The sequence below is a fragment of the Sphingomonas sp. genome (assembly GCF_036388435.1).
Lineage (GTDB): Bacteria > Pseudomonadota > Alphaproteobacteria > Sphingomonadales > Sphingomonadaceae > Sphingomonas.
Window position 1 is genome coordinate 115,344 of record NZ_DASVRV010000003.1, and the last position, 41,240, is coordinate 156,583.

A 41,240-nucleotide genomic window follows, 5' to 3' on the forward strand; every position below is an offset into this window, starting at 1 on the left:
TTCATCCAAGCCGCGCGCGCGCGGGGCGACGCGCTCGATCATGTGCTGTTCTTCGGGCCGCCGGGGCTGGGCAAGACGACGCTGGCGCAGATCGTCGCGCGCGAGATGGGGGTGGGCTTTCGCGCCACGTCGGGGCCCGTGATCGCCAAGTCGGGCGACCTGGCGGCGCTGCTGACCAATCTCGAGGATGGCGACGTGCTGTTCATCGACGAGATCCACCGGCTCGCGCCCGCGGTCGAGGAGGTGCTTTATCCGGCGATGGAGGACCGCGCGCTCGACCTGATGATCGGGGAGGGACCGTCGGCGCGCTCGATCAGGATCGACCTGCCGCGCTTCACGCTGGTCGGGGCGACGACGCGCCAGGGGCTGCTGACGACGCCGCTCCGCGACCGGTTCGGCATCCCGGTGCGGCTGCAATTCTATTCGGTCGAGGAACTGACGCGCGTGGTCACGCGCGCGGCGGGGCTGCTCGACCTCGCCATCTCGCCCGAGGGCGCCGCCGAGGTGGCGCGGCGGTCGCGGGGGACGCCGCGCATCGCCGGGCGGCTGCTGCGCCGGGTGCGCGACTTCGCCGACGTGGCGGGGGCGGGGATGGTCGACGCGAAGGTGGCGGACGCGGCGCTGAACCGGCTGGAGGTGGACGGGCTGGGCCTCGACGCGATGGACCGGCGCTATCTGACGATGATCGCCGACGTGTACCGGGGCGGTCCCGTCGGCGTCGAGACGCTGGCGGCGGGCCTGTCGGAGCCGCGCGACACGGTGGAGGAGGTGATCGAGCCCTTCCTGATCCAGCTCGGCCTGATCGCCCGGACGGCGCGCGGGCGGTGCCTGAATGCTGGCGGATGGAAGCATCTGGGGCTGAACCCGCCGGCCGGGAGCCAGGACGGGTTGTTCGATTGAGAAAGGGTTTCCCATGTCGCCGCTAGCCGCCGTTCTGTTCAGCCTCTCCGCTCCCCAGGCGGCGGCGGCCCCGGCCGTCGCGCCCCCGACCGTCGCGCCCCGGCCGGTCGATACCGTGCGCGTGGTGCTGACCACGGCCGAGGGGCCGATCACGCTGGCGCTGGACCGGGGCCGCGCGCCGGTCACCACCGCGAACTTCCTGCGCTATCTCGACGCCAAGCGGCTCGACGGGGTGACCATTTACCGCGCGATGAGGCTCGGCACCGATGCCGGGCTGATCCAGGGCGGGGTGCGCAACCCGGCGAACTTCTTTCCGCCGATCGCGCATGAGCCGACGAGCCGCACCGGGCTCCGCCACGAGGACGGGACGATCTCGCTCGCGCGCGCCGCGCCGGGGACGGCGCGCGCGGATTTTTTCATCACGGTGGGCGCGATCCCCTCGCTCGACGCGGGAACGGGCCAGCCGGGCGACGATCAGGGCTTCGCGGCGTTCGGGCGGGTGGTCGAGGGCATGGACGTGGTCCGGCGCATCCTCGCCGCGCCGACCTCGGCGACCGAGGGGGAGGCGGCGATGCGCGGGCAGATGCTCGCGGCGCCGGTGCGCGTCCTCTCGGCGCGGCGGGCGCGCTGATCGCGGTATTCCCCTCCCTTCCCAGGCGGGGGGGAAGGTAGTACCCGGCCATCATGCCCCTATCGGCCGCCGCCTCCGCCCGCGAGATCCTCGTCCGTCTCCACGACGTCATGGCCGCGCGCAGCCCGGCCCAGGCCAAGCTCAACCAGGTCGTCCAGATCGTCGGCGAGGCGATCGGGGGCGAGGTGTGCTCGATCTATCTGCTGCGCGAGGGGGTGCTCGAACTCTATGCCACGCGCGGGCTGGCGGAGGAGGCGGTGCATGTCACCAAGCTGGCGATGGGCGAGGGGCTGGTCGGCACCATCGCGAAGAACAGCGAGATCCTGAACCTGGACGAGGCGGCGTCGCACCCGGCCTTCGCCTATCGGCCCGAGACGGGGGAGGAGCGATATCACAGCTTCGCCGGCGTCCCCGTCATTCGGCGCGAGCGGGCGGTGGGCGTATTGGCGGTCCAGCATGCCGAGCCGCGCGCCTATGCCGATGTCGAGATCGAGGCGCTGCAGACGGTGGCGATGGTCTTGTCCGAGCTGATCGCCAATGCCGGGCTGATCGACGGGGGCGACGTCCCCAGCCGCCCGCAATCGACCGCGCCGATGCGGATCATGGGGCTGAAGCTGGTCGACGGGATGGCGTCGGGTTGCGCGGTGTTCCACCAGCCGCGCATCGTCATCGAACACACGGTGGCGGAGGATACCGAGGCGGAGCGCCGCCGCGTCTATGCCGCGTTCGACAAGATGCGCGAGCAGATCGACCGCATGGCCGCCCAAGCCGAGTTCGGCGGCGGCGGCGAGCATGACGAGGTGCTCCAGACCTACAAGATGTTCGCGTATGACGAGGGCTGGGCGCGGCGGATCAACGAGGCGATAGACAGCGGGCTGACCGCCGAGGCCGCGATCGAGCGCGTCCAGCAGCGCACCCGCCAGCGGATGCGCCAGATCGACGACCCGCTGCTCGCCGACCGGATGCACGACCTGGAGGATCTGGCGAACCGGTTGCTGCGCACCGTGTCGGGGCAGATGGGGACGGCGGCGCAGATGGGGCTGCGCCAGGACACGATCCTGATCGCGCGCAACCTGGGGCCGGCCGAGCTGCTGGAATATGACCGGCGCCGCCTGAAGGGCGTGATCCTCGAGGAAGGGTCGCTCACCGCGCACGTCATCATCGTCGCGCGCGCCATGGGCGTGCCCGTGCTGGGGCGCGCGCGCGACATCCGGCGGCAGGTGGCGGAAGGCGACCTGTTGCTGCTTGATGTGGGGGAGGCCAACGTCTTCGCGCGGCCGACCCCGGCGATGGAGGAGGCGTTCGAGGCCAAGCTGCTGCTGAAGCAGAAGCGCAAGGCCGCCTTCGCCGCGCTGCGCGACGTGCCGCCGGTCACCGCGGACGGCCACCGCGTGACGCTGATGGTCAATGCCGGCCTGCGCGACGACGTCCATGCGCTGGACGTCACGGGCGCGGACGGGATCGGGCTGTTCCGCACCGAATTCCAGTTCCTCGTCTCCGCGACCCTGCCCCAACGCGAGCGTCAGCAGCGGCTCTACCGCGACGTGCTCGACGTGGCGGGGCAGCGCCCCGTGGTGTTCCGCACGGTCGATATCGGCGGCGACAAGGCGCTGCCCTATCTCAACACGTCGGCGGAGGACGAGGAGAACCCGGCCATGGGCTGGCGCGCGCTGCGCGTCGCCCTGGAGCGCGACGGTCTGATGAAGGCGCAGGCGCGCGCGTTGCTGGAAGCGGCGGCGGGGCGGACGCTGAACGTCATGTTCCCGATGGTGTCCGAGCCCTGGGAGTTCGACGAGGCCAAGGCGCTGTTCGAGGCGCAGCGCGCCTGGATCGCGGGACGCGGCCGGCGGCCGCCGACGGGCGTCCGCTATGGCGCGATGCTGGAGGTGCCGGCGCTTGCCGAACAGCTCGACGTGCTGCTGCCCAATGTCGATTTCCTGTCGATCGGCACCAACGACCTGACCCAGTTCCTGTTCGCGGCCGACCGCGCCAATCCCAAGCTGGCGGAGCGGTACGACTGGTTGTCGCCGTCGATCCTGCGTTTCCTTCGGCGGGTCGCCGACCAGGCCCATGCGGCGGGCGTCCCGATCGCGGTCTGCGGGGAGATGGGCGGGCGACCCCTGGAGGCGATGGCGCTGATCGGCATCGGCATCGACCGGCTGTCGATCACCCCCGCCGCGATCGGCCCGGTCAAGGCGATGATCCGCTCGCTCGACCGCCGGGCGCTGCGCGCGCGCATGGCGGAACTGCTCGGGACGGCCCCGCCCCGCACCCTCAGGGCCGATCTGGGGGCCTGGGCGGTCGAGCAGGGCGTCGAACTGGCCTGAGGATTCGACCAACCGATTTCCGTCCCGCGTTGACACGCCCCCGGTGCTCTGGGACATCCGGTGACGGGGCGGCGCGGCGGGCGCCGGGCCCGAGTGCGGAGTGGGCATGACAGAGGGCGATCCGGTTCAAGGTGGGGCGACCGGGCCCGAGCCGGCGGGCGCGACCCTGCGCGCCGCGCGCGAGGCGCGGGGCCTGACGCTGGACGATGTCAGCGCCCGCACTCGCGTTCCGTTGCGCCATCTGGAGGCGATCGAGGCGGGGGCTTATGCGACTCTGCCATCGGGCGCTTATGCGGTCGGCTTCGCCCGCGCCTATGCCCGCGCGGTCGGGGTGAGCGACGCCTTGATCGCCAAGCAGGTCCGCGCCGAGGTCGACCGTGCCGGGCCGCGCAAACCCGAATATACGCCGTTCGAGATGGCCGATCCGGCACGGGTTCCCTCGCGCGGGCTGGCGGTGATCGCCGCCGGACTGGCGCTGGCCATCCTGATTCTCGGCGGATTGTGGTTCGCGAGCACGCGTTTCGGCACGGGCGGAGAACCGACGACGAGCACGCCCGATGCGGTGGTCGCCGCGGTCCCGGCCGCGCCGCAACCCTCGCCGACACCGGCGAGCGGCGGGCAGGTCACGCTCGCGGCATCCGACGAGGTATGGCTGCGGGTCTACGACGCCGACGACAAGACGCTGTATATCGGCACCATGAAGCCGGGCGAACGGTTCGACGTGCCCGCCCAGGCGCGCGATCCGAAGATCAATGTCGGTCGGCCCGACAAGCTGCAGGTGACGCTCAACGGATCGGCGGTGCCTCCGCTGGGCACCGGCGAGCGGCCGATCAAGGACGTGCGCGTGAGCGGCGCGGCGATCGCCGAGCGGCTGTCGGGTGCGCCTGCGCCTTCCGGTCCGAATGCCGCCCTGGATGCCGCTGCCCTGGGCGCCACCGCGATGGCGGCTCCGGTCGCGGTCGGAACGGTGCTCGCCGCCCGCGCCGTGCCGCGCCGTGCGCCGCCGCAAGCCCGGCCCCGCCGCGTGCTGACCGAGACCCAGCGCGCCAACCTCGAATCGGCCGCCCGCATCCGTGCGCAGAGCCGCGCCCGACGCTGACCGGCGCTTAAGCCTGGCGACAGGTGCCCGGGCCCAGCTATGCGATCCACCAACAACCATCACACCGGGGGGTGTCGAACCATGCGTCTGTTCCTGTTGGCTGCGACGGCCGCCGCCATGCTCGTGCCCGGCCTTGCCGTCGCGCAAAGCGTCGAGGGTCGGGTCGGCAAGCTCGAATCGGAGATGCGCGCGGTTCAGCGTAAGGTGTTTCCCGGCGGTTCGGGCCAGTTGCTCCAGCCGGAGATCGAGCGCGAGCAGACGGGCGTCCAGCCCCCGCCGGGCGCATCCGCGTCGAGCCCCGTCGCCGACCTGACCGCGCGCCTCGCCTCGCTCGAGCAGCAGCTGGCGACCCTGACCGGTCAGGTGGAACAGAACCAGTTCCGCATCCGTCAGATCGACGAGGGCTTCACCGCCTATAAAAGCGCGACCGATGCCCGCCTGAAGGCGGTGGAGGACCGCGCCGCCGCGCCCGCCGCCCGGCCGCCGCGGAACGAGGAGCCCGAGACGGATTCCGAGGCCAGCGCGCCGCGCCCCGCCCCGCGTCCGGCCGCCGTGCGTCCCGCTTCGGCGGAGGCGGGCGGCCCGGCCGTGGTTCAGCCGGACACGGGCGACGCGGGCGAGGATGCCTATATGTACGGGTATCGGTTGTGGACCGCCAAGCGCTACACGGAGGCCGAGGCGCAACTGAAAAAGGTGGTCGCCACCTACCCCAAGCACCGCCGCGCCTCCTATGCGCAGAACCTGCTGGGCCGGTCCTATCTCGACGGCGGCAAGCCCTCGCTTGCCTCCATCGCCTTTTACGACAATTACAAGAAGATGCCCGACGGCGAGCGCGCGCCCGACAGCCTCTATTATCTGGCCCAGGCGCTCCAGACGCTCAAAAAGCCCGCCGATGCCTGCAAGGTCTATGGCGAGCTGAGCGACGTGTACGGCGCCAAGATCGGCGCGCAGATGAAGGCCGACATCGCCAGGGGGCGCGCGGCCGCGAAATGTTCGTGATCGCGGGCAGGTCGGGCGGCGGAGGCTAGAGCCGGGTGGAGGACGCCGCACGGTTCCGCGCCGACCTGACGCACGCATTGGGGCGGGCGCCTGACGGCCTGCTCGGCCTGGCGGTGTCGGGGGGGCCGGACAGCATGGCGATGCTCGCGCTCGCCGCCGAGGCGCTGGACGGACGGGTCACGGCCGCGACGGTGAATCACGGCCTGCGCCCGGAGGCGGTGGACGAAGCGGTGCTCGTCGCGCGTGAATGCGCGCGGATAGGCGTGGCCCATGCGACGCTTGCGCCGGATGCGGCGATCGCCGGGGCGGGCATCCAGGCCAGGGCGCGCGAGGTCCGTTACGCGTTGCTCGCGCGCTGGGCCCTGGCTGGCGGCATCGGCGTGGTGGCGACCGCGCACCATGCCGACGATCAGGCGGAGACCTTTCTGATGCGCGCCGGGCGAGGGGCGGGGCTGGCCGGGCTGGCCGGGGTGCGCGCGCGCGCGACGATCGCGGGGCTGACGGTCGTCCGTCCGCTGCTCGACTGGCGCCGGGCCGAGCTGCGCGCGCTCGCCCGCCGGTGCGGGCTGCCGTTCATCGACGACCCGTCCAACGCCGACGACCGGTTCGAGCGCACGCGCGTCCGCCACCTGCTCGACGCCCATGAGTGGCTCGGCCCCGCCAATCTGGCGCGCTCGGCGGGTTATCTGGCGGAGGCGGACGGCGACCTGCGGGCGGTCGTCGACTGGTTATGGGTGGCGCGGGCGACCGTGGACGGCGGCGATGTGCGCGTCGACGCCGCCGACCTGCCGCGCGAGGTGCGCCGGCGGCTCGTCCGGCGGGCGGTGACGGTGGCGCGCGATGCCGCCGGGCTGTTCGAGCCGGGCTTCGGCGAAGCGAGCAATGTCGAGGCGCTGCTCGACGGGCTGGAACAGGGCCGGCGCGTGACACAGGCGGGCATTCTCGCCTCGGTGCGCGACGGTCGCTGGCGCCTGCGCCCCGCGCCGCCGCGGCGGGGATGACGATAGCGGCGCCGAAGCGCCCATTTCACCGTGCGAACCGCGTCGTTGTTCCATTGCCATTAACCCCGGCGCGCTTATCTTGAGCGGCATGAACGACGACAACAAGCAGCCCCCGTCCGACAATGGTGGCAATGGCCCCAACAATCCCTGGATGAAGAGCCTGCTCATCTGGGTGGGTATCCTGTTGTCGCTGGCGCTGTTCGTGACCATGTTCGACGGTCGCAGCGGCGCGGCGAGCGGCAATCAGATCCAGTATTCGACCTTCCTGGACAAGGTAGACGAGGGCACGGTCAAGGACGTGACCATTTCGCGCGAGACGATCGCGGGGACGCTGTCATCGGGCGAGAAGTTCCGCGCCGCCGCCGTGCAGGACCCGACCCTGATCGCCAAGCTGCGCGAGAAGGGCGTGACCTTCACCGCCAAGGCGGAGGAAGGTCCCTCGATCTGGATGGTGCTGCTTTATCAGTCGCTGCCGTTCCTGCTGTTCCTGGGCATCGCCTTCTTCGTGCTGCGCCAGATGCAGAAGGGCGGCGGGGCGAACGGCGCGATGGGTTTCGGCAAGTCGCGCGCCAAGATGCTGACGCAGAAGGAAGGCAAGGTCACCTTCGCCGATGTCGCGGGCATCGACGAGGCGCGCGAGGAGCTGGAGGAGATCGTCGAGTTCCTGAAGGACCCGACCAAGTTCGCGCGGCTGGGCGGCAAGATCCCCAAGGGCGCGCTGCTGGTCGGATCGCCCGGCACCGGCAAGACCCTGCTCGCCCGCGCCATCGCGGGCGAGGCGGGTGTGCCCTTCTTCACCATCTCGGGCTCCGATTTCGTCGAGATGTTCGTGGGCGTCGGCGCGAGCCGGGTGCGTGACATGTTCGAACAGGCCAAGAAGTCGGCGCCGTGCATCGTCTTCATCGACGAGATCGACGCGGTCGGGCGCCACCGCGGCGCCGGGCTGGGCAACGGCAATGACGAGCGCGAGCAGACGCTGAACCAGCTGCTGGTCGAGATGGACGGCTTCGAGGCGAACGAGGGCATCATCATTATTGCGGCGACCAATCGCCCCGACGTGCTCGATCCCGCCCTGCTGCGGCCGGGTCGCTTTGATCGCCAGGTGGTCGTGCCCCGCCCCGATATCGAGGGCCGGATCAAGATCCTGGAAGTGCACATGAAGAAGGTGCCGCTGGCGCCCGACGTCGATGCCCGTGTGATCGCGCGCGGCACGCCCGGCTTCTCCGGCGCGGACTTGGCGAACCTCGTCAACGAGGCGGCGCTGACCGCGGCGCGTAAGGCCAAGCGCCTGGTCGCGATGGCCGAGTTCGAGGAAGCCAAGGACAAGGTCATGATGGGCGCCGAGCGCCGCTCGATGGTCATGACTGACGACGAGAAGCGCATGACCGCCTATCACGAGGCGGGCCATGCCGTGGTGGCGATGCACGAACCCGCGTCCGACCCGATCCACAAGGCGACGATCATCCCGCGCGGCCGGGCGCTGGGCATGGTCATGCGGCTGCCCGAGCGCGACAGCTATTCCTACCACCGCGACAAGATGTACGCGAACCTGTCGGTGTCGATGGGCGGGCGCATCGCCGAGGAGATCATCTTCGGATATGACAAGGTGTCGTCGGGCGCGTCGGGCGACATCCAATACGCGACCAACCTGGCGCGCGACATGGTCACCCGCTGGGGCATGTCCGACAAGGTCGGCCCCGTGGAATATGGCGAGCCGGAGGGCGAGAGCTTTCTGGGCTATTCGTCGGGTCGCCCCGCGCGCATGTCGAACCAGACCGCCGAACTGATCGACGAGGAGATCAAGCGCATCGTGGAGGGCGGGCTCGACCGCGCGCGGCATCTGCTGACGGAGCATGTCGACCAGCTCCACACGGTCGCCGACGCGCTGCTCGAATATGAGACGCTGTCGGGTGACGACATCAAGAAGCTGATCGCGGGCGAGGGCATCGACCGTGCCGATCAGGGTCCCAAGACCAGCATCCCGCGCGCGGGCACGTCGGTGCCCAAGACGCGGCGGCCGAGCGGTCCGTTCGGGGCGCCGAGTCCGCTGGGGGCGTGAGGGTGAAGCGACTGGTGCTGGGCGCGGCCATGGCCCTGGGTCTGGCCGCGCCGGTTCAGGCGGCGATGACGGTGGGCGAGTTCATCGCCAAGGCGAACGCGCTGTCCGCCAAGGGGCCGATGGCGCTGTTCTCCAGCGACCTGGGACTGCTCAAGCGCGAGATGACGGGCGTCGCCCGGCAGCTCAAGGCAGAGGGTGCGCAACGCCGCGCCGCCGGGCTGCCGCCGCGCGCCTGTCCGCCCAAGGGCGCGAAGATGGGGCCCGCCGAACTGATGAGCGCGATGAACGCCATCCCGCCCGCCGAGCGGGGCATGAGCCTGAAGGACGGGTTCGTCCGCGCGATGTCGGCACGCTTTCCCTGCCGCTGACGTCGCTCCCGTCCACCGGCGGGAAGATGGCGCCGGCCCGCGCGGCCGTCTGGTCACCCGTCTGGGATGATCCCGAGGGGGAGCGGGCCGGTGCCGGGTCGCCGCGACGGACCTTAGTGCGACACCCCCATCGCGAACAGGCTGACGACGAAGAAGACCAAGGTCCAGAAGGCGAAGAAGCACAGCATCACCGTGCGCCATGCCGCGGAGAACCAGCGGAGCGAATAGGCGCCGCGCAACTGCGCGAACATATGGACGGGCGGCACCACGAGCAGCAGCAGGTAGAAACCCACTTCCGGCAGGTCGAGCGCCAGCCAGAATTCGAGCACGATCACGAGCAGCGACATGAAACCGATCGAGTAGGTCGCGAAGATCGCATGATCGTACAGGTTGAACCCGCGCCGCCACAGGAAGAGCAGGGCGACGAGCGGGACCGAGAGCAGGATCAGCGCCCAGCTATATTTATACGCGCTCGACTGGACCTTGTAGGCGACCAGGGCGGGGTTGGCGCGGGCATAGTCGAAATTGCGCTGGAACCAGCCGGCGGTGGCGTCGGTCCGGTCCGAGGTCTTGCGGGCGGTGATGCCGCGGTGGAACCGGTCGAGTTCGGCCACGTCCTCGCGCGCTTCGGCGAGGTCGCGGTCCAGCTCGGCGACCTCGGCGCCCGGTGCGGATCGGCGCTGCCGTTCGAGCGTGGCGATCCGGGTCTGCATCTTGGCGCGCGACTGGTCGAAACCGGTCCGGGCATCGGTCAGGCCGTCGGTCATGCCCTTGGTGAAATCGCTGGGGCCGACCCAGCTTTAGACGGCGAACATCGCGAACACGGTGAAGAGGAACAGCGCGAGCGGCGACACGAAACGCGCGCGTTCGCCGGCGATGTAGCGGCGGGTCAGCGCGCCGGGGCGGAAGACCAGCATGGGCAGCGTGCGGAAGATCTTACCCTCGAAATGAAACACGCCGTGCGCGAGTTCATGGCCGATCGCGCCGACGCTGCGGTGGACGTGCCCCGACTGGCCACAGCGGTGGCAATGGGACCCGATCAGCCCCGTCCCGCAATTGAGGCAGGTGGCGGGGTGATCGCCGCCCGATCGCCCTTCGCCCGCCGACCCCTCCACCGCGCGCGCGGTCAGAGCCCCCGATACCAGATCCCCGGCCGCAGCCATTTCCCCCGTCATGGCGCCAGGATATCAACCTTGCCGTCGCGAGGCGAGGGGGATCGGATGACGGGATCGCGGTCGTGAGGCGGGTCGGGCTGCTCGGCGGGTCGTTCAACCCGGCGCACCGGGGGCATCGCCGGATCACGCTGGACGCGATCCGCGCGCTGGGACTGGACGAGGCGTGGTGGCTGGTCTCGCCGGGCAATCCCCTAAAGGCGGGGGCGGCCGACATGGCGCCGATGGTGGCGCGGCTGGCATCGGCCCGGCACATGGCGCGACGCGCCCCGATCCGGGCGACCGCGATCGAGGCGCGGCTGGGGACGCGCTACACGATCGACACGATCCGCACGCTCAAGCGCCGCCACCCCGATACGCGCTTCGTTTGGCTGATGGGGGCGGACAATCTGGCGCAGTTCCACCGGTGGCGGGACTGGCGCGGGATCGGGCGCGAGGTTGCGATTGCGGTGCTGGCCCGACCGGGATATGATGGCGCCGCCCTGGCTGATCCGGCGATGGGCTGGTTGCGGCGCTTTCGACGGCCCGCGCGCCAGGGAACCGAGTGGACGATGTGGAGATTGCCGGCGCTCGTGCTGCTGCGCTTCCGCCCCGACCCGACTTCCGCGACCGATATCCGCGCGGCCGACCCGGACTGGCATCGCCGTCCGCACGCACCATATCCTGCCCGACCTTAGGAGCCGTCTTGCCCGCCACTTCCCCCGCCGCCCAGTCTTCGCCGGAAGCTTCTCCGGCCCGGACCACCGACGTCCAGGAGATCGAGGCGATGCACGCCGTCATCATGCAGTCGCTGGAGGACGACCAGGCCGTCGACCTCATGACGATCCCGCTCGCGGGCAAGACCACCATCGCCGATCACATGGTGATCGCCAGCGGCCGGTCGACGCGCCAGGTCGCGTCGATGGCGATGAAGCTGGCCGAGAAGATCAAGGGCGAGTTCAAGCGTCCCGCGCGGATCGAGGGACTGCCCACCGCCGACTGGGTGCTGATCGACGCGGGCGACGTGATCGTCCATATCTTCCGGCCCGAGGTGCGCACCTTCTACAATCTGGAGAAGATGTGGGCGTTCGGCGACACGCTGAACCCGACCGCCACCGCCGACCCGGTCGTGCCGCCCGCCGTGCCGCAGACGCCACAAGCCTGACCCCATGCTGCTCCACATCGTCGCGCGCGGCCGGATCGGCCGCTCGCCCGAGGCGGAGCTGGTCGATCGGTATCTAGCGCGGATCGCCTGGCCGACGCGGGTGACCGAGCTGCCCGACAGCGGCGGCAGGCTGCCGCCCGAGCCGCCGCGTACCATGCGCGTGGTGCTGGACGAGAAGGGCGACGCGCTCGCCTCGCGCGCCCTGGCCGACCGGCTCGAACGCTGGCGCGACGAAGGAGTGCGCGAGACGCGGTTCCTGCTGGGCGCGGCCGACGGCTTCGACGACCGGGCGCGCGACGGGGCCGACCTGCTGCTGTCCTTCGGCCGCGCGACCTGGCCGCATCTGCTGGCGCGCGCGATGCTGGCGGAGCAGTTGTTCCGGGCGACCAGCATCCTTGCCAACCATCCCTATCACCGCGAAGGATAGCGCGTGAGGCGGACGGGGATCGGATTGGCGCTGGTGCTCGCCCTAGCGGGCAGCGTCGCCGCGCAGACGGCCGATCCGGCATCCGATCTCGCGGCCGAACAGCGTCGGCTGGCCGATGCCAGGCGCAACGCGGCGCTGGCCGCGCGCCGCGCCGACGCGCTCGCCCGGTCCGCCGCCGCCGAAAAGGACGCCGCGTCGCGCGCGGCGGCCGAGGAGCGCGCGTTGGCGGCACGGGTCAAGGTCGCCGAGGCGGAGCTGGAAACGGCGCGCGCGCGGGTGGCCGTGGTCGACGACCTGCTGTCGGCGCAACGTGCGCGGCTGAGTGTATCGCAGGCGCCGGTCGCCGGGTTGCTCGCGGCGCTGCAGTCGCTGGCGCGACGTCCGGCGATCGCAGCGGTGGCGCAGCCCGGATCGGTCGCCGACCTCGTCCATCTGCGCGCGGTGCTCGGCGGGGCGCTGCCGGTGGTGGAGGCACGCACGGCGGCGGTGCGGGTCGAGCTGACGCGGGCGCAGCGGCTTCAACGCAGTGCCGCGATCGCGGCGGCGGCGCTGCGCGACGGGCGAGCGCGGCTGGAGGCGGACCGCGTGACCCTGGCCCGGGCGGAGGCCCGCCACCGGGCGCAGGCGCACATGCTCGGCCGCGGCGCGCTGAGCGAAAGCGACCGGGCGCTGGCGCTGGGGGAACGGGCGCGCGACCTGGTCGACCGCATCGACGAGGCGGATCGCGACGAGGCGACCGCCGGTATGCTGGCCGCGCTTCCCGCACCGCTGCCGCGCCCGTTGGCGCCCGATGTCCGGCCCGTTTTCGGCGGCAGCGACGCCTATCGCCTGCCGGTAATCGGGCGGCTCGTCACCGGATTCGACGCGGTGTCGCCGGCCGGGGTGCGCTCACGCGGGCTGAGCTTCGCGGTGCGGCCCGGCGCGGTGGTGGTCGCGCCCGCGGGCGGGGTCGTCCGCTATGCGCGGCGTTACCGCGGCTATGGCGGGGTGGCCGTCATCGATCACGGCGCGGGTTGGTCGACCACGCTGACCGGGCTGGGCGCGGTGCGCGTCCGGCCGGGGGTGACCCTGGCCAAGGGCGCTCCGATCGGTGTCGCGCCGCCGGGCGACGCGCCGGAGATCGCGGTGGAACTTCGCCGTCGCGGCCGGCCGGTCGACATCGCGGCGCTTCTGGCTCCCGGTCAGCCTTCGTTAACCCGCCGGCTTTGATACGGTCGCGGACCGCGCTAAGCTGTGCCCACCTCCCGCGACCCAAGGACCGTCCCGCCCATGCCTCGCCCGCTTCTCACTGCCACCGCGATCGTCGGCGCGCTGGCGCTGGTGCCGATCGCCACCGCCGCGATGGCCGCCGCCGATACCGAGACGTATCGCGAGTTCGACCAGTTCCTGGACGTGTTCAACCGGGTGAAGGCCGATTATGTCGACAAGGTCGACGACAAGACGCTGATCAAGGGCGCGATCGCGGGGATGCTGTCCTCGCTCGATCCGCATTCCTCCTATGTCGATGCGCTCGATTTCGACAATCTGCGCATCCAGACCGAAGGCAATTATGGCGGGCTGGGCCTGACCGTCTCGATGGAGGACGGCGCGGTCAAGGTGATCGCGCCGCAGGAGGACACCCCGGCCGACCGCGCGGGGGTGAAGTCGGGCGATTACATCACCCATATCGACGGCAAGCTGATCTTCGGCGCATCGCTGGACGAGGCGATCGGGCAGATGCGGGGCAAGCCGGGCACCAAGATCGGGCTGACGCTGGTGCGCCCCGGCCGCGACAAGCCGGTCGAGGTGTCGATGATGCGCGAGGTGATCGTCCAGCGCCCGGTGAAATGGGAACTGAAGGGCGATGTCGGCTATATCAACATCAACACCTTCTCCGAACAGACGGGCGCCGATACGCGCGCGGCGCTGATGGCGGTCGAAAAGGCGCTGGGGCGCCGCCCGCTGGGCTATGTCGTCGACCTGCGCGAGAATGGCGGCGGGCTGCTGAGCCAGTCGATCGAGGTGGCGGACGCGTTCCTGGAACGCGGTGAGATCGTGTCGCAGCGCGGGCGCGAGCGGACCGATATCGAGCGCTATTTCGCCAAGCCGGGCGATGCCGCGCACGGCCTGCCGGTGATCGTGCTGGTCGATGCGGGAACGGCGTCGGCGTCGGAGATCGTGGCGGGCGCGTTGCAGGACCATCACCGCGCGATCGTCATGGGCGAGCGTACCTTCGGCAAGGGATCGGTGCAGACTTTGCTGCCGGTCGGCCCGCAGACCGCGCTACGGCTGACCACGGCGCGGTACTTCACCCCGTCGGGCAAGTCGGTGCAGGAGGGCGGGATCGAGCCCGACATCGCCGTGCCGCAGCTGAGCGACCCCGACCGCAAGAACCGTCCCGTCTTTCGCGAGGCCGATCTGCGCCGCCACCTGATCAACGAGGTCAAGGCCGACAACAAGGTGCTGGAAGAAGACGTCAAGGACGATCCCCGCTTCACTGCGACGCCCGAGGAGCTGAAGAAGCAGGGCGTCGAGGATTTCCAGCTGCAATATGCGCTGAAGACGATCGCGCGGCTCGGCGGCGCGGCGCAGGTCGCGGCGGTGACGCGGCCGGCGGTGAAGAAGTAGCAATTGGGCCGATCGTTCGACCGCGCGCGGCTGATCGCCCTGCTGGTCCCCGCGGCGCTGCTGGCCGGAGCGTGGGGGTCGCAGCTGCTGGGCGGGCTGTATCCGTGCGAGATGTGCCATTGGCAGCGCTGGCCGCATTACGCGGCGGTCGTCGTGGCGGCTTTGGCCTTCGCGGTCGGCGGACGGGCGCGGGTGATGCTGGTCGTGCTGGCGGCGGCGCTGATCGCGGTGTCCGGGGCGATCGGCGTGTTCCATGCGGGCGTCGAATATGGCTGGTGGCGCGGGATCACCAGTTGCACCTCGACGGTGGCGCTGGGCGGGGCGAGCGCGGAGGATCGGCTGGCGGCGATCCTGAACGCCCCGCTGGTGCGGTGCGACCGGGCGCCCTGGACGCTGGGCGGCGTGTCGCTGGCGGGGTATAACGCCCTCTTCTCGCTGGGGGGGGCGCTCACCATCTTGGCGCTGCTGATGAAGAGGACACGCGCGCGATGACGGATGCGACCTGGCGGCCCGGCGACCGGGCGATCGACACCGAAGCGATGATCCGTGTCGACCAGGCTGGCGAATATGGCGCGACGCGCATCTATGCGGGGCAGCTGGCCGTGCTGGGCGATCGTCACCCGGCCGCGCGCGCGATCCACCACATGGCGAGTCAGGAAGAACGGCACCGCGCCTTTTTCGACCGCATGATCGTCGAGCGCGGGGTGCGGCCGACGCTGCTCCAGCCCTTCTGGAACGTCGCGGGCTTCGCGCTGGGCGCGGTGACGGCGGCGATCGGGCCGGAGGCGGCGATGGCGTGCACCGCCGCGGTCGAGACCGAGATCGACAAACATTATGCCGAACAGCTCGTCGAACTGGGCGACAGCGATCCCGAGCTGTCCGCCGCGATCGCCGACTTCCAGGCGGAGGAGCTGGAGCACCGCGACCACGCCATCGCGGCGGGGGCGGAGAATGTGTGGGGCTATCCGGTGATGAGCGGGCTCATACGGCTGGGCTGCAAAGTCGCCATCGCGGCCGCCAAGCGGATTTGAGGAGTGACGATGCACAAACTGATCCTGGCCGCGCTCGCGGTCGCCGCGCCCCTCCAAGCGCAGCAGGTCGCTGGCCCCGGTGTGCCCGCTGCCAAGCCGGTGACGGCGCCGGCGCCGGGCGAGGTCGCGCGCGGGGCGCCCGTCAACGGCGTGCTCGTGCTCTACGGCAACCAGCGCTGCCCGACCGACGACGCCGGCAACGAGATCGTGGTCTGCTCGCGCCGCTCGGCGCAGGAACAGTTCCGCGTGCCCAAGGAACTGCGCGAGCTGGAGATCACGCCGGAGAACCAGGCATGGGCCGCGCGATCGGGCGCGACGCTGGAGGCGGGCGCGGGGGTCAACTCGATCGGCAGCTGCTCGGCGGTCGGCCCCGGCGGGCAGACCGGCTGCTTCGCCCAGCGCGTGCGCGAGTCGCGCCGCGAGAATGCCGCGCGCGAGCTGGAGCGGTCGCGCGAGCCGCAATAGGCGCTCGCGTCCAGGGACCTAACTGAGCAGATCCTCGGCGCGGCGGATCGCCTCGCGCATGTCGTCGGCGATGTTCTTCACTTCATTGGCCACTACGGAGAAGCCCCGACCCGGAACCCCGGCGCGCGCCGATTCGATCGAGGCGTTGAGCGCGAGCATCCGCAGGCGCTCCGCCAGGGGATCGATGAACGCGACGATCGAGGTGACGTCGGAGCGGGCCTGCCGGTCGATGGCGAGCTGGGCCAACAGGTCGCCGCGCTCGCGCGACAGGTCGGCGACCTCTTTCCTGTCGGCGCCGGCGGAACGGCGTTGCGCCCGGCGCTGGTCGAACCGGTGGCTGACGATGTCGCCCAGGCGCCCCAGCAATCGGCGCTGCTCCGCCGCCAGTTCGCGCGGCCTGGTGTCGATCAGGCACAGCGCGCCGAGATGTGCGCCCTCGCTCGTGATCAGCGGCGCTCCTGCGTAGAAGCGGATGAAGGGTGGACCCGTGACCAGGGGATTGGCACGGAACCGTGAATCCTCGCTCGCGTCATGGACGATGAAGAGGTCGTCACCCGTGATCGTATGCGCGCAAAAGGACGTGTCGCGCGGCGTGGATTGAACGTCCAGCCCATGATGCGATTTCAGCCATTGCTCATGCTCGCCCACAAGCGAGATCAGGCAGATCGGCACATCCATCAGCTCGGCGGCAAGCCGCGTGATCTGGTCGAATTCGCGTTCCGGCGGCGTTTCGAACAGATCGAACCCGGCCATCACCTCGAGGCGGAGCACCTCGTCGGACGGAATCGGAAACCCGTTGCTTCTATGCACCGTCATCGCCAGACCCCGCCCGTTCCGTGGCGGAGCCCCGTACCCAGTAGTCTTGGTTACCATCAATCGTCGCGTTCGGGAAGATGGCCCATGGGCGCGTCGCAACTTGCGGGGCGGATCGGTTGGACGGGACTCGTAACGGAGCTAAGCGCCGAACCATGATTTTCGGCATTCGGCGATGACCATCGGCGCGACCACGCGACCATTCCGGCTCGGGCTGTTCCTGCTCGTCTGGTTGTCCTGCGCTTGGTTCGGGTCCTGGGAGGGCAATCCCAACAACGCGACGCGGTTGTTCGCGGCGGTGAGCCTGATCGAGGACGGCAACGCGACGATCGACGAGTTCGCGCCGTTGACGATCGATTTCGCGCGGTTCGGCGACCATTTCTATCTCGACAAGGCACCGGGCATGACGCTGATGGCGCTGCCCGCCGTGGCGGCGGTGACCGCGGCCACGGGGGTGCGATCGGCGGCGATACCGTTGCGCCAGGGCGATCCGACATTCGGCCGGTTCATGCTGGCGCGGCAATGGGCGGCGACCGCGACCGGACCGGCGGTGCTGACGGCGGTCGCGGCGGTGCTGTTGTTCGACCTCGTGCTCGGGCTGACGGGCCGGGCCGGGGCTGCACTGGCCGCCAGCCTGGCCTATGCGCTCGGATCGCCGATCTGGGGCTGGTCGACGACGCTGTTCGGCCATGCGAGCGTCGCGGCACTGTATGTCATCGCCGTCTGGGCAATCTGGCGGGGAACCCGGGACGCACGTGCCCGGCCCGGACTGGCGCTGCTCGCCGGGGCGGCGCTCGGCTGGGCGGTCGTGGTCGAGTATCAGGCGGTGCTCGCGGGATCCGTAATCGGCGCCTGGGCGCTGGCGCGGGCCTGGCCGCGGCCGGAGCGATGGCGGCTGATCGGGTCGGCGGTGGCGGGGGGCGTCGCGGCGCTGGTGCCGTTGGCGGTCTATAATCTGGTCGCGTTCGGGACGGTGTTCCGGCTGGGCTATCAGGGCGTGGTCGGTTGGGAGGGGATGAACCAGGGGTTTTTCGGGCTCACCGCGCCCTCGCTCGGCGTATTAGGCGAGATCACGGTCGGGCCGCGGCGCGGGCTGCTATGGGTCGCGCCGGTGCTGCTGTTCGCGCCGATCGGACTGACGCAGATGTGGCGGGAGCGGGCGACGCGCGGGCTCGCCACCGCGCTGGCGGTCGCAGCGATGGTCGTGCTGCTGGTCAATGCGTCTTATTTCTACTGGGACGGCGGCAATTCGACGGGGCCGCGCCACGCGATGCCGGTAGCGGGGCTGCTCGCGATCGGGTTGGGCGTCTACTGGGCGGCGCTCGACACCAGAGCGGAGCGGGCGTTCGTGACCGCCCTGCTCGCGCTGTCGATCGCGATCAACCTGATGATCGCGGCGGGGGACGTGATGGCCCCGCCCGATTTCAAATATCCGCTCAAGCAGGTCGTGTGGGACCTGAGGCTCGCGCGCGGGCAGATGTTCACCGTACCGAGCAGCTGGTGGGGCTGGTCGAGCTGGGCCGGGCTGGCGTTGTACCTAGTGGTCGCCGGGCCGCTGCTCGGCTGGCTGATCAGTCGGGCGATGTCGGAACGCGCGCCTTCCTGATCCCGTTCACCCGGTGCCAGATATAGAGCCCGGCGGCCGCGACGAGAACGAGGCCGATAGCGAGGTCGGCCTGGTGGAAGGCGGCTTTCAGGCGGGGATCGCTGTTCCACTTCTCCCCCAGCTCGCGTCCGATCCAGGCGAGCGCGAAGCAAAAGGGCCAGGAGCCGACAAAGGTGTAGATGTGGAACGGCACGAGCTTCATGCGCGCGACCCCGGCGGGAAAGGCGATGAAGGTGCGGATGACGGGCAGCAGCCGCCCGACCAGCACGGCGAGGGAGCCCCAGCGCGCGAAGAAGCGGTCGGCGGTGTCGAGCTCGTCGGGCCCGATCAGGACATAGCGGCCCCAGCGCTCCACGAAAGGCCGCCCGCCGCGCTTGCCCGCCTCGTAGGCGACGATGGAGCCGAGATTGCACCCCAGCGCGCCCGCCGTGGCGGCGAGATAGATGTCGAACCGCCCCGTCGAGACGAGATAGCCGGCGAAGGGCATGATGATCTCCGACGGGAGCGGGATGCATGCGCTCTCGATCGCCATGAGGAGGACGATGCCCCAATAACCGCCGGCGGAGATCACGCCCACGGTGAAGGTGGCGAGGATGGTGATGATCTTTTCGAACATGGGCCGGCCGATTGGGGCAGTGCCGGGCGGGCGTCAACCGGAAGCATTGGCGGAAGCGCCGGCGGAACCGCGCGCGGACGCGGGCGGTTGGACGAGCATGACCGATTCCACGCTTTCCGATCTAACGCTCAACGACGGCCGGACCATGCCCCGCTTGGGGCTGGGCACCTATCAGATCCCCGACGCCCAGGCCCCCGGCATCGTGCGGCGCGGGCTGGACCTGGGTTACCGGCTGGTCGACACGGCGGCGCTTTATCACAACGAGCGTGGGGTCGGGGAGGGGATGCGCGACACCGATGCGTTCCTGACGACCAAATTGTGGAACGACCGGCACGGCGACGCGGCCGCCGCGCTGGACGAGAGCCTGGCGCTGCTGGGCGTCGAGGCGGTCGATCTGTACCTGGTCCACTGGCCGGTGCCGGGCGAGGGCCGCTATGTCGAGGCATGGGAGGCGCTGGTCCGCCTGCGCGAGGCGGGGCTGGCGCGGTCGATCGGCGTGTCGAACTTCCTGCCCGAGCACCTCGACGCGATCGTCGCGGCGACGGGGGTCACGCCCGCGGTCAACCAGATCGAGCTGCACCCGCGCTGGCAGCAGCGCGACGCGCGCGCCTATCACGACGCGCACGGCATCGTGACGCAGAGCTGGAGCCCGCTGGGGCAGGGCGGCGACATATTGCGCGCGCCCGTAGTGACCGCCATCGCGGAGAAGCATGGGCGCAGCGCCGCCCAGGTGATCCTGGCCTGGCATCTGGCGCACGGGTTGTCGGTGATTCCCAAGGCGGCGGACCCCGACCATATGAGCGACAATTTCGCGGCCCTCGACCTGACGCTCGACGAGGCGGAGCGTGCGGCGATCGACGCGCTCGACGATCCGGGCGGGCGGATCGGACCGGACCCCCGGACCTTCTGACATGCGCGTCGCGGCGCTCGCCGAGCCGGACGATTTCGAGGGCTGGCGCGATGCCGCTCGCGGGCTGGCGGCGGAGGGGGTGCCGCCCGATGCGGTGGTGTGGCAGGTCGGCGACGTGCCGGCCGACCTGTTCGCCGGAACACCCGACCCGCCGCCAGCGGCCGCGCCGAGCCCCGGCTTCTCCGTTCCGCGCGCGTTTCTGGATGTCGCGCGCACCGTCGTCCAGGCGCGCGATCCCGAGCGGTTCGCGCTGCTCTATGCCGCGCTCGACCGGCTGCGGCGCGAGCCGAAACTGATGGAGGACGCGGCCGATCCGCTGGTCCGCCGCCTCGACACGATCGCCAAGTCGGTCCGGCGCGACGTTCACAAGATGCGCGCATTCGTCCGCTTCCGCGAGGTCTCCGATGACGAGGGGTCGCGCTATGTCGCCTTTTTCGAGCCCGAGCATCACATCGTGCGCGGCAATGCGGCCTTTTTCGTCAACCGCTTCGCGTCGATGCGCTGGTCGATCCTGACGCCCGAGGTTTCGATCCATTGGGACGGGACCACGCTGTCGGAGGGGCCGGGCGCCGAGCGTGGCGATGCGCCGGCGGGCGATCCGATCGAGGAGGTATGGAAGACCTATTACCGATCGATCTTCAACCCGGCGCGGGTCAAGGTGGGCGCGATGCTGCGCGAGATGCCGCGCAAATATTGGAAGAACATGCCCGAAACCGCGCTCGTCCCCGAGCTGCTGGCCGGGGCCCAGGCACGGGAGAGCGGGATGATCGAGACGGCGCGGACGGCGGAGATTGGCGACAACGCGCAGGCGGCCTGGGAAGCGCTGCGCGACGAGGCGCGCGGCTGCACGCGCTGCCACCTGTACAAATGCGCGACGCAGACGGTGTTCGGCGAGGGACCCGTCGCCGCGACGATGATGTTCGTCGGCGAGCAGCCGGGCGACCAGGAGGATTTGGCGGGGCGACCGTTCGTCGGGCCGGCGGGGCAGATGTTCAACCGCGCGTTGGCCGAGGCCGGGATCACCCGCGAGGAAGCCTATGTCACCAATTCGGTGAAGCATTTCAAGTTCGAGCAGCGCGGCAAACGGCGCATCCACGCCAAGCCCGATACGGGCGAGATCAACGCGTGCCGCTGGTGGATCGAGCAGGAACGGATGCTGCTGCGCCCCAGGGTGACGGTGGCGCTTGGGGCGACGGCGGCGCGGTCGCTGTTCGGCAAGACGATGACGATCGGCGCCTCGCGGGGGCGTGCCATGACGCTGCCCGACGGGGGCGAGGCGTGGATCACCGTGCATCCGAGCTATCTGCTGCGGCTGCCCGATCCGGCGCTGGCGCAGGTCGAATATGGGCGCTTCGTGGAAGACCTGAAACAGGCGCATGCCGCGCTGGCCGCCGCATGATCCGCCCCCGCCGCAGCGCGCTGTTCCTGCCCGCGTCGAACCCGCGCGCCATCGCCAAGGCGCGCGGGCTGGCCTGCGACGTGGTCATCCTTGATCTGGAGGACGCGGTCGCGCCCGAGGCGAAGCGGGAAGCGCGGGCAGCGGCGGTGGCGGCCGCGCGCGAGGGCGGGTTCGGCGGGCGCGAGCTGGTGGTGCGGGTCAACGGCCTCGACGGCGCTTGGGGGGCGGACGACCTCGCGGCGCTGGCGGGCGTACCGGTCGACGCGGTGCTGCTGCCCAAGGTCTCGGGGCCGGACGTGCTGGCCGCGGCGCGGAGCCGGATCGACGTGCCGTTATGGGCGATGATCGAGACGTGCCGGGCGATGCTCGACCTGCGCGCGATCGTCGAGGCGGGGCCGGCGGTGCTGGTCGCCGGGACGAACGACCTGGCCAAGGAGATGCGGTGCCGGCCGGGCGTCGACCGCGCGCCGCTGCTGCCGCTGCTGGCGCAGATCGTCGTGGCGGCGCGGGCGGGCGGGGCGGTGGCGCTGGACGGGGTATCGAACGTCATCGACGATCCGGCGGCGGTGGAGATGGAGTGCCGGCAGGGGCTCCGCTTCGGCTTCGACGGCAAGACGCTGATCCACCCCAGTCAGATTGCGCCCGCTAACAGCGTGTTCACCCCGGACGCCGAGGAGGTCGCCTGGGCCGAGCGGATCGTCGCCGCGTTCGACCTGGCCGAGCACCAGGAACGCGGCGCGATCAGGGTGAATGGACGGATGGTCGAGCGGCTGCACCTGGAGGAAGCACAGCGGGTGCTGGCGCTCGCCCGATTACCGGAAAATGGTGCCGCCGGTGAGGATCGAGCTCACGACCTGAGCCTTACCCGCGGCCTCGGCGGCGCCGCGGTCATGCGGTAGACGACGCCATGATCGCCTCCTCCACGTCGCGCAGCCGATCCTTGCCGAAATACAGGTCGTCACCGACCAGAAAGCTGGGACTGCCGAACGCGCCCTTCTCGAACGCCACCTGGGTATTGTCGAGCAGGCGCTGTTTCACCTCTGGCGTCTGCGCCAGCGCGAACAGCTGCTCGACCGGCAGGCCCGCCTCGCCGAGCGATCGTGCGACGAGTTCGGGCTGCCCCATGTCGAGCCCGCGCGCCCACATGTCGTCGAAGACGCGGTCCAGATAGGGGTCGAACACACCAAGTTGCTGAGCCGCTATGGCGCCGCGCATCAGCAAGAGCGTGTTAATCGGGAAATGCGGGTTCATGCGGAAATCGGTGACGGCGTGCCGGGTGATGAACCGCTGCATCTCGAGGCGTTCATAGTCGGGCTTGTTCTTGATCGCGGCAAAGGCGGTCGCGGGCGATTGGTTGCCGGTCAGCTTGAACAGCCCACCCAGCAGGATCGGCACATAGGTGAACGTCGCGCCCGTCCGCGCCTCGATCGCGGGGATCACGCGGTGGCACAGGAAGGCGTTCGGACTGCCGACGTCGAAATAGAACGATATATCTGGCATCCAGGCTCTCCATCGACCCTTGAAGTGGGTTCGGATATCCTACTCACCGGATCAGAGTGGTCAAGCGATCCGGGCCATAGGGCTTCCCCTAGCCTTGACGAACGAGCCCCGGTAAGTTCTACATCCGAACCGACAATCGATCCGGCCGCAGCGACGGCGGAGAGGAGCTTGCAGGTGGACCTGAGTTTTACGCCCGACGAGGAAGCGTTCCGCGATGAGGTTCGCGGCTTCTACGCGGAATCGCTGCCCGCGAACCTCGCCGATCGCGTCCGGCTGGGCCACAGCCTCACCAAGGACGAGCAGGAGGCCTGGCAGGCGGTCCTCGCGCAGCGCGGCTGGCTCGTGCCGCACTGGCCGGTCGAATGGGGCGGAACCGGATGGTCTGCGGTCGAACGCTATATCTTCGACCTCGAATCCTCGCTCGCCAACGCACCGCGCCCGGTCGCGTTCGGCTTCAACATGCTGGCGCCGGTGCTGCTGAAATATGGCAGCGAGGACCAGAAGCGTCACTGGCTGCCGCGCATGCTCGATGGCTCCGACTGGTGGTGCCAGGGCTATTCCGAGCCGGGCGCCGGGTCCGATCTCGCGGCGCTCAAGACCCGCGCGGTGCGGGACGGCGACGATTATGTCGTCAACGGCCAGAAGACGTGGACGACGCTGGGCCAGCACGCGAACATGATCTTCGCGCTCGTCCGCACCAACGACACCGGCCGGCGGCAGGAGGGCATCTCGTTCCTGCTGATCGACATGACCTCGCCAGGGGTCGAGGTCCGTCCGATCATCACGCTCGACGGCGAGCATGAGGTGAACGAGATCTTCTTCACCGACGTGCGGGTGCCCACCGCCAATCTGGTCGGCGAGGAGGATCGTGGCTGGACCTACGCCAAATATCTCCTGACCTATGAGCGGACGAGCATGGCCGCGGTCGGCAGTTCCACCGCGGCGCTGGCGTGGCTGAAGTCGCTGGCGGCGAAACAACGGCGCGGTGGCCGGCCGCTGCTCGACGATCCGCTGTTCGCCGCCCGCATCGCCCGTGCCGAGATCGAACTCGGCAACCTCTCGACCACCGCGCTGCGCGTCGTCGCCGCGGTGGCCGGCGGCGGGGCGCCGGGCGCGGAAAGCTCGATGCTCAAGGTGAAGGGCACCGAGTTGCGGCAGGAGATCAGTGCGATCGCGCGTCGCGCGCTCGGGCCGTTCGCGCAGCCCTTCCTGCCCGAGGCGCTGGAGGACGGCTTCAACGGCGAACCGGTCGGCCCGCCCGATGCCGCCGCGGTGACGCCGCACTATCTCAACCTGCGCAAGCTCTCGATCTTCGGCGGATCGAACGAGATCCAGAAGAACATCATCTCCAAGATGATCCTCCAGCTCTAGGACCGCCGCATGGACTTCAACCACACCGACGATCGGCGGATGCTGGCCGACACGCTGGGCCGCTTCGTCGCGGGCCACGCCGATCCGCTCGCGCGCGCGGCCGCCGCGAGATCGGCGCCGGGATACGACCCCGAACTATGGACGCGCTTCGCCGAGCTGGGCGTGATCGGCGCGCTGTTCGCGCCCGACGATGGCGGCTTCGGCGGCGCCGGGTTCGACATCATGGTCGTCTTCGAGGCGCTCGGCGCCGGTCTGGTGCCCGCACCGTTCCTGTCGACGCTGCTGGCGGGACGCGTCATGGCGGCGGCGGGTGGACGCGCCGGGGAGATCGAGGCGCTGATCACGGGCACTGCGGTGATCGCCTTTGCGCATCAGGAAGGCGACGCCGGCTACGACCTCGACCATGTCGCCACCCGCGCCGAGCGGGACGGCGAGGGCTGGCTGCTCACCGGCGCCAAATCGGTGATCGCCGATGAAGAAGGCGCGACGTCGCTGCTGGTTTCCGTCAGGACATCGGGGGACGTCGGCGACCGCGAGGGTGTGTCGCTGTTCCTCGTGCCCGCCGACGCCGCGGGCCTCACCGTGCGCGGATACCCGTGCGTGGACGGCGGTCGCGCGGCGGAAGTGCTGATCGAGGGCGTGGCGCTGCCGGCCGCTGCGCTGGTCGGCGCCGAGGGGGAAGCCGCCGACGCGCTCGCGGACGCCGTGGCCGCCGGTCTCGTCGCGCTCTGCGCGGAAGCGCTGGGCGCGATGGCGGTCGTGCGCGACGCGACGCTCGACTATCTGCGCACCCGCGTGCAGTTCGGCGAGGCGATCGGGCGCAACCAGGCGCTCCAGCACCGCATGGCCGCGCTGCTGATCGAGATCGAGCAGGCGCGATCGGCGGTCATCAACGCCGCCGCCGCGCTCGACGGCCCGGCGACCGCGCGCGAGCGCATGCTGTCGGCGGCCAAATACACGATCGGGCGGACCGGCACGCTGGTCGCCGAGGAAGCGATCCAGCTTCATGGCGGCATCGGCATGACCTGGGAGCTGCCGATGACGCATTTCGCCAAGCGGCTGATGATGATCGACCACCAGCTGGGCGACGAGGATCACCACCTCGCCCGCTACGCCGCGCTCAGCCGCGCGGCCTGACTCCGAATAAGGAAAACGATGATGGCGAATGACGAGAACGGCCAGCGCAACGCGACCGCGGCGATCATCGGCGCGGGCGACTTCATCGGCGCGGCGATCGCCAAGCGCTTCGCCGCCGAAGGCTACACCGTCTTCATCGGGCGGCGGCAGGCCGAGAAGCTGGAACCGCTCAGGCTGGAGATCGAGGCGGCGGGCGGCCGCGTGGTGGCCCGTTCGCTCGACGCGCGCGACGAGGATCAGATGATCGCCTTCCTCGCCGAGGCGGAGGCGCACGCGCCCCTCGAGGTGTGCGTGTTCAACATCGGCGCGAACGTCAACTTCCCGCTGGTCGAGACCACCGCGCGCGTCTTCCGCAAGGTCTGGGAGATGGCCTGCTTCGCCGGCTTCCTGGCCGGGCGCGAGGCGGCGCGGCACATGCTGGCGCGGGGCAAGGGATCGATCTTCTTCACCGGCGCGACCGCGGGCCTTCGCGGCGGCACCGGCTATGCGGCGTTCGCCAGCGCCAAGTTCGGCCTGCGCGCGGTGGCGCAGGCGGCGGCGCGCGAATTGGGGCCGCAGGGCATCCACGTCGCGCATCTCGTCATCGACGCCGGCGTCGACACCGCCTGGGTACGCGAGCGCATCCGCGAGCGCGCCGGCGACGCCGCGGCCGACAACATCCAGCCGGGACAGCTGATGCGGCCCGAGGCGGTCGCCGAAACCTATTGGGCGCTCCACCAGCAGCCGATCGACGCCTGGACCTTCGAGCAGGAAATCCGCCCCTTCGGCGAGAAATGGTGAGCCTGTGACCGCTTCCGCACGCTCGTGCTTCGCCCCTCGCGCCGTCGAGGTCGGCTACCGCGCGGACGGCACGATCGTGATGCGCTCGCCGATCCCGCTCGACGGCTGCGAGCGTCACATCTGCGCCTATCTCGAACGCTGGGCGAGCGAGGCGCCCGACCGGACGTTCCTGGCGCAGCGCGACGGCACAGGCGCGTGGCGGCACCTGCGTTACGCGGAGGCTTGGGCGCGTGCCCGCGGAATCGCGCAGGCGCTGCTCGATCGCGGGCTCGGCCCCGATCGTCCGCTCGCGATCCTGACCGGCAACTCGATCGAACATGCGCTGATGACCTTCGGCGCGATGATCGCCGGCGTGCCCGTCGCGCCGATCTCCCCCGCGTACAGCGCCAGCGCGGGCGGACGACGGCGCCTCGCCGAGGTCGTCGCGATCCTGAAGCCCGGCATGATCTTCGCGCAATCGGCCGCGGCGCTGGGCGATGTGCGCGCGATGCCGGAACTCGCCGGGCTACCCTGGATCACGGTGGAGCCGACGGACGCGGCGGAGCGGCTGGCCGATATCGAGCGCGTCGCGGGCCATGCCGACGCCGATCGCGCCTATGCCGCCGCGACCGGCGCGACGGTGGCCAAGATCCTCTTCACCTCGGGCTCGACCGGATCGCCCAAGGGCGTGCCCAACACGCAAGGGATGCTGTGCAGCGCCGTCCGTGCCGCAGGCCTCGTGTTTCCGGTCGATGCGCCGCCCGTCACGGTCGACTGGATGCCCTGGCATCACACGTTGGGTGGCAACAGCACGCTGCACTCCATCCTGCGCGACGGCGGCGCGATGTACATCGACGGCGGGCGCCCGATGCCCGGCCTGTTCGACGAGACGGTGCGCAACCTGACCGAGATCGCCACCACCGTGGTCCAGAACGTACCGGTGGGCTTCCAGATGCTGGTCGCGGCGATGGAGGCGGACGACGCGCTGCGCACGCGCTTCTTCGAGCGGGTCGAGCGCATCGCCTTCGCCGGCGCGAGCCTGACCGGCGACACCTTCGATCGGATGCAGGCGCTGGCGATCCGCACGACCGGCGAGCCGGTGGCGTTCGTCGCCGGCTATGGCACGACCGAGACCGGACCCGGCATCGCCAGCACGCACTGGCCGAGCGAAGGCAAGGGCGAGATCGGGCTGCCCTTTCCGGGTTGCGAGGTGAAGCTGGTGCCGTTCGACGACCGCTACGAGATCCGGGTGCGGGGCCCCAACGTGTTTCCCGGCTATCTCGATCGCCCCGATCTGACGCGGCAGGCGTTCGATGAAGAAGGCTTCTACGCGGTCGGCGACGCCGTCCAGTTCTTCGACCCCCTCGATCCGCGGCAGGGCCTCCGCTTCGCCGGGCGGCTGAGCGAGAATTTCAAGCTGTCGAACGGCAGCTGGGTGCTGACGGGCGAACTGCGCGCGGCGGTCCTCGCCGCCGCGCCGGGCGTCGCCGAACTGGTCGTGGCCGGGCACGACCGCGACGATGTGCGGCTGTTGGTGTGGCCCGCGGGCGGGAATCATCCCGAGCAAGTGCACGCCGGCATCGCGCGCGACCTGGCGGCGTACAATGCGGCGAACCCCGGCGCGACGCGGCGGGTCGCGGGCTATCTCCTGGTCGACGCACCGCCGTCGATGGCCGACGGCGAACTCACCGACAAGGGCTATGTCAACCAGCGCGCCGTCCTCGCCAACCGTGCCGAACTGGTGGCACGGCTGTACGAGGCACCCGCTTGGTTATGACTGGCTGACCGGTGATTTCGCGGCAGCGCCGCGTTCGCGTGGCAGCCGCCGCGCATCGCGCAGGCCCGGCCCGGGCAGCACCAGCACGTCGCGCGGGTCGAGCGCCTCGGCGCAGGCGGAACAGGTCGTGACGGGATCGAAGACGTGCCCGCACGCGACATGTTCGTGGACCACCGGCCGCCCCTTGCGCCCCGAGAGGTGCACATCGCCCCAGTGCACGATCGACAGCACGACGGGGTAGAGGTCGAGACCCTTGGGCGTCAGGCGATATTCGTACCGGGTCGGGTTCTGCTGATAGGCGACCTTGGTCAGCACGAAGTTGTCGACCAGCTTGCGCAGACGATCGGTCAGGATGGGCCGACCGATACCCAGCCGTTCCTGAAAATCGTCGAACCGCCGTACGCGCAGGAAACATTCACGCAGGATCAGCAGGGTCCAGCGATCGCCGATGACGGCCAATGTCCGCGCCATCGAGCAGTCCTGTTCCCCAATGGCGTTCCACTGCATCGATCACCGGCTCCGTCAGTTCGTAAATAGAACCTTAGCAGCGCTCGACGCCGGAAGCCACCGCACCGCCCGTCCGCCATGTGAGCGTGCGAAGATTCACCCGCGGATCGCGTGCATCGCGCGATCGAGGTGCGGCGCGCGCAGTGCACCGACGAACGTCATGGCGCGCGCGTCGATGTCGGCCAGCCAGTGCGCGCCCAGCGCCGCTAGCCGCTCCTGCTGCGCGGTCTCGCCCGCCAGCGTCGCGAACCGCGCCGCGATCCAGCCGGTCGCCGCGAGTGCCGCCAGGTGGAGCAGAGCCGTCGCGCCGATCTCGGCCTCCGCCGCGGATGCCGCGATCATCTCGGCTACGGCCTCTTCGAGCAGGTCGAGACACCGCCCGAACGGGGCGGCGACGGCGGCGGGACAGCGTGCCTCCGCCGCGCGGGCCGCGGCCAGGAAGCAGCGATAACCCCGCCGGTCGCCGCGGCGCAGGCGACGATGGAGCAGGTCGAGCGCCTGGATTCCGGTCGTGCCCTCGTAGATCGTCAGCACGCGCGCATCGCGCAGCGCCTGTTCGACCGGCCAGTCGCGCGTATAGCCCGCACCGCCGAATATCTGGATCGCCTCGTCGGCCACGGCCGAGGCATATTCGCCGCCGGTCGTCTTCACGATCGGCAGCAGCCACTGGGTCAGCGCCGCCGCATCCTCGCGCAGCGCATGGTCGGGCTCGTAGCGCGCGAGATCGGCATGGGTGGCGATCGCCAGCACCAGTCCGCGCAACATCTCGACCCGGGCGTGCATGCCCGCCACCATCCGCTGCACGTCGGGATGGTCTATGATCGCGACCGGCGCGTCGCCCCCACCGCCCTGCAAGCGTTCGGCCGCGTAGCTGGTCGCGGCGTCCGCGGCGCCCGCCGCGATGCCGAGCCCCTGCGCGCCGACCGACAGCCGCATGTTGGTGATCATCACGAACATCTGCGCCAGCCCGCGCCCCTCCGTGCCGATCAGCCAGCCCTCGGCCTCCTCGAACCCCATGGCGCAGGTCGGCGAGACGTGAAGCCCGAGCTTTTCCTCCACGCGTCGCACGAAGACGGTGTTGCGCCGCGTCGTCCCGTCGGCGTCCGCGATCGTGTCGGGCACGAGGAACAGGCTGAGCCCGTCCACCCCGGGGGTGCGGGCGAGCAGGCAATGGCCGATCCGCGGCGTCAGGTCATGATCGCCATAGGAGATCCAGATCTTCTCGCCGGTGATGGCGAAGCGGCGTTCGTCGAACCGTCGCGCGCTCGTCCGGAGCCGCATCACGTCCGATCCGGCCCCTGGCTCCGAGATGCAGATCGTCGCGCCCCACTCGCCCGAAACCAGCCGGGACAGCCATTCGCGTTGCAGTTCCTCATCGCCATGCGCCGCGATCAGTTTGGCGGCGGAACGCTGCGGCACCGGCAGCATCCCGAACCCCGAACAGGACCGGTCCATCACCTCCTGCACCGCCATCGCTACCACCAGCGGCAGACCCTGTCCGCCATCGGCTTCGGGATGATCGAGGGCAGGCCAGCCCCCCTCGACATAGCTTGCCCATGCCGCCCGGTGGCCCGGCGCGGTACGCACGCGCCCGTCGACGATCTCGCATCCGACCCGGTCGCCTACATCGTTCAGCGGTGCAAGCTGGACGTGCGCGAACTTCGCGGCTTCTTCCAAGATCGCCGCGACCGTGTCGGGGTCGGCGGCGGCGAAGCCGGGATTGAGCGCGCGCACACGATCGATCGCGGGCGCGACCTCGATCTGCGCGGCGATCAGGTCGATGTCGGGCGGTGGCAGCGGGGCTCTCATGGGTCCGATACTATGCGGATACCCGGCGCAGCGCACGCGAAAAGGCTATCCACTATAACAAAGCAGGTTCGCCCGAATTGCCGATCACCGCGCGCGTTGGTAGCGCGCGGCCATGGCCGGCAAGCACATCGACTTCGACCGCTACCTCCCCTTCATTCTGGTCGCGGCGGCAAACGCCGTGTCGAGCGGCGCGTCACGCACCTATCTGCCGCGCTTCGGCATGGGCGTCACCGAGTGGCGCGTGCTGGCCAATCTGAAGAGCCGCCCGGGCATGACCGCGACCGCGATCTGTACCGCCAGCGCGCTCGACAAGGCCGCGGTCAGCCGCGCGGTCGCGACGCTGGTGGCGGGCGGCTTCGTCGAGGGGCAAGGCGATGACGGCGACCGACGCCGGCGCGCGCTGTTCCTGACCGACACGGGCACCGCGCTGCACGACCGCATGATCGAGGTCGCTTTGTCCCGCGAGCAGGGACTGCTCGACGGCTTTTCGGCGGCGGAGACCGGCACGCTGCACGGCCTGCTGACGCGCGTGCTGGACAATGCGCGCAAGCTGGACGATAGTTGATATATCAACCAATGACGCGCAACCCGGGAGTGGTGGATGGAAAACGCGATTGCCGACGCAAACATGCCGTGGCCGGTCAACGCCTGGTACGTCGCCTGCACCCCCGACGAGATCGACGGCAAGCCGCTCGGCCGGCGTATCTGCGACCAGCCGATGGTGTTCTTCCGCGGTCAGGACGGCGCGATCGGTGCGCTGGAGGATTTCTGTCCGCATCGCGGCGCGCCGCTGTCGCTGGGGTTCGTCCGCGACGGCACGTTGGTGTGCGGCTATCACGGCCTTGCCGCGCAGTGTTCGGGTCGGGTCGCGAACATGCCGGGCCAGCGCGTCGGCGGGTTTCCGCCGATCCGCAGCTTTCCGGTCGTGGAGCGTTACGGTTTCGTCTGGGTCTGGCCGGGCGATCCGGCGCTGGCCGACGCCGCCAGCCTGCCTCACCTCGAATGGGCCGAGAGCCCCGACTGGGCGTTCGGCGGCGGGCGTTTCCACATCGCCTGCGACTATCGCCTGATGATCGACAATCTGATGGATCTGACGCACGAAACCTATGTCCATGCATCGAGCATCGGCCAGAAGGAGATCGACGAGGCTCCCGTCCGGACGCGCGCGACCGCCGATGAGGTGGTGACCAGCCGCATCATGGACGGCGTTCGGCCGCCCCCTTTTTGGCAGATGGCGCTGCGCGGCGCGGGTCTCCCCGATGACCAGGTCGTCGATCGCTGGCAGATCTGTCGCTTCAGCATGCCCGCGCACGTAATGATCGAGGTTGGCGTCGCGCTGGCGGGGCAGGGCGGTTACGATGCGCCCGACGCGGTCAAGGCATCGAGCATCGTCGTCGATTTCATGACGCCCGAAACCGCGACCTCGCACCATTATTTCTGGGGCATGGCGCGACGGTTCGCGGTGACCGACACCGCCCTGACCGACAGCATCCGCGCCGGCCAGCATAAGATCTTCAGCGAGGATCTGGAGATGCTCGAACGCCAGCAACGCAATCTGCTCGACTATCCGGGCCGGCGGCTGCTGCTGCTCAACATCGATGCGGGCGGCGCGCGGTCACGGATGATGATCGACAAGGCCATCGCGGCTGAAACCTCGGTCAACGCTCACCCCGTCAGGATCAACGCGTCGAGCGCCACCGCGCCCTGACCCTTGGGATAGACGACGACCGGATTGAGATCGATCTCGCGGATCGCGGGGGTGCCGAGCAGCAATCGGCCCAATCCGGCGATGATCCCGGCGACGGCATCGACGTCAAGCGCGGGCGAACCGCGAAACCCGTCGAGCAGCGCGCCGCTCTTTAACTGGCGCAGTTCGGCGACGATCGCGTCGTGGGTCAGATCGGGCGGCAGCAGCCGCACGTCGTGGAGCAACTCGGCCTGAACCCCGCCGAAACCGACCAGGATCACCGGACCCCATTCGGGATCGCTCTTCGCACCCACGATCAGTTCGACCCCGCGGGCGCCCATCGCCTCGATCAGCCCGCCGTCGAGCGTGATCGCGGCGTCATAGGCGGCGACATTGTCGTACAGCCGGCCCCAGGCGGCGGCGAGCGCGGCATCGTCGGCGATGTTCAGGATCACGCCGCCTGCGTCGCTCTTGTGACTGAGCGCGGCGGCCTGCGCCTTCAGCACGACCGGGTAACCGATCGCGGCCGCGACGCTCCGCGCCTCGTCCAGCGTCGCGGCGAACCCGCCCCTGGGAAAGGGAATGCCGAGCGGCGCGAGCAACTGCTTGGCCCGATATTCGGGGATGACGCCGCTCGGCACATCGACCGTCACCGGCGCGGCATCGGCCGCCGCGTCGTCGCGCCCGGCGGCGGCAATCAGCCGGCGCAGCGCGCGGAAGGCGCGGTCGGGGGAGGGGAAATAGGGAACACCGGCCCCGCGCAGATCGGCGATATAATCGGCCGGGACGACCGCTCCGTCGTCGAGTCCGGCGAAGATCACCGGCTTGTCGGGCGAGAGCGCACGCACCGCGTCGGTGATCGGCGGAAACTTGCGCGCCGCGGTCGCCGGATCGGTCTGGATGATGCCGAGAACGACCGCGGCGAAGCCCGCATCGGCCAGCAACGGCGCCAGCGTGCGGCGATACAGATCCGGATCGACCAGCGCCTGGGCGGTCAGGTCCATCGGGTTCGACACGGGGATGAAATCCGGGATGCTCGCGCGCATCGTCGCCTCGGTGTCGCCGGTGATCGCGGGCAACGTCAGGCCGATGCGCTCGGCAAGGTCCAGCGACAGCGCCTTGAACGCACCCGATTCGGTCAGCACCGCCGTTCCGCCGGCACGCACCGGCTGCGCGCGCGCCACGATGTCGAGCACGTCGCCGAGTTCCTCCAGGCTCTCGACCAGGATCACGCCCGCGCGCGTCACCTTGGTCTTCATCAGCTGCCAGTCGCCCGCCATCGCGCCGGTGTGCGTCGCGGCGGACTCACGCGCCGCGCTCGACGTTCCGGGATGGAGGAGGACGATCGTCTTGTCCGCCGCCCTGGCGCGGGCCGCGAGCTCCAGAAATTGTGCCGGCTTGCGGAACTGCTCGACGATCATGCCGATCGCTTTGGTGTTCGGCTCGTCGATCAGGTGCGCGACATAATCCTCGACGCCCGATGCCGCCTCGTTACCGGTCGATACCGAGATCGAAATGCCGAGATCCTTGGCCATCAGCGTCGTGCCCAGCACCACCGCCATCGCCCCCGACTGGCTGACGATGCCGACGCAGGACTTGCCGGTGAGCTGCAGCGCGGGCGTCCCGACGAAGGTCAGCGGCACGCCCGCGACATAGTTCGTCATGCCGAGGCAGTTCGGCCCCTCGATGACCATGCCGGTATCCGCGGCGATCCGCGCCACCTCCGCCTGCGCGGCCAGGCCTTCTTCGCCGCCCTCGGCGAACCCGGCGGCAAAGATCACCGCGGCGCCGACGCCCTTCGCCGCAAGCGCCTGCACCGCGGCGAGCACTGCCGGCCCCGGGATCGCCAGCACCGCAGCATCGACGCCATGCGGCAGGTCCTCGATCGACTTCAGGCACGGGCGGCCGTCGATCGCGTCGCGCTTGGGATTGATGAGGTGGATGTCGCCCGCAAAGCCGTGGCGTTCGAGATTGTCGAGCACCGACTTGCCCAGGGCGCCCGGGGTGGGGGAGGCACCGACGATCGCGACCGAGCGCGGGGTGAGCAGGCGGGATAGGTCTTTGGGCATGAATTTCATCCGTTCGGCATCTGCGATCCTCCCCGGGACCGGGAGGGGGACCAGCGAAGCTGGTGGAGGGGGGATCGCCGCGCGCGACCCGCCGGCGGCGGCCCCCTCCGTCGCGCTACGCGCGCCACCTCCCCGCATGCGGGGAGGATTTTAGAACGTCAGACCCCCGCCTTGTCCTTGTCGTACGCACCCAGGCCCGGCTTGTACGACTTCTCGTCGATGAACTGGCGGATGCCTTCCTTGCGGCCGTGATTGTCGTAGCTGTTGGCGGCTTCCTGCGCGCGGATCAGATAATCCTCGGCATCGTCGTAGCTCATCACCGACACGCGGCGCACCGCGTCCTTGGTCGCCTTCAGCGCGACGGGGTTCTTGGCGAGCAGCACCTTGGCCACATCCATCACGCGGGTCTTAAGCTGCGCGAGGGGGAGGGATTCATTGACCAGGCCCCATTCCGCCGCGGTCTTGCCGTCGACATTCTCGCCCATCATCGCATGGTACATTGCCTTGCGGAACGGCAGCAGCTCGACCGCGACCTTGGTCGCGCCGCCGCCCGGCAGGATGCCCCAGTTGATCTCGGACAGACCGAACTGCGCCTCGTCCGCGGCGAATGCCAGGTCGCAGGCGAACAACGGGCCGTATCCGCCGCCGAAGCACCAGCCGTTGACCATCGCGATCGTCGGCTTCTGATACCAGCGCAGCCGCCGCCACCAGCCATAGCTCTCCCGCTGGGCCTGACGCGTGGCGCCCAGCCCCTTGGCCTCGGTCTCGCGGAAATATTCCTTCAGGTCCATGCCCGCCGAAAACGCGGTGCCTTCGCCCGAGAGCACCAGCACGCCGACATCGTCACGGAATTCCAGAAGGTCGAGCACCTCCATCATGTCGCGGTTCAACGTCGGCGACATGCAGTTGCGCTTGTCGGGACGGTTGAAGTTCACCCACGCGATACGGTCTTCGACGAGGTAGCTGACGACGCCGTTGCTGCTCAGTTCGGTCATGCGAATATCCCTAGTTAGATCGGATAATGGCCTGGCTCGGTCTCGATCGTGATCCAGCGCAGCTCGGTGAAGGCGTCGATGCCGGCCTTGCCGCCGAAGCGGCCATAGCCCGACGCCTTGGTGCCGCCGAAGGGCATCTGCGCCTCGTCGTGCACGGTCGGGCCGTTGACGTGGCAGATGCCGGACTTGATCTTGCGTGCGACACGAAGGCCGCGGGCCGTGTCGCGGGTGAAGACCGCCGCGGACAGGCCGTAATCGGTGTCGTTGGCCAGCTCGATCGCGTGCGCCTCGTCGCGTGCGCGGATCACGCCTACGACGGGACCGAAGCTTTCCTCGCGGAACAGCTTCATGTCGGGCGTGACCTTGTCGATCACGTGCGCGGGCATCAGCACCCCGTCCGCCTCGCCGCCATTGACCTGCACCGCGCCGGACCCGACCGCATCGGCGATGAGCGAACGGACGTGATCGACGGTCTTCTGGTCGACCACCGCGCCGAGCGGCGTCTTGCCCTCGCGCGGATCGCCGACGGGCATCGTGCCGACCTTGGCCGCGAACTTCTCGACAAAGGCGTCGGCAACGCTCTCGACGACGATGATCCGCTCGGTCGACATGCAGATCTGGCCTGAGTTCATGAACGCGCCGAACGCGGCGGCCTTCACCGCTTCGTCGAGGTCGGCGTCCTCGAGCACGATCAGCGGGGCCTTGCCGCCGAGTTCGAGCAACACCGGTTTCAGATGCGCGGCCGCGCGCTGGGCGATGATCTTGCCCACATACGTGGAACCGGTGAAGTTGATGCGCTTGATTTCTGGATGATCGATCAACGCGCCGACGATCTCGGCGGCATCGGCGGGGGCGTTGGTGACGATCGACACGGCGCCCGCGGGCAGCGCCTCGTCGAACGCTTCGCCGATAAGCGCATGGGTGCGCGGACATTGCTCGCTCGCCTTCAGCACGACGGTATTGCCGCACGCCAGCGGCGCGGCGACGGCGCGTACGCCCAGGATGATCGGTGCGTTCCACGGTGCGATGCCCAGCAGCACGCCGACCGGCTCGCGCAGCGCCATCGCGATGCAGCCGGGCTTGTCGGACGGGATCACCTCGCCCGCGATGTGGGTGGTCAGCGATGCGGCCTCGCGCACCATGCCGACGGCGAGCATCAGGTTGAACCGCGCCCAGCCCTCGGTCGCGCCGATTTCGCCCATCATCGCCTCGATGAACTGGTCGGCCCTCGCGGCGAGCGCGTCGGCGGCCTTGTTGAGCGCCGCGCGGCGGGCATTCGGCCCCAGCGCGGACCAGGCGGGGAACGCCGCGGCGGCCGCCTCCACCGCGACGTTGGCATCCGCCACGGTCGCCGCGGCTGCGGTCGTCGCAACAGCGCCGGTGATGGGGTTTACGCGATCGAAGGTCCGACCGATCGGCGCTTGCGCAAGCGTAGCCATGCAACCTCTCCCGTTATTGTTGTACCGCATAACTTATGGCGTGTGCGCGCGCAATGTTTCTTTTGTCGCGTTCACGTTCCGCGTCAGGCATCGGCCGCCTCGATCCGCGCGAGCAGATCGATCAGCTGAATGCGCTCGGCTGTCGACAGCCCGGACAATAGCTGATCCTCATGGGCGCGGATGCGCCCCAAGGTGTGCCGGACCTTCTCCTCGCCCGCCGTCGTCAACGTCAGCGCAAAGGCGCGGCGGTCGTCCGCGGCGGTTTCCCGCAGCACCAGGCCTGAATCGACCAGCTCGTTGACAAGGCTCACCATGTTGGCGCGCTGAATGCCCAGCGCGCGACCGACATTGCCCTGATTGATACCCGGATTGGCGGCGATGACCGACAAGATGCCGAACAGCACCTGTCGCATGCCCGTTCCCGCGATGGCGCGCGCAAAGTCGTTGCCGATAACCGCCGAGGCGCGACGCATGTGGTAGCCCACCAGCTCATCGAGCACGCCCAGCGCTGCAATCGCGATTTCCGGTTCGTCCTGCACGTCGCTAGTCTCCTGAAGCGACGGGCGTTAGGCAGTCCAAGGCCGCGCCTCAAGTCACCCTCGTCCGCCGTCCGAGCACGAACAGCGCGCCCGCCGCGATCGCCGAGCCCGACGCCATCAGGATAGCGACGGTGGACAGGCCGTAGCCCGCGGCGAACAGCAAACCGGCCAGGGCGGGGGCCAGGGCGGACCCGCCGCGCCCGATGCCGATGACGAACCCGGTCGCGGTCGCGCGGACTCCGGTCGGGAAGCTCTGCGCGATGAGCGCATAAAGGCCGACGACCGCGGCATTGGTCGCGAACCCCGCGCAGGCCGCGATCAGCGACAGGGCGGCAAGATCGCTCCAGTCCCGCCCGAAGGCGATCACGAGGACGGTCGATAACAGCATGGCGCCGATCGTCAGCCCGATCAGCCGCACCCGCGCGGTGAGCAGACCCAGTACCAGCGATCCGCTCGCGCCGCCGATGCTGGCCCAGACGAGCACGCCCGCGGCGAGCGGCGCGGGAAAGCCCATGTCCACGACGATCTTGGGAATCCATTTCAGAATGAAATAGAACGTCATGATATGGGTGAGATACGCCAGGGTAAGCAGCCCGGTCACCCGCACGAAGGCGGGTGAGAAGAGTTCGACCAGCGGCACCTTGGCCGCTTTCGGCTCGGGCGCGGGCAGGGCATCGACCGGCAGATGCCCCATTCGCGCCAGCATGGCGTTGATCCGCGCCAGCGCGCCCGGCGGACGCCGGTGCATCAGGAACGCGATCGATTCGGGCGCGCGCCACAGAACCAGCGGAATGAAGCACAACGTCACGATCCCGCCGAACACAAACACCGCCTGCCAGTCGTAGCGCGCGAGCAGAACCGCCGAGATCGACCCCCCGATCACGCTGCCCACCGGATAGCCGGCCGCCATCAGCACGACGCAAAGCGCCCGGCGACGGCTATTGGCGGCTTCGGCGACGGCCGCGTTGGTCGCCGCCAGCATGCCGCCGATGCCAAGCCCGGTCAGCACGCGCCACAATGACAGGGTCGTCACGTCACCCGCGGTCGAGGCCCCCAGCATCCCGCCGGCCATCACGGTCAGACATCCCAGGATGGTCGCGCGCCGCCCGATGCGATCCGCGACGCCGCCCAGCACCAGCGATCCGATCGCCATGCCGATCAATTCCATCGACAACACGAAGCCGAGCGCCGCGCGATCGATCCCCCAGGCGGCGGCGATCCCCGGAGACGCGAAACTGATCGACAGCACGTCGAATCCATCGAGCGCGTTGAGGCCGATCATCGTCGCGACGATCCCCCATTGAAAGCGCGACATGGGCGCCGCATCGACGATCGAGCGCGGGTCTGTGGCGGTCATGTCGCTCCCAACAGTCACTTGCGGCGCCGTCTAGCGCCGGGGCGCTAGAATTTGTAGCTCGCGCTGACGCCCCATTCGCGCGGGCGACCATAGCTGCCCTCGGCAAGACCGAACGCGCCCGAGATGTTGCCCGATACCAGATAGAGCGAATCGGTCAGGTTGGTGCCGAACACCGCCACCGTGATCGCGCGGCTCGGCAAGGTGTAGCTCAGTCGCGCATTGAGCAGGCCGTAACCTGGTTCGGTGATGATCGGCGTATTGGCGACATCCTGGAAGATGCGGCTGTACATCGTATAGTCCAGGCGGAACGCCACCTCGCTGCCGCCGTCGAACTCGTGGCTGAGATCAAGGCCCGCGGTGACGGTCCACTCGGGCGCCTTGACGAAGCGGCTGCCCAGCGTGATCGGCAGGATCTGCGTCGGCCCCAACCCCTCGCCGACCGAGGTGTATTTGGCGTCGAGATAGCCCAGGCCCGCGTTGACGCTGATCCAGCGTGCCGGGCGCATCACCGTCTCGAACTCGATGCCGTTGATCTCGCCCGACGCGGCGTTGGCGACGAAGTTGGTCGGCGTCTGGTTCACCGTCAGCTGGATGTCCTTGTAAATAGAGTGGAACGCCGCGAGATTGGTCGTCAGCTGCCCGTCGAGCCACTGCGCCTTGATGCCCGCCTCGTAGGTGGTGAGCTCCTCGGGGGCGTATTGGGTCACCTCCTCGGCGTTCGCGAGCGGACGCCCGTTGAACCCGCCCTGCTTGAAGCCGACGGAATATGACCCGTAGAGCAGCACATCGTCGGCGGCCTTGTAGCTGATCCCGAGCCGCGGCGTGAACTTGTTGAAGGTCGCCTCCTTCGTCACATTGACGAACTCGACAAGGTCGCGCTGACGCACGTTGATCGAGGTGAACACCTTGTTATCGCTGGTATAGCGCGCACCCACGGTCAGGCTCAGCCGTGGCAGAATCTCGAAATCGATCTGGCCGTAGGCGGCAAGGCTGCGATTGTCGGTATAGTTCTGGACGAACACCGCCGGCGTGAACGGCCCCGCGGTTGCGAGCGGGGGCTGCAGCCCGACCGCGATGTCGGCGGTGGCGATGTCGGACGCCTTCTCCTTGAAGTAGAACGCGCCGATCACGTAGCTCAACCGGTCGTCCAGGATCTTGCCGGTCACCTGAAGCTCCTGGCTGAACTGCCATTGCTTGTCGCGGTTGGTGGTCTGGCGGAACAGGAAGGGCGACGCGTCACCGTCGCGCGTGAAATACGCCTTCATGTCGCGATAGGCGGTGATCGACTTCAGCGTGGCGCTGCCGATTTCATAGGCGATGACGCCCTGGACGCCCCACAGATCGAGATCATTGTCGTTCGGGCCTGTCGCGAAGGTTTCGAACGGGCTGTCGGTGATGAAGCTGGGGTTCAGCGTCGGCTGTCCGTTGGGCGCGATGATCCCGCGCGAAGGCGCGACGAAGCGGTTATAGTTCACGAGGAAGGGCACGCCGGTGATGCCCGGGACGTTGCCGACCGCCAGTAGATCGAGCGGCGCGGAATTCTCGCGCGCGCGGGTGTAATCGCCGCCGATGTCGATCGTCAGGCCGCTGCCCTCCGGCTGGATGCGCAGCTTGGCACGGACAACCTGCGCGAAGCGGTTGCCCTGCGTCTCGCCGTCGATCAGCCGCGTCGCATAACCGTCGCGGTTCAGCGTGGCGGCGGACACCCGCAGTGCGGCGAGGCCGGGGACGATCGGGATGTTCACCGCGCCCTTGACGTCGATCCGGTCGAACCGGCCATACGTGCCCTCGACCCGGCCCGACACGCCGTCGAGTTCGGGCGTTCCGGTGTTGATGAGGACCGCGCCGCCGATCGTGTTCTTGCCGAACAACGTGCCCTGCGGCCCACGCAGCACCTGGACGCTCTGGATGTCGACGGCATCCAGCACGCCCCCGATCGACCGGGCATAATAGACGTCGTCGACATAGAAGCCGACCCCCGGATCGCTGAAGATCGCGAAGTCGTTCTGCCCGACGCCGCGGACGAACACGGTGGCGTTGTAATTGCCGCCCGACAGCGCGGCGGCGCCGTCGAAGCGGATGTTCGGCGTGAATTTGGCGATCTCGTCGAGGCTCGCGACGTTGCGCTCGGTCAGGGCATCGCCGCTGAGCGCGGTGACCGCGATCGGCACGTCCTGCAATCGTTCCGAGGTGCGCCGCGCGGTGACGAGGATATCGTTGCCGTCCACGGGATCGGTATCCTGCGTGACCTCGATCGGAGTGGCGGCGGGCGGCGCGTCCTGCGCTTGCGCCACACCGGCTGGTAAAAGCCCGATCATGGCGGCGCCCGTCAACAGCAAAGCCTTCATTTCACCCTCCTGAGATTCGATCGTCTTATCGTGGTTTCACGCGCGGTGTTCGCGCTGTGGGCAGCACGCACCTTCACGACGATGCGGAACAGTTCCGCGCGCTCCGCGTCGGTCAGGACCCCAAAAAGCTGTGCGTCATGGTCGGCGGTGATCTGCATCATGTCGGCGACCAGACGACGACCCTCGTCGGTCAGGTGCAACGCATTGCTGCGGTTGTCGCGACCGGGGCGACGCTCGACAGCATCAAGGCCGACAAGCGCGTTCACCGCCGCCATCGTGCTGGCGCGGTTGATGCCGAGCGTGCGGCCCAGCGCCGCCTGATCGCAGCCGGGATGAAGATCGATATAGACCAGCGCCGTGCCCCGCCCGGGT

40 protein-coding genes (1 of these 40 only partly in view) are annotated in these 41,240 nt (G+C 69.5%); 26 read left to right on the plus strand and 14 right to left on the minus strand.

Annotated features, from left to right (window positions below):
* The 8 genes from ruvB to VF592_RS01345 all read left to right on the plus strand — a co-directional run.
* Nucleotides 1-900: the 3' portion of a Holliday junction branch migration DNA helicase RuvB gene (gene ruvB, locus VF592_RS01310; protein ID WP_331003789.1), read on the plus strand. Its footprint begins 123 nt before the window's first position; 900 of the gene's 1,023 nt are visible here — the last part of the coding sequence; its start codon lies off the left edge, out of view; the stop codon is at nt 898-900.
* 13 nt (nt 901-913) lie between these two features.
* Nucleotides 914-1,531, plus strand: coding sequence for a peptidylprolyl isomerase (locus VF592_RS01315; protein ID WP_331003790.1), 618 nt, complete (start codon nt 914-916; stop codon nt 1,529-1,531).
* Between the two features lie 53 nt (nt 1,532-1,584).
* Entirely contained in the window at nt 1,585-3,858 is a 2,274-nt protein-coding gene (gene ptsP / locus VF592_RS01320) for a phosphoenolpyruvate--protein phosphotransferase (protein ID WP_331003791.1), read from the plus strand.
* A 106-nt stretch (nt 3,859-3,964) separates the two neighbouring features.
* Nucleotides 3,965-4,957, plus strand: a complete 993-nt coding sequence (locus tag VF592_RS01325) for a helix-turn-helix domain-containing protein (protein ID WP_331003792.1) — start codon at nt 3,965-3,967, stop codon at nt 4,955-4,957.
* Nucleotides 4,958-5,038: 81 nt separating this feature from the next.
* A complete protein-coding gene (locus tag VF592_RS01330; protein WP_331003793.1) occupies nt 5,039-5,956 on the plus strand; it encodes a hypothetical protein in 918 nt (305 codons plus the stop codon).
* Nucleotides 5,957-5,991: 35 nt separating this feature from the next.
* The gene (gene tilS, locus VF592_RS01335; protein WP_331003794.1) at nt 5,992-6,957 is read left to right on the plus strand and encodes a tRNA lysidine(34) synthetase TilS; all 966 of its coding nucleotides are present in this window, start codon (nt 5,992-5,994) and stop codon (nt 6,955-6,957) included.
* An 88-nt stretch (nt 6,958-7,045) separates the two neighbouring features.
* The gene (gene ftsH / locus VF592_RS01340; protein ID WP_331003795.1) at nt 7,046-9,016 is read left to right on the plus strand and encodes an ATP-dependent zinc metalloprotease FtsH; all 1,971 of its coding nucleotides are present in this window, start codon (nt 7,046-7,048) and stop codon (nt 9,014-9,016) included.
* A gap of 2 nt (nt 9,017-9,018) precedes the next feature.
* A complete protein-coding gene (locus tag VF592_RS01345; RefSeq protein WP_331003796.1) occupies nt 9,019-9,384 on the plus strand; it encodes a hypothetical protein in 366 nt (121 codons plus the stop codon).
* Between the two features lie 113 nt (nt 9,385-9,497).
* Here VF592_RS01345 and VF592_RS01350 read toward each other — a convergent pair whose 3' ends face one another.
* Together VF592_RS01350 and VF592_RS01355 are read right to left on the minus strand one after the other, a co-directional pair.
* Nucleotides 9,498-10,151 (minus strand): hypothetical protein, encoded by a 654-nt coding sequence (locus VF592_RS01350; RefSeq protein WP_331003797.1) that lies wholly within the window; start codon nt 10,149-10,151, stop codon nt 9,498-9,500.
* 33 nt (nt 10,152-10,184) lie between these two features.
* Complete coding sequence (locus VF592_RS01355) at nt 10,185-10,559, minus strand: DUF3667 domain-containing protein (protein ID WP_331003798.1); 375 nt, start codon at nt 10,557-10,559, stop codon at nt 10,185-10,187.
* Nucleotides 10,560-10,621: 62 nt separating this feature from the next.
* On the opposite strand from VF592_RS01355, the gene VF592_RS01360 reads away from it, so the two are divergent.
* From VF592_RS01360 to VF592_RS01395, 8 genes are all read left to right on the plus strand, one after another.
* On the plus strand, nt 10,622-11,233 hold the full coding sequence (locus VF592_RS01360) for a nicotinate-nucleotide adenylyltransferase (RefSeq protein WP_331003799.1): 612 nt from the start codon (nt 10,622-10,624) through the stop codon (nt 11,231-11,233).
* 89 nt (nt 11,234-11,322) lie between these two features.
* The gene (rsfS, locus tag VF592_RS01365; protein ID WP_331003831.1) at nt 11,323-11,700 is read left to right on the plus strand and encodes a ribosome silencing factor; all 378 of its coding nucleotides are present in this window, start codon (nt 11,323-11,325) and stop codon (nt 11,698-11,700) included.
* A gap of 4 nt (nt 11,701-11,704) precedes the next feature.
* On the plus strand, nt 11,705-12,127 hold the full coding sequence (locus tag VF592_RS01370) for a 23S rRNA (pseudouridine(1915)-N(3))-methyltransferase RlmH (RefSeq protein ID WP_331003800.1): 423 nt from the start codon (nt 11,705-11,707) through the stop codon (nt 12,125-12,127).
* 3 nt (nt 12,128-12,130) lie between these two features.
* The gene (locus VF592_RS01375; RefSeq protein ID WP_331003801.1) at nt 12,131-13,336 is read left to right on the plus strand and encodes a murein hydrolase activator EnvC family protein; all 1,206 of its coding nucleotides are present in this window, start codon (nt 12,131-12,133) and stop codon (nt 13,334-13,336) included.
* A gap of 60 nt (nt 13,337-13,396) precedes the next feature.
* Nucleotides 13,397-14,734, plus strand: coding sequence for a S41 family peptidase (locus VF592_RS01380; RefSeq protein WP_331003802.1), 1,338 nt, complete (start codon nt 13,397-13,399; stop codon nt 14,732-14,734).
* 3 nt (nt 14,735-14,737) lie between these two features.
* Nucleotides 14,738-15,226: a disulfide bond formation protein B gene (locus VF592_RS01385; protein ID WP_331003803.1), complete on the plus strand. Its 489-nt coding sequence runs from the start codon at nt 14,738-14,740 to the stop codon at nt 15,224-15,226.
* On the plus strand, nt 15,223-15,765 hold the full coding sequence (locus tag VF592_RS01390) for a demethoxyubiquinone hydroxylase family protein (protein ID WP_331003804.1): 543 nt from the start codon (nt 15,223-15,225) through the stop codon (nt 15,763-15,765). The genes VF592_RS01385 and VF592_RS01390 overlap by 4 nt, the downstream gene beginning before the upstream one ends.
* Before the next feature lie 9 nt (nt 15,766-15,774).
* Nucleotides 15,775-16,230, plus strand: a complete 456-nt coding sequence (locus VF592_RS01395) for a hypothetical protein (protein WP_331003805.1) — start codon at nt 15,775-15,777, stop codon at nt 16,228-16,230.
* Nucleotides 16,231-16,248: 18 nt separating this feature from the next.
* Here VF592_RS01395 and VF592_RS01400 read toward each other — a convergent pair whose 3' ends face one another.
* Nucleotides 16,249-17,046 (minus strand): methyl-accepting chemotaxis protein, encoded by a 798-nt coding sequence (locus tag VF592_RS01400; protein WP_331003806.1) that lies wholly within the window; start codon nt 17,044-17,046, stop codon nt 16,249-16,251.
* 172 nt (nt 17,047-17,218) lie between these two features.
* On the opposite strand from VF592_RS01400, the gene VF592_RS01405 reads away from it, so the two are divergent.
* Nucleotides 17,219-18,649, plus strand: coding sequence for a hypothetical protein (locus VF592_RS01405; protein ID WP_331003807.1), 1,431 nt, complete (start codon nt 17,219-17,221; stop codon nt 18,647-18,649).
* Here VF592_RS01405 and VF592_RS01410 read toward each other — a convergent pair.
* The gene (locus VF592_RS01410) at nt 18,615-19,265 is read right to left on the minus strand and encodes a DedA family protein (protein ID WP_331003808.1); all 651 of its coding nucleotides are present in this window, start codon (nt 19,263-19,265) and stop codon (nt 18,615-18,617) included. The genes VF592_RS01405 and VF592_RS01410 overlap by 35 nt on opposite strands.
* Before the next feature lie 97 nt (nt 19,266-19,362).
* Here VF592_RS01410 and VF592_RS01415 point away from each other — a divergent pair, with 97 nt between their 5' ends.
* From VF592_RS01415 to VF592_RS01425, 3 genes are read left to right on the plus strand one after another with little or no spacing between them, the layout of a single operon-like run.
* Nucleotides 19,363-20,175 (plus strand): aldo/keto reductase, encoded by an 813-nt coding sequence (locus tag VF592_RS01415; protein WP_331003809.1) that lies wholly within the window; start codon nt 19,363-19,365, stop codon nt 20,173-20,175.
* A gap of 1 nt (nt 20,176) precedes the next feature.
* The gene (locus tag VF592_RS01420) at nt 20,177-21,574 is read left to right on the plus strand and encodes a UdgX family uracil-DNA binding protein (RefSeq protein ID WP_331003810.1); all 1,398 of its coding nucleotides are present in this window, start codon (nt 20,177-20,179) and stop codon (nt 21,572-21,574) included.
* Nucleotides 21,571-22,473 carry a CoA ester lyase gene (locus VF592_RS01425; RefSeq protein ID WP_331003811.1) on the plus strand — a complete coding sequence of 301 codons (903 nt, stop codon included), beginning with the start codon at nt 21,571-21,573 and terminating at the stop codon, nt 22,471-22,473. The genes VF592_RS01420 and VF592_RS01425 overlap by 4 nt, the downstream gene beginning before the upstream one ends.
* Here VF592_RS01425 and VF592_RS01430 read toward each other — a convergent pair.
* Nucleotides 22,463-23,074, minus strand: coding sequence for a 2-hydroxychromene-2-carboxylate isomerase (locus VF592_RS01430; RefSeq protein ID WP_331003812.1), 612 nt, complete (start codon nt 23,072-23,074; stop codon nt 22,463-22,465). The genes VF592_RS01425 and VF592_RS01430 overlap by 11 nt on opposite strands.
* Nucleotides 23,075-23,248: 174 nt before the next feature.
* Here VF592_RS01430 and VF592_RS01435 point away from each other — a divergent pair, with 174 nt between their 5' ends.
* The 4 genes from VF592_RS01435 to VF592_RS01450 are packed head-to-tail and all read left to right on the plus strand — an operon-like array spanning nt 23,249 to nt 28,118.
* Entirely contained in the window at nt 23,249-24,445 is a 1,197-nt protein-coding gene (locus VF592_RS01435; protein ID WP_331003813.1) for an acyl-CoA dehydrogenase family protein, read from the plus strand.
* Nucleotides 24,446-24,454: 9 nt separating this feature from the next.
* Nucleotides 24,455-25,582: an acyl-CoA dehydrogenase gene (locus VF592_RS01440; protein ID WP_331003814.1), complete on the plus strand. Its 1,128-nt coding sequence runs from the start codon at nt 24,455-24,457 to the stop codon at nt 25,580-25,582.
* 18 nt (nt 25,583-25,600) lie between these two features.
* On the plus strand, nt 25,601-26,362 hold the full coding sequence (locus tag VF592_RS01445) for an SDR family NAD(P)-dependent oxidoreductase (protein ID WP_331003815.1): 762 nt from the start codon (nt 25,601-25,603) through the stop codon (nt 26,360-26,362).
* 4 nt (nt 26,363-26,366) lie between these two features.
* Complete coding sequence (locus tag VF592_RS01450) at nt 26,367-28,118, plus strand: AMP-binding protein (RefSeq protein WP_331003816.1); 1,752 nt, start codon at nt 26,367-26,369, stop codon at nt 28,116-28,118.
* On the opposite strand, the gene VF592_RS01455 is transcribed toward VF592_RS01450, so the two are convergent.
* Together VF592_RS01455 and VF592_RS01460 are read right to left on the minus strand one after the other, a co-directional pair.
* Entirely contained in the window at nt 28,113-28,589 is a 477-nt protein-coding gene (locus VF592_RS01455; RefSeq protein ID WP_331003817.1) for a helix-turn-helix domain-containing protein, read from the minus strand. The genes VF592_RS01450 and VF592_RS01455 overlap by 6 nt on opposite strands.
* A 132-nt stretch (nt 28,590-28,721) precedes the next feature.
* A complete protein-coding gene (locus tag VF592_RS01460; protein WP_331003818.1) occupies nt 28,722-30,434 on the minus strand; it encodes an acyl-CoA dehydrogenase family protein in 1,713 nt (570 codons plus the stop codon).
* Between the two features lie 112 nt (nt 30,435-30,546).
* On the opposite strand from VF592_RS01460, the gene VF592_RS01465 reads away from it, so the two are divergent.
* Together VF592_RS01465 and VF592_RS01470 are read left to right on the plus strand one after the other, a co-directional pair.
* Nucleotides 30,547-30,999 (plus strand): MarR family winged helix-turn-helix transcriptional regulator, encoded by a 453-nt coding sequence (locus VF592_RS01465; protein ID WP_331003819.1) that lies wholly within the window; start codon nt 30,547-30,549, stop codon nt 30,997-30,999.
* A gap of 36 nt (nt 31,000-31,035) precedes the next feature.
* Complete coding sequence (locus tag VF592_RS01470) at nt 31,036-32,142, plus strand: aromatic ring-hydroxylating dioxygenase subunit alpha (RefSeq protein ID WP_331003820.1); 1,107 nt, start codon at nt 31,036-31,038, stop codon at nt 32,140-32,142.
* Here VF592_RS01470 and VF592_RS01475 read toward each other — a convergent pair.
* From VF592_RS01475 to VF592_RS01505, 7 genes are all read right to left on the minus strand, one after another.
* Complete coding sequence (locus tag VF592_RS01475; RefSeq protein ID WP_331003821.1) at nt 32,100-34,190, minus strand: acetate--CoA ligase family protein; 2,091 nt, start codon at nt 34,188-34,190, stop codon at nt 32,100-32,102. The genes VF592_RS01470 and VF592_RS01475 overlap by 43 nt on opposite strands.
* Nucleotides 34,191-34,348: 158 nt before the next feature.
* Nucleotides 34,349-35,185 carry a p-hydroxycinnamoyl CoA hydratase/lyase gene (locus tag VF592_RS01480; protein WP_331003822.1) on the minus strand — a complete coding sequence of 279 codons (837 nt, stop codon included), beginning with the start codon at nt 35,183-35,185 and terminating at the stop codon, nt 34,349-34,351.
* Between the two features lie 14 nt (nt 35,186-35,199).
* The gene (locus tag VF592_RS01485) at nt 35,200-36,624 is read right to left on the minus strand and encodes an aldehyde dehydrogenase (protein WP_331003823.1); all 1,425 of its coding nucleotides are present in this window, start codon (nt 36,622-36,624) and stop codon (nt 35,200-35,202) included.
* Between the two features lie 83 nt (nt 36,625-36,707).
* Nucleotides 36,708-37,163: a MarR family winged helix-turn-helix transcriptional regulator gene (locus VF592_RS01490; protein ID WP_331003824.1), complete on the minus strand. Its 456-nt coding sequence runs from the start codon at nt 37,161-37,163 to the stop codon at nt 36,708-36,710.
* A 49-nt stretch (nt 37,164-37,212) separates the two neighbouring features.
* Nucleotides 37,213-38,520 carry an MFS transporter gene (locus VF592_RS01495; RefSeq protein ID WP_331003825.1) on the minus strand — a complete coding sequence of 436 codons (1,308 nt, stop codon included), beginning with the start codon at nt 38,518-38,520 and terminating at the stop codon, nt 37,213-37,215.
* A gap of 44 nt (nt 38,521-38,564) precedes the next feature.
* On the minus strand, nt 38,565-40,868 hold the full coding sequence (locus VF592_RS01500) for a TonB-dependent receptor (protein ID WP_331003826.1): 2,304 nt from the start codon (nt 40,866-40,868) through the stop codon (nt 38,565-38,567).
* On the minus strand, nt 40,865-41,240 hold a 376-nt coding region (locus tag VF592_RS01505), incomplete at its 5' end, for a MarR family winged helix-turn-helix transcriptional regulator (protein WP_331003827.1). The genes VF592_RS01500 and VF592_RS01505, both read right to left, overlap by 4 nt.

Coding starts and splice junctions, on each gene's coding strand:
- VF592_RS01415 (WP_331003809.1), top strand. CDS start 19,363: ATGACCGATTCCACGCTTTCCGATCTAACGCTCAACGACGGCCGGACC.
- VF592_RS01495 (WP_331003825.1), bottom strand. CDS start 38,520: ATGACCGCCACAGACCCGCGCTCGATCGTCGATGCGGCGCCCATGTCG.
- VF592_RS01445 (WP_331003815.1), top strand. CDS start 25,601: ATGATGGCGAATGACGAGAACGGCCAGCGCAACGCGACCGCGGCGATC.
- VF592_RS01380 (WP_331003802.1), top strand. CDS start 13,397: ATGCCTCGCCCGCTTCTCACTGCCACCGCGATCGTCGGCGCGCTGGCG.
- VF592_RS01485 (WP_331003823.1), bottom strand. CDS start 36,624: ATGGCTACGCTTGCGCAAGCGCCGATCGGTCGGACCTTCGATCGCGTA.
- ftsH (WP_331003795.1), top strand. CDS start 7,046: ATGAACGACGACAACAAGCAGCCCCCGTCCGACAATGGTGGCAATGGC.
- VF592_RS01470 (WP_331003820.1), top strand. CDS start 31,036: ATGGAAAACGCGATTGCCGACGCAAACATGCCGTGGCCGGTCAACGCC.
- VF592_RS01395 (WP_331003805.1), top strand. CDS start 15,775: ATGCACAAACTGATCCTGGCCGCGCTCGCGGTCGCCGCGCCCCTCCAA.
- VF592_RS01500 (WP_331003826.1), bottom strand. CDS start 40,868: ATGAAGGCTTTGCTGTTGACGGGCGCCGCCATGATCGGGCTTTTACCA.
- VF592_RS01460 (WP_331003818.1), bottom strand. CDS start 30,434: ATGAGAGCCCCGCTGCCACCGCCCGACATCGACCTGATCGCCGCGCAG.
- rsfS (WP_331003831.1), top strand. CDS start 11,323: ATGCACGCCGTCATCATGCAGTCGCTGGAGGACGACCAGGCCGTCGAC.
- VF592_RS01465 (WP_331003819.1), top strand. CDS start 30,547: ATGGCCGGCAAGCACATCGACTTCGACCGCTACCTCCCCTTCATTCTG.
- VF592_RS01325 (WP_331003792.1), top strand. CDS start 3,965: ATGACAGAGGGCGATCCGGTTCAAGGTGGGGCGACCGGGCCCGAGCCG.
- VF592_RS01350 (WP_331003797.1), bottom strand. CDS start 10,151: ATGACCGACGGCCTGACCGATGCCCGGACCGGTTTCGACCAGTCGCGC.
- VF592_RS01390 (WP_331003804.1), top strand. CDS start 15,223: ATGACGGATGCGACCTGGCGGCCCGGCGACCGGGCGATCGACACCGAA.
- VF592_RS01475 (WP_331003821.1), bottom strand. CDS start 34,190: ATGCCCAAAGACCTATCCCGCCTGCTCACCCCGCGCTCGGTCGCGATC.
- VF592_RS01315 (WP_331003790.1), top strand. CDS start 914: ATGTCGCCGCTAGCCGCCGTTCTGTTCAGCCTCTCCGCTCCCCAGGCG.
- VF592_RS01425 (WP_331003811.1), top strand. CDS start 21,571: ATGATCCGCCCCCGCCGCAGCGCGCTGTTCCTGCCCGCGTCGAACCCG.
- VF592_RS01410 (WP_331003808.1), bottom strand. CDS start 19,265: ATGTTCGAAAAGATCATCACCATCCTCGCCACCTTCACCGTGGGCGTG.
- VF592_RS01480 (WP_331003822.1), bottom strand. CDS start 35,185: ATGACCGAACTGAGCAGCAACGGCGTCGTCAGCTACCTCGTCGAAGAC.
- ptsP (WP_331003791.1), top strand. CDS start 1,585: ATGCCCCTATCGGCCGCCGCCTCCGCCCGCGAGATCCTCGTCCGTCTC.
- VF592_RS01400 (WP_331003806.1), bottom strand. CDS start 17,046: ATGACGGTGCATAGAAGCAACGGGTTTCCGATTCCGTCCGACGAGGTG.
- VF592_RS01455 (WP_331003817.1), bottom strand. CDS start 28,589: ATGGCGCGGACATTGGCCGTCATCGGCGATCGCTGGACCCTGCTGATC.
- VF592_RS01420 (WP_331003810.1), top strand. CDS start 20,177: ATGCGCGTCGCGGCGCTCGCCGAGCCGGACGATTTCGAGGGCTGGCGC.
- VF592_RS01355 (WP_331003798.1), bottom strand. CDS start 10,559: ATGACGGGGGAAATGGCTGCGGCCGGGGATCTGGTATCGGGGGCTCTG.
- VF592_RS01370 (WP_331003800.1), top strand. CDS start 11,705: ATGCTGCTCCACATCGTCGCGCGCGGCCGGATCGGCCGCTCGCCCGAG.
- VF592_RS01440 (WP_331003814.1), top strand. CDS start 24,455: ATGGACTTCAACCACACCGACGATCGGCGGATGCTGGCCGACACGCTG.
- VF592_RS01330 (WP_331003793.1), top strand. CDS start 5,039: ATGCGTCTGTTCCTGTTGGCTGCGACGGCCGCCGCCATGCTCGTGCCC.
- VF592_RS01405 (WP_331003807.1), top strand. CDS start 17,219: ATGACCATCGGCGCGACCACGCGACCATTCCGGCTCGGGCTGTTCCTG.
- VF592_RS01430 (WP_331003812.1), bottom strand. CDS start 23,074: ATGCCAGATATATCGTTCTATTTCGACGTCGGCAGTCCGAACGCCTTC.